At 62.7% G+C, this 52,356-nt stretch carries 68 protein-coding genes, 1 tRNA gene and 1 pseudogene (2 of these 70 only partly in view); 23 read left to right on the top strand and 47 right to left on the bottom strand.

The window, feature by feature from the left end:
- The 19 genes from HK107_RS14320 to HK107_RS14230 all read right to left on the bottom strand — a co-directional run.
- A protein-coding gene (locus HK107_RS14320) for a conjugal transfer protein TraG N-terminal domain-containing protein (RefSeq protein ID WP_173200988.1) crosses the window boundary here: on the bottom strand, positions 1-1,417 show its start. It extends 1,535 nt beyond the left edge of the window; 1,417 of the gene's 2,952 nt are visible here — the first part of the coding sequence; it begins with the start codon at positions 1,415-1,417; the stop codon falls past the left edge of the window.
- A gap of 12 nt (positions 1,418-1,429) precedes the next feature.
- On the bottom strand, positions 1,430-2,845 hold the full coding sequence (locus HK107_RS14315; RefSeq protein WP_173200986.1) for a conjugal transfer protein TraH: 1,416 nt from the start codon (positions 2,843-2,845) through the stop codon (positions 1,430-1,432).
- A gap of 4 nt (positions 2,846-2,849) precedes the next feature.
- Positions 2,850-3,068, bottom strand: coding sequence for a hypothetical protein (locus tag HK107_RS14310; RefSeq protein WP_173200984.1), 219 nt, complete (start codon positions 3,066-3,068; stop codon positions 2,850-2,852).
- Positions 3,069-3,115: 47 nt separating this feature from the next.
- Positions 3,116-3,910, bottom strand: a complete 795-nt coding sequence (locus tag HK107_RS14305) for a conjugal transfer protein TraF (RefSeq protein ID WP_173200982.1) — start codon at positions 3,908-3,910, stop codon at positions 3,116-3,118.
- Positions 3,888-5,699, bottom strand: a complete 1,812-nt coding sequence (locus HK107_RS14300; RefSeq protein WP_173200980.1) for a conjugal transfer protein TraN — start codon at positions 5,697-5,699, stop codon at positions 3,888-3,890. Before HK107_RS14300 ends, HK107_RS14305 begins: the two co-directional genes overlap by 23 nt.
- Complete coding sequence (gene trbC, locus HK107_RS15760) at positions 5,696-6,412, bottom strand: type-F conjugative transfer system pilin assembly protein TrbC (protein WP_173200978.1); 717 nt, start codon at positions 6,410-6,412, stop codon at positions 5,696-5,698. Before trbC ends, HK107_RS14300 begins: the two co-directional genes overlap by 4 nt.
- Positions 6,402-7,400 (bottom strand): conjugal transfer pilus assembly protein TraU, encoded by a 999-nt coding sequence (gene traU, locus HK107_RS14290; RefSeq protein ID WP_173200976.1) that lies wholly within the window; start codon positions 7,398-7,400, stop codon positions 6,402-6,404. The genes trbC and traU overlap by 11 nt, the downstream gene beginning before the upstream one ends.
- Positions 7,397-7,987: a type-F conjugative transfer system protein TraW gene (gene traW, locus HK107_RS14285; RefSeq protein ID WP_173200974.1), complete on the bottom strand. Its 591-nt coding sequence runs from the start codon at positions 7,985-7,987 to the stop codon at positions 7,397-7,399. The genes traU and traW overlap by 4 nt, the downstream gene beginning before the upstream one ends.
- Complete coding sequence (gene lepB, locus HK107_RS14280) at positions 7,965-8,471, bottom strand: signal peptidase I (RefSeq protein WP_173200973.1); 507 nt, start codon at positions 8,469-8,471, stop codon at positions 7,965-7,967. Before lepB ends, traW begins: the two co-directional genes overlap by 23 nt.
- Positions 8,468-8,959, bottom strand: a complete 492-nt coding sequence (locus tag HK107_RS14275; RefSeq protein ID WP_173200971.1) for a TrbI F-type domain-containing protein — start codon at positions 8,957-8,959, stop codon at positions 8,468-8,470. Before HK107_RS14275 ends, lepB begins: the two co-directional genes overlap by 4 nt.
- Positions 8,956-9,177, bottom strand: a complete 222-nt coding sequence (locus tag HK107_RS14270) for a hypothetical protein (protein ID WP_173200969.1) — start codon at positions 9,175-9,177, stop codon at positions 8,956-8,958. The genes HK107_RS14275 and HK107_RS14270 overlap by 4 nt, the downstream gene beginning before the upstream one ends.
- Before the next feature lie 64 nt (positions 9,178-9,241).
- The gene (gene traC / locus HK107_RS14265) at positions 9,242-11,791 is read right to left on the bottom strand and encodes a type IV secretion system protein TraC (RefSeq protein WP_173200967.1); all 2,550 of its coding nucleotides are present in this window, start codon (positions 11,789-11,791) and stop codon (positions 9,242-9,244) included.
- Positions 11,788-12,171, bottom strand: coding sequence for a TraV family lipoprotein (locus HK107_RS14260; protein ID WP_173200965.1), 384 nt, complete (start codon positions 12,169-12,171; stop codon positions 11,788-11,790). The genes traC and HK107_RS14260 overlap by 4 nt, the downstream gene beginning before the upstream one ends.
- On the bottom strand, positions 12,168-12,995 hold the full coding sequence (locus tag HK107_RS14255) for a DsbC family protein (RefSeq protein WP_173200963.1): 828 nt from the start codon (positions 12,993-12,995) through the stop codon (positions 12,168-12,170). The genes HK107_RS14260 and HK107_RS14255 overlap by 4 nt, the downstream gene beginning before the upstream one ends.
- Positions 12,996-13,287: 292 nt before the next feature.
- A complete protein-coding gene (locus HK107_RS14250; RefSeq protein ID WP_173200961.1) occupies positions 13,288-14,553 on the bottom strand; it encodes a TrbI/VirB10 family protein in 1,266 nt (421 codons plus the stop codon).
- A complete protein-coding gene (locus HK107_RS14245) occupies positions 14,550-15,281 on the bottom strand; it encodes a TraK domain-containing protein (protein ID WP_173200959.1) in 732 nt (243 codons plus the stop codon). The genes HK107_RS14250 and HK107_RS14245 overlap by 4 nt, the downstream gene beginning before the upstream one ends.
- The gene (locus HK107_RS14240; RefSeq protein WP_173200957.1) at positions 15,278-15,880 is read right to left on the bottom strand and encodes a type IV conjugative transfer system protein TraE; all 603 of its coding nucleotides are present in this window, start codon (positions 15,878-15,880) and stop codon (positions 15,278-15,280) included. Before HK107_RS14240 ends, HK107_RS14245 begins: the two co-directional genes overlap by 4 nt.
- A gap of 5 nt (positions 15,881-15,885) precedes the next feature.
- Positions 15,886-16,179 carry a type IV conjugative transfer system protein TraL gene (gene traL / locus HK107_RS14235; RefSeq protein ID WP_173200955.1) on the bottom strand — a complete coding sequence of 98 codons (294 nt, stop codon included), beginning with the start codon at positions 16,177-16,179 and terminating at the stop codon, positions 15,886-15,888.
- Positions 16,180-16,304: 125 nt separating this feature from the next.
- Positions 16,305-16,574: a hypothetical protein gene (locus tag HK107_RS14230; protein ID WP_332871547.1), complete on the bottom strand. Its 270-nt coding sequence runs from the start codon at positions 16,572-16,574 to the stop codon at positions 16,305-16,307.
- A gap of 416 nt (positions 16,575-16,990) precedes the next feature.
- Here HK107_RS14230 and HK107_RS14225 point away from each other — a divergent pair, with 416 nt between their 5' ends.
- Together HK107_RS14225 and HK107_RS14220 are read left to right on the top strand one after the other, a co-directional pair.
- Positions 16,991-17,377 carry a hypothetical protein gene (locus tag HK107_RS14225; protein ID WP_173200952.1) on the top strand — a complete coding sequence of 129 codons (387 nt, stop codon included), beginning with the start codon at positions 16,991-16,993 and terminating at the stop codon, positions 17,375-17,377.
- Between the two features lie 131 nt (positions 17,378-17,508).
- Positions 17,509-17,949 carry a helix-turn-helix domain-containing protein gene (locus HK107_RS14220; protein WP_173200950.1) on the top strand — a complete coding sequence of 147 codons (441 nt, stop codon included), beginning with the start codon at positions 17,509-17,511 and terminating at the stop codon, positions 17,947-17,949.
- Here HK107_RS14220 and HK107_RS14215 read toward each other — a convergent pair.
- Entirely contained in the window at positions 17,946-18,248 is a 303-nt protein-coding gene (locus HK107_RS14215; RefSeq protein ID WP_173200948.1) for a hypothetical protein, read from the bottom strand. The genes HK107_RS14220 and HK107_RS14215 overlap by 4 nt on opposite strands.
- A 168-nt stretch (positions 18,249-18,416) precedes the next feature.
- Between HK107_RS14215 and HK107_RS15525 the strand changes: the two genes are divergently transcribed.
- On the top strand, positions 18,417-18,785 hold the full coding sequence (locus HK107_RS15525; protein WP_198912420.1) for a helix-turn-helix transcriptional regulator: 369 nt from the start codon (positions 18,417-18,419) through the stop codon (positions 18,783-18,785).
- A 146-nt stretch (positions 18,786-18,931) separates the two neighbouring features.
- On the opposite strand, the gene HK107_RS14205 is transcribed toward HK107_RS15525, so the two are convergent.
- Both HK107_RS14205 and HK107_RS14200 read right to left on the bottom strand, forming a co-directional pair.
- Positions 18,932-19,008, bottom strand: a tRNA-His gene (locus tag HK107_RS14205).
- A gap of 92 nt (positions 19,009-19,100) precedes the next feature.
- Positions 19,101-19,904: a M48 family metallopeptidase gene (locus HK107_RS14200; RefSeq protein ID WP_173200946.1), complete on the bottom strand. Its 804-nt coding sequence runs from the start codon at positions 19,902-19,904 to the stop codon at positions 19,101-19,103.
- A gap of 182 nt (positions 19,905-20,086) precedes the next feature.
- On the opposite strand from HK107_RS14200, the gene HK107_RS14195 reads away from it, so the two are divergent.
- Complete coding sequence (locus tag HK107_RS14195) at positions 20,087-21,088, top strand: DNA topoisomerase IB (protein WP_173200944.1); 1,002 nt, start codon at positions 20,087-20,089, stop codon at positions 21,086-21,088.
- On the opposite strand, the gene HK107_RS14190 is transcribed toward HK107_RS14195, so the two are convergent.
- The 3 genes from HK107_RS14190 to HK107_RS14180 form a co-directional block, all read right to left on the bottom strand.
- Positions 21,036-21,398, bottom strand: a complete 363-nt coding sequence (locus HK107_RS14190) for a hypothetical protein (protein ID WP_173200942.1) — start codon at positions 21,396-21,398, stop codon at positions 21,036-21,038. The two genes, HK107_RS14195 and HK107_RS14190, sit on opposite strands and share 53 nt — an antisense overlap.
- Complete coding sequence (locus HK107_RS14185) at positions 21,395-22,195, bottom strand: SDR family NAD(P)-dependent oxidoreductase (protein WP_173200940.1); 801 nt, start codon at positions 22,193-22,195, stop codon at positions 21,395-21,397. The genes HK107_RS14190 and HK107_RS14185 overlap by 4 nt, the downstream gene beginning before the upstream one ends.
- 76 nt (positions 22,196-22,271) lie before the next feature.
- On the bottom strand, positions 22,272-22,466 hold the full coding sequence (locus HK107_RS14180; RefSeq protein WP_173200938.1) for a YdcH family protein: 195 nt from the start codon (positions 22,464-22,466) through the stop codon (positions 22,272-22,274).
- Between the two features lie 221 nt (positions 22,467-22,687).
- Here HK107_RS14180 and HK107_RS14175 point away from each other — a divergent pair, with 221 nt between their 5' ends.
- The 5 genes from HK107_RS14175 to HK107_RS14155 all read left to right on the top strand — a co-directional run bounded on the left by HK107_RS14175 (position 22,688) and on the right by HK107_RS14155 (position 25,413).
- Entirely contained in the window at positions 22,688-23,263 is a 576-nt protein-coding gene (locus HK107_RS14175) for a UbiX family flavin prenyltransferase (protein WP_173200936.1), read from the top strand.
- On the top strand, positions 23,263-23,787 hold the full coding sequence (locus tag HK107_RS14170) for a TIGR02444 family protein (protein WP_173200934.1): 525 nt from the start codon (positions 23,263-23,265) through the stop codon (positions 23,785-23,787). The genes HK107_RS14175 and HK107_RS14170 overlap by 1 nt, the downstream gene beginning before the upstream one ends.
- Positions 23,787-24,065: a YdcH family protein gene (locus tag HK107_RS14165; RefSeq protein ID WP_173200932.1), complete on the top strand. Its 279-nt coding sequence runs from the start codon at positions 23,787-23,789 to the stop codon at positions 24,063-24,065. Before HK107_RS14170 ends, HK107_RS14165 begins: the two co-directional genes overlap by 1 nt.
- Positions 24,066-24,151: 86 nt before the next feature.
- On the top strand, positions 24,152-24,670 hold the full coding sequence (locus HK107_RS14160) for a hypothetical protein (protein WP_173200930.1): 519 nt from the start codon (positions 24,152-24,154) through the stop codon (positions 24,668-24,670).
- A 71-nt stretch (positions 24,671-24,741) separates the two neighbouring features.
- The gene (locus HK107_RS14155; RefSeq protein WP_173200928.1) at positions 24,742-25,413 is read left to right on the top strand and encodes a DUF2270 domain-containing protein; all 672 of its coding nucleotides are present in this window, start codon (positions 24,742-24,744) and stop codon (positions 25,411-25,413) included.
- 21 nt (positions 25,414-25,434) lie between these two features.
- On the opposite strand, the gene HK107_RS14150 is transcribed toward HK107_RS14155, so the two are convergent.
- The 4 genes from HK107_RS14150 to HK107_RS14135 form a co-directional block, all read right to left on the bottom strand.
- Entirely contained in the window at positions 25,435-25,869 is a 435-nt protein-coding gene (locus HK107_RS14150) for a YkvA family protein (RefSeq protein WP_198912419.1), read from the bottom strand.
- A 62-nt stretch (positions 25,870-25,931) separates the two neighbouring features.
- Positions 25,932-26,465, bottom strand: a complete 534-nt coding sequence (locus HK107_RS14145) for a cupin domain-containing protein (protein WP_173200926.1) — start codon at positions 26,463-26,465, stop codon at positions 25,932-25,934.
- A gap of 80 nt (positions 26,466-26,545) precedes the next feature.
- Complete coding sequence (locus HK107_RS14140; RefSeq protein ID WP_173200924.1) at positions 26,546-26,788, bottom strand: DUF6868 family protein; 243 nt, start codon at positions 26,786-26,788, stop codon at positions 26,546-26,548.
- A gap of 57 nt (positions 26,789-26,845) precedes the next feature.
- Entirely contained in the window at positions 26,846-27,139 is a 294-nt protein-coding gene (locus HK107_RS14135) for a YciI family protein (RefSeq protein ID WP_173200922.1), read from the bottom strand.
- Positions 27,140-27,279: 140 nt separating this feature from the next.
- Between HK107_RS14135 and HK107_RS14130 the strand changes: the two genes are divergently transcribed.
- Entirely contained in the window at positions 27,280-27,963 is a 684-nt protein-coding gene (locus HK107_RS14130) for a DUF6445 family protein (RefSeq protein ID WP_173200920.1), read from the top strand.
- A 530-nt stretch (positions 27,964-28,493) separates the two neighbouring features.
- On the opposite strand, the gene HK107_RS14125 is transcribed toward HK107_RS14130, so the two are convergent.
- On the bottom strand, positions 28,494-29,129 hold the full coding sequence (locus HK107_RS14125; protein ID WP_173200918.1) for a hypothetical protein: 636 nt from the start codon (positions 29,127-29,129) through the stop codon (positions 28,494-28,496).
- Positions 29,130-29,343: 214 nt separating this feature from the next.
- Positions 29,344-31,212 (bottom strand): ribonucleoside-diphosphate reductase subunit alpha, encoded by a 1,869-nt coding sequence (locus HK107_RS14120; protein WP_173200916.1) that lies wholly within the window; start codon positions 31,210-31,212, stop codon positions 29,344-29,346.
- Between the two features lie 265 nt (positions 31,213-31,477).
- Between HK107_RS14120 and HK107_RS14115 the strand changes: the two genes are divergently transcribed.
- Both HK107_RS14115 and HK107_RS14110 read left to right on the top strand, forming a co-directional pair.
- Positions 31,478-32,575: an FKBP-type peptidyl-prolyl cis-trans isomerase gene (locus HK107_RS14115; protein WP_173200914.1), complete on the top strand. Its 1,098-nt coding sequence runs from the start codon at positions 31,478-31,480 to the stop codon at positions 32,573-32,575.
- 3 nt (positions 32,576-32,578) lie between these two features.
- Positions 32,579-33,640 carry an alpha/beta hydrolase gene (locus HK107_RS14110; protein ID WP_173200912.1) on the top strand — a complete coding sequence of 354 codons (1,062 nt, stop codon included), beginning with the start codon at positions 32,579-32,581 and terminating at the stop codon, positions 33,638-33,640.
- Here HK107_RS14110 and HK107_RS14105 read toward each other — a convergent pair.
- Positions 33,637-33,942 carry a hypothetical protein gene (locus HK107_RS14105; RefSeq protein ID WP_173200910.1) on the bottom strand — a complete coding sequence of 102 codons (306 nt, stop codon included), beginning with the start codon at positions 33,940-33,942 and terminating at the stop codon, positions 33,637-33,639. The genes HK107_RS14110 and HK107_RS14105 overlap by 4 nt on opposite strands.
- A gap of 105 nt (positions 33,943-34,047) precedes the next feature.
- Here HK107_RS14105 and HK107_RS14100 point away from each other — a divergent pair, with 105 nt between their 5' ends.
- The 5 genes and pseudogenes from HK107_RS14100 to HK107_RS14080 all read left to right on the top strand — a co-directional run bounded on the left by HK107_RS14100 (position 34,048) and on the right by HK107_RS14080 (position 37,903).
- On the top strand, positions 34,048-34,788 hold the full coding sequence (locus HK107_RS14100) for a flavodoxin family protein (protein WP_173201538.1): 741 nt from the start codon (positions 34,048-34,050) through the stop codon (positions 34,786-34,788).
- Positions 34,785-35,819 (top strand): annotated as a pseudogene (locus HK107_RS14095) (homocysteine S-methyltransferase family protein); the annotation flags it as partial. The gene HK107_RS14100 and the pseudogene HK107_RS14095, both read left to right, overlap by 4 nt.
- 23 nt (positions 35,820-35,842) lie before the next feature.
- Positions 35,843-36,640, top strand: coding sequence for a hypothetical protein (locus HK107_RS14090; RefSeq protein WP_173200909.1), 798 nt, complete (start codon positions 35,843-35,845; stop codon positions 36,638-36,640).
- Between the two features lie 22 nt (positions 36,641-36,662).
- A complete protein-coding gene (locus HK107_RS14085; protein WP_173200907.1) occupies positions 36,663-37,274 on the top strand; it encodes a hypothetical protein in 612 nt (203 codons plus the stop codon).
- Between the two features lie 2 nt (positions 37,275-37,276).
- Positions 37,277-37,903, top strand: coding sequence for a LapA family protein (locus HK107_RS14080; protein WP_173200905.1), 627 nt, complete (start codon positions 37,277-37,279; stop codon positions 37,901-37,903).
- Here the strand turns inward: HK107_RS14080 and galE are convergent, their stop codons facing one another.
- Positions 37,904-38,905, bottom strand: a complete 1,002-nt coding sequence (gene galE / locus HK107_RS14075; RefSeq protein WP_173200903.1) for a UDP-glucose 4-epimerase GalE — start codon at positions 38,903-38,905, stop codon at positions 37,904-37,906.
- Between the two features lie 125 nt (positions 38,906-39,030).
- On the opposite strand from galE, the gene HK107_RS14070 reads away from it, so the two are divergent.
- A complete protein-coding gene (locus HK107_RS14070) occupies positions 39,031-39,465 on the top strand; it encodes a Fur family transcriptional regulator (protein WP_173200901.1) in 435 nt (144 codons plus the stop codon).
- Positions 39,466-39,502: 37 nt separating this feature from the next.
- On the opposite strand, the gene HK107_RS14065 is transcribed toward HK107_RS14070, so the two are convergent.
- On the bottom strand, positions 39,503-40,207 hold the full coding sequence (locus tag HK107_RS14065) for a type 1 glutamine amidotransferase (RefSeq protein WP_173200899.1): 705 nt from the start codon (positions 40,205-40,207) through the stop codon (positions 39,503-39,505).
- A gap of 55 nt (positions 40,208-40,262) precedes the next feature.
- Here HK107_RS14065 and HK107_RS14060 point away from each other — a divergent pair, with 55 nt between their 5' ends.
- Positions 40,263-41,024 carry an enoyl-CoA hydratase/isomerase family protein gene (locus HK107_RS14060; RefSeq protein WP_173200897.1) on the top strand — a complete coding sequence of 254 codons (762 nt, stop codon included), beginning with the start codon at positions 40,263-40,265 and terminating at the stop codon, positions 41,022-41,024.
- Positions 41,025-41,027: 3 nt separating this feature from the next.
- Here the strand turns inward: HK107_RS14060 and HK107_RS14055 are convergent, their stop codons facing one another.
- From HK107_RS14055 to HK107_RS14045, 3 genes are read right to left on the bottom strand one after another with little or no spacing between them, the layout of a single operon-like run.
- The gene (locus HK107_RS14055) at positions 41,028-41,744 is read right to left on the bottom strand and encodes an SIMPL domain-containing protein (protein WP_173200895.1); all 717 of its coding nucleotides are present in this window, start codon (positions 41,742-41,744) and stop codon (positions 41,028-41,030) included.
- On the bottom strand, positions 41,744-42,562 hold the full coding sequence (gene cysE / locus HK107_RS14050) for a serine O-acetyltransferase (RefSeq protein WP_173200893.1): 819 nt from the start codon (positions 42,560-42,562) through the stop codon (positions 41,744-41,746). Before cysE ends, HK107_RS14055 begins: the two co-directional genes overlap by 1 nt.
- Before the next feature lie 19 nt (positions 42,563-42,581).
- Positions 42,582-43,178, bottom strand: a complete 597-nt coding sequence (locus tag HK107_RS14045; protein WP_173200891.1) for an NUDIX domain-containing protein — start codon at positions 43,176-43,178, stop codon at positions 42,582-42,584.
- A gap of 49 nt (positions 43,179-43,227) precedes the next feature.
- On the opposite strand from HK107_RS14045, the gene HK107_RS14040 reads away from it, so the two are divergent.
- A complete protein-coding gene (locus HK107_RS14040; protein WP_173200889.1) occupies positions 43,228-43,734 on the top strand; it encodes a DUF1543 domain-containing protein in 507 nt (168 codons plus the stop codon).
- Here the strand turns inward: HK107_RS14040 and HK107_RS14035 are convergent.
- Entirely contained in the window at positions 43,731-44,576 is an 846-nt protein-coding gene (locus HK107_RS14035; protein WP_173200887.1) for a peptidylprolyl isomerase, read from the bottom strand. The two genes, HK107_RS14040 and HK107_RS14035, sit on opposite strands and share 4 nt — an antisense overlap.
- Positions 44,577-44,674: 98 nt before the next feature.
- On the opposite strand from HK107_RS14035, the gene HK107_RS14030 reads away from it, so the two are divergent.
- Together HK107_RS14030 and HK107_RS14025 are read left to right on the top strand one after the other, a co-directional pair.
- Positions 44,675-44,878, top strand: coding sequence for a dodecin family protein (locus HK107_RS14030; protein ID WP_173200885.1), 204 nt, complete (start codon positions 44,675-44,677; stop codon positions 44,876-44,878).
- A gap of 1 nt (position 44,879) precedes the next feature.
- Positions 44,880-45,296 carry a DUF1801 domain-containing protein gene (locus tag HK107_RS14025; protein ID WP_173200883.1) on the top strand — a complete coding sequence of 139 codons (417 nt, stop codon included), beginning with the start codon at positions 44,880-44,882 and terminating at the stop codon, positions 45,294-45,296.
- 268 nt (positions 45,297-45,564) lie between these two features.
- Here HK107_RS14025 and HK107_RS14020 read toward each other — a convergent pair whose 3' ends face one another.
- The 6 genes from HK107_RS14020 to HK107_RS13995 all read right to left on the bottom strand — a co-directional run bounded on the left by HK107_RS14020 (position 45,565) and on the right by HK107_RS13995 (position 49,792).
- Complete coding sequence (locus tag HK107_RS14020) at positions 45,565-45,861, bottom strand: hypothetical protein (RefSeq protein WP_173200881.1); 297 nt, start codon at positions 45,859-45,861, stop codon at positions 45,565-45,567.
- 140 nt (positions 45,862-46,001) lie between these two features.
- Entirely contained in the window at positions 46,002-46,379 is a 378-nt protein-coding gene (locus HK107_RS14015) for a hypothetical protein (RefSeq protein ID WP_173200879.1), read from the bottom strand.
- On the bottom strand, positions 46,372-46,869 hold the full coding sequence (locus tag HK107_RS14010) for a hypothetical protein (protein WP_173200877.1): 498 nt from the start codon (positions 46,867-46,869) through the stop codon (positions 46,372-46,374). The genes HK107_RS14015 and HK107_RS14010 overlap by 8 nt, the downstream gene beginning before the upstream one ends.
- Positions 46,870-46,871: 2 nt before the next feature.
- Positions 46,872-47,336: a preQ(1) synthase gene (gene queF, locus HK107_RS14005; RefSeq protein WP_173200875.1), complete on the bottom strand. Its 465-nt coding sequence runs from the start codon at positions 47,334-47,336 to the stop codon at positions 46,872-46,874.
- Positions 47,337-47,367: 31 nt separating this feature from the next.
- A complete protein-coding gene (locus HK107_RS14000) occupies positions 47,368-48,765 on the bottom strand; it encodes an aldehyde dehydrogenase family protein (protein ID WP_173200873.1) in 1,398 nt (465 codons plus the stop codon).
- 85 nt (positions 48,766-48,850) lie between these two features.
- Positions 48,851-49,792 carry a TolB-like translocation protein gene (locus HK107_RS13995; protein WP_173200871.1) on the bottom strand — a complete coding sequence of 314 codons (942 nt, stop codon included), beginning with the start codon at positions 49,790-49,792 and terminating at the stop codon, positions 48,851-48,853.
- 108 nt (positions 49,793-49,900) lie between these two features.
- Between HK107_RS13995 and HK107_RS13990 the strand changes: the two genes are divergently transcribed.
- Complete coding sequence (locus tag HK107_RS13990) at positions 49,901-50,347, top strand: Lrp/AsnC family transcriptional regulator (protein WP_173200869.1); 447 nt, start codon at positions 49,901-49,903, stop codon at positions 50,345-50,347.
- Here HK107_RS13990 and HK107_RS13985 read toward each other — a convergent pair.
- The 3 genes from HK107_RS13985 to HK107_RS13975 all read right to left on the bottom strand — a co-directional run.
- Positions 50,344-51,168, bottom strand: a complete 825-nt coding sequence (locus HK107_RS13985) for a transglycosylase SLT domain-containing protein (RefSeq protein WP_173200867.1) — start codon at positions 51,166-51,168, stop codon at positions 50,344-50,346. The genes HK107_RS13990 and HK107_RS13985 overlap by 4 nt on opposite strands.
- Positions 51,165-51,593: a hypothetical protein gene (locus tag HK107_RS13980; protein WP_173200865.1), complete on the bottom strand. Its 429-nt coding sequence runs from the start codon at positions 51,591-51,593 to the stop codon at positions 51,165-51,167. The genes HK107_RS13985 and HK107_RS13980 overlap by 4 nt, the downstream gene beginning before the upstream one ends.
- A gap of 147 nt (positions 51,594-51,740) precedes the next feature.
- On the bottom strand, positions 51,741-52,356 hold the 3' portion of the coding sequence (locus HK107_RS13975) for a flagellar motor switch protein FliG (protein WP_173200863.1). It continues 407 nt past the right edge of the window; only the last 616 of its 1,023 coding nucleotides appear in the window; its start codon lies beyond the right edge, outside the window — the gene reads right to left on this strand; it ends in the stop codon at positions 51,741-51,743.

Raw genomic sequence — 52,356 nt, 5'->3', positions numbered from 1 at the left:
CGGTTGAGACCTCGCGGGCGGCGCCTTGGGCTGCGGTTTGTGCAGGATGGAGAAGCGTCTGCGAAAGCCCGGAGAAGGCTGCCCCTGCCCCGCGGCCAAGCGCGCCGGCGACGAAGGGGATCATCAGCGTCATGTACCCCGCGATCATGGCAATGTCGGCATGAACCGCTTCGATCCCGCTTTGGGTGACGAGGGTGATCTCCTCGCCGGAACTTGGCGTGTACGCCGCGCCCAGTGAGCGCGCGCTGGCGGTGCCCATCATGATCCGGTGAAGGATGACATAGAGCGGCCCCCAGGCCATCAGCACGACGAAGCCGCTGACATAGCCCCTCAGCATGCGGAAGCCGACCTCGGGCAGGAGGAACAGCGGAAAGAGGATCGGGAAGAGGCCGTAGAAGAGCGTCTCTGCCACGGTCCTGAAGAGAGGCACCCAGCGCTCAGCAAGCCGGGCCCCTTCCCTGATCGCCCTCCCCTGTTCCGCTTCGGTCCGCGCCTGGCTATAGGCATCGAGAAGCGCATCGGCCCCCAATTCGGCGCCTTGGTCGCGCACCGCCTTGTCGATCAAATTGCCAAGGGTTGCCTGCTTGATCTGCTCACCGGCGTCCCGCGCCGAGCCCAAGAAAAAGTCATGGGCATCGGTGAGGGAGCCTAGGACCAGCGCCTGGGCCGCCGCTTCGGTCATTTCCGGGGCGATCTGCTTGCCGTAGATCGTCGCGATCCGGTCCGCTTCGGCTTCCCAGAGGGCGCCGAGATCCGTCGCTGCGGTTTCGCAATCGCGGACCTCGGTGGTGCCCGGCCCCGTGACATATTCGTAGAACCGCGCCGGGTTCGGAGGATAGGTCTCGGTGACAAGTTCCCAGAGGTCGTTCGTTTCCCGAAGCTCGGTCACCGAATAGCGATGCTCGAGGAGATCGTAGAAAACGCAAGTCCGGATGAAGCCCGAGAGGTTCTGGCCGAAGGTGGCATCGGTCACCTGGAAGCTCATCGCGTCCTTGAAGATCTTCGAGCCATAGATGAACCCGTTGTCCTGGTACTGAAGGTCATCAGGGAGCCCGAAGGCCGTCTCGGTCTGCTCGGTGATCTCGGCACCGACGGTGGTGGTGAGGCTGGCGATGAGGGCAAGACCCAGGGGCACGTTCTCGACATTGGCGCCGGGCAGGCCGGGGTCGAAGCGGTCGACCACCTGGACCTCCACCTTGGGCACCAGAAGACAGAGATAGATGATCAGCGAGCCGACGAACCACCTGACGGTGGTCATGAAGTTCATCGAGAACGCGGTCTGGAAAAGAACGAAGAGGAGCCCGGTAAGGAGCGAAAGCCTCAGGATCGAGCCGAAGCTACCGAGCCCGACGATCGCCGCCACCGCATTGAACATGTCACGGATAAAGGCGCCGCCGCCATAGGTGATGACTTCCACCGGCCTCGCTCCTCAGTAGGCTGCGTTGCGAGAGAACTGATAGGCATCGGCGAGATCCTTCGAGAGCTGGCCTGCGAGCTGCCGCTCGATCCCTTGGGTCCGCGCGATCACCTGCTCGATCACTTCAGTCCGGGCGTTGTTCTCGATCTGGTATTGCACCAGGAACTCCCGCTGCTTCAGAAGCTGCACCCGCCAGTTGGCCACTGCGTCGCGATCGCCCGAGGTCGCGGTTGATCCGGCCTCGGACAGAAGCTCGGCGAAGTCATCGAAGAGCCCGTAGAGGAGATCGACAGCGATGATCTCGGCGTAAGCCTGGATCGTCTGATCGGCGAAAACGCCCTCATAGGCGGCGTGGACGTTGATCATCTTGTAGACGGGCAGCGAGGTGACGTTCAGGAACTCCCGCTCCTCGGCATTGAGGGCCGTCCGGGTCCGGACCTTTGCCATGATGTCGGCGAGCATCTGGCTGACCCGGGCCCTGAGGCCATCAGCGGCGTCGATGGTCACCGCGCCGCCCGTCGTTGGCGCGAGGCACCGATCGGCGGTGCCGTCATCCTCGCATGCATAGATGTCCACCGAGCCGCCATCGAGAAACACCGTGATGACCCCGGGGTCCAGCATCTTGGAGGGCAGGAACTGGTAGCTCTGGGCGGCATCATCATCGGCGCCCGCACGCAGGATTTCGGTGCCGGAGAGCGTCATCAGGAACTGCATCAGCTCGCGATCGCCGGAGATGACGGGGTGCTTCTTCAAGGCATCCCAGGCAATGTTGATGTTCTGGGGGAGGCTTGCGGTCTCTTCAGCGCTGGCACCGGCGAGGACGCTGGTCCTGCCCCCTTCCGAGCCGCAGCCATGGCGGGCCGCCACCCAGTCGGGATAGATGCCGCGGCGGGCGGCGGAGGCTTCGCAGATCACCCGGCTCGCCTGATCGGATTTCGGCCAGACGGCGGCCACCGCCAATTGTCCGCTCTCGCAGGAGTTCATGGCGAACTGGTTGATCCGCTGGGCGACGGATTGAAGCTCACCCACTTTCTCGGCGATCACCGGGCTGATGGTCTCGAGGGCCACCTGAAAGGCGAAGCTCGAGGCGTTGTTCGCCACGGATTTCATGAAGGCCACGAGCTGGGCCGAGTTCACGTAGGAGAACCCGCCGCCATAGATATCGATCCCGCCGCAGCCTGCCCGGTAGCCCGGAAGCTGCACATTCACCGGGTTGAGGCTTCGCTGGGGCGTACGGACATAGACATTACCGAGGGTGTAGTACCCCGCGCGCTGACCTTCGAAGGCCGAGGGCCCGGTCACGTTGGCTGCGACCGCGAGATCGTCCCAGAAATCGTCCATGTGGTCACTGACTTGAGCGGATGCCGTCCCGGCACTTGCCGTTGCGAGTGCCAAGGCCGCCACGGCGGATTTCAGGGTTAGATGCATGGGGTCATTCCTCTTCGAACACCGGTTCGCCCCATCCATCGATCAGTCTGAAGCCCTCCGCCTTCAGACTGTTTCTGAGCGCAAGACCCGCCTCGCGCTGTCCGGACTCGCAGCCTTCGAGCCAGGCCTCGACGCGGGCTGTCAGGCGCTCCCGCCTCTCAAGGGAATTGCCGTCGCTCCACCGTCCGGGCTCGACCACCAGCGACAGCCCGAGCTGCTCCATTCGGGTGGGCTCGCTTCGGTCAGCATGTTTTTGGGCGTAAACGCTCATCAATAATCAGCTCCCGGCTCTTTTTGGGTGAGGATGAAGAGGCGCTCTTCGAGTTCCGCTTGGCTCGTGACGCCGAACGCCACCGGAGTGACCTCCTTGGTCTCGCTATCGAAGAGAATGACGGCAGGCACCGGCGCATCGGCGAAGCCGAGACGCTCTTTCTGGCCGCTGTCGCGCACCCAAGCGGGGAAGGCCGCACTCGGACCACCATCGGTGCTCACCGCTTTGACGGTGAGATCATGGGCATCCGCCAGTCCGCGAAGCACCGGCGAGAAAGTCTGGCATGCCGAACAGCTGGCTGCGTAGAAATAGAAGAGACCGTAGCGGTCCTTAAGACCCGCGAGCGCTTGTTGCCGCTCGTCCTTCCGGTCATCGAGCCACGCGCGTTTGGCAAACCCCGAGGCCGGTCGTTCAAGATTGTAGTCGAGGCTCGGATCCATCCAGAGCGCACGCCGCCACATATCCGAAAAGGTGCTGGCCCGGTCGAGCTGCTCACGCTGGAAGCGGATGTAGGACGCCACACTCTCCGGGGTCGGACGGAGCACCGCTTCGGCGCGCAGTTCCTCGAGCTCATCCCGAATCGTTTCGACCTCGGCTGTGGCAGAGAGACCTGTCTCGACGCGTTTGTCGGTTTCGGTCTTCGGCTTTCGCTCTTCGCGGGGCAGTGCGCAGTAGAAATAGCGCCCCAGTGATCGCTCGGCGCAATAGAAGGGGTCCTGGCGCGGTGACGCCTCGCCTGCCATCGCGCTCGCGAGGCCGAGGAGCGCAGCGCTAGCAATTGGGAGGACAGGCATAAGCGTCAATGATCCGTGTGGTGATGGCGTCAGCTGCTGCGTCGCTGTCGGGCAAGGCAAAGTCGGCGAGGACATCGTCGTAGAATTCCGAAAAATCCATCTGGCTGAGATCGACTGCTTGGAAGAGAGCGACGGTGAAGCCCGAGCAGTCCGGGGTCTTCGTGCTGCCCCAGCCCCATCCGACCTGGGGTCGCCCCTGCTCATGGATCAGCCGGGCGAGAACCCCTTGGAAACAGCAAAAGGTCTTCCGTTTCTTGAGGCAGATCCCGAACAGGGTCTTGGTCCGGCAATAGGTCCCCACATAATGGCAGACCCCGGCCTTTTGTTGATCCGCTAGCGCACGTTCTTCAGCCGAGCACGCAAGCCCCAGGTCGGTGAGAAGACCGTCGTTGGAGCAACAATTTTTCAGCCCGCCGACGATCTGGTCGCATTTGTCCGGGACGCCGGGGAAGATCTCGAGGGTATCGGGGTCCACATCGTCCGCGAGAGATCCGAGGGCACCGAGCGCAGAGACCGCATCGGGGAACTCGTCGTTCTGGGGCCTCGTCACACTGTTGCAATCCCCAGCGATGCAATAGACGTCCTCGTCGCAATATCCGGTCGCTGCAGGCTCCGATCCTGGCACCGTGCACTGATAGGTGTACTCGAAGGTCCGGCAGTCGCCGGTGCCCGGGTCGGTGGACAGGCACTCCGAACGTTGAAGCGTGCACTCTGGCGGCACGTCGCAATCCGATGTCATGCCGCCAAGCCCTTGGCACTGATAAGTCCGCTCCCAGTTCCAGCAAGCCCTTGTCACGGGCACCCCGTCGATGGGGCGGGTTTCGTCTGGGGCGGTGCAGACTTCGGAGAGGAGCACGCAGTTCGGGTCCGCTTCGTGCGACGCGCAGCTGCTTGCATCCCAGCTGTCCTCAGGATCGCCCTTCATGGTCTGAACGGCCGGTACACCGGCGATCTCGGGGACGTCGCAGGTGGCGCGGAAGCGGCGCTCCGTGCATGTGGGCCTTTCGCCGTCCCGTGGGGGTGAACACGACCCGCCTCCCGCCGGGGTCAGCGGTCCGCAGCTCACCTCCGCCGCGATGTCGATGCAGTGCGTACCCGGCTCCCAGCTCAGGTCACCGTCGAGATAGGTCCAGGAACATTCGTGCACGTAAGAAACCAGAATGCTGACCGCCAACGCCGCGTCGCAGCTGGTCTGATAGTCGATCAGCGTCTCGCCTTCATTGCAGCTGTAGCTGTAGGTGACCTCCGAGCCGCCCTCCACGGTGACGGTGCAGTCGCCATAGGTGCCGCCATATTCAGAGACGATGGACGTGGCATCCGCTTCGATGCCGAGGCCGTTCGCCGTCCATGTGGCGAGTTCCTCGGGCGTGACGGTGGGCCTTGAGGTCATGGAGGAGTGGATACTCTGGGCTCCGTCGTGAAGCAGCGAGGCGGCGAAGCCATCGCTTTCGAGACTGGAGGGATCGCCGTGATAGGCCGTCTCCGGAGGATCGTCGGTGGTGAACCCCGGAACCCGGTCGCCATCTACTGTTCCGGTGGTTTCTGCTTCGAGCACGTCTTCCAGACCTTCGGCGAGGTCTTCCGCCTCGATCTCTGCCTCCTCCCGGTCCATGGGCTGTGCCGCGGCCGGGACGAGCCAAACAAAGGCCGCCAGCGATGCCGCCATCAGGAACTGGGAGATCGCAGCCTGCACGAGGAGATGAGGATGGCTGGCGCGCCAAAGGGCGAGACCGCCGAGAAAGAGCCCGATAAGCAGCAGGCCCTCAGGGCAGAGGCAACGCTCGATCATGGCCCCTCCTCCAACCGGGCCAGGGCAGACCCTGAAGCCTGCGTTGCGGACGCGCCCTCGGCGCCAAGGACTCGAAGAGCTGCTTTAAGGGACATGTTTCCCGCCACACGGTCATGGGCCGGTGCGCCTACGGAGCAATCAAGGCCGCGGCATTGGGGAAGCGCCTCTGCGGCAGCGACGAAGACCGGGACCCGGTCGATCCCGAAAACGGAGAAGGCGCGCGGATCGATCAGGACACCGCCGAGGGGCTCACTGCCGCCCTCTTCTCCGAGGAGCGCCCGGAGCGACTTCGCCGTCTCAGCAAGAGAACCGCCTTTGAAACCTCGAAGGAGCACCGGCACACCCGCCCTCGCGGCATCGCGGATCAAGGCCTTCAGACTGGCGTCTGGCATACCGAGGCTGGCGAAGATGTAGACCTGGGCTTTCTCACCTTGCTCCGCACCTCCCCTGAGTTCTGGAAGATCGAAAGGCGCAAGGCCTGCGATCCCGAGCTCCGGAGTGAGTGCGCCGCGGCCGAAGACGTCATCCTTCAGCATCCGCGCTTCTGCCGCATAGGCCTCGGCCTGCTCCGCAACCTCGGCAGCGAAGCTTGTGACCTCGGGAAGCGCGTCCTCGACCGCCTGGTCGATAGCCGCCCTATCGAGGTCCTGTGCGCCAGCGGGCCCTGCTGCGAGGGCGAAAAGCGCCGCCATCATTCCCCTCTCAAAAGACACAGCAATTCTCCTTCTTCCAGAGGAGGAAGCCGTAATCCTCGCCGATCACGGGGATGGTCTTGCCGACCTCGTAGAGGACATTCGATGCGCCGATGGTCGGGCAGGCCCAGCGACCCGAAACATTCGGCACGGGGTTCACGAGCTGCAGTCGGTGCTCGGACTTCTTGAGAAGCGGCGCGGGAAGATTGCTGCAGACATGACCGTTGCCTGAATGCTGCCAGGCAAGGCCCTGCCGGTGGAGCTTGTAGAGGAACCGCTCGGCCGCCAGCGAGGCGCCTTGCACATGGCCATACTCGGCGGAGTTGTTGCCGTTCATGGGATACATGCCGCCATGGCATCCCGCACACCAGAAAAGCTCATCAATGGGCAGGTTCGCGGATGCCGCGGTACAGTCCGCCGCGCAGGCCGCGATGGCCGGAATGTTGGCGAAGAGGACCACTTCGGGATTGAGAAGAAAGGTCAGCTCGTCACTGTTCCAGAGGGGATCGATCTCGGTCAGATAGAGGAGGTCGAAATCACTCGTCTGCATGCAGGCAAAATCCGTCAGGATCTCGAGCCAGTAGATGAGCGGGTACATGTAGTGATGGACGTGCCAGGAGCCCGTATCGTCGTCATTGTCGGACTGCCCCTGCCCTTTGGTGCCGATGCCGAGACCAAGATCGATCCGCGTGCCGCCGAGATTGACGAAGCAGTAGGGCTTCTTGGTGACGTCGATGAGCCGGACCGGTTCCCAATAGCCGATGCTGAGGCCGATACGAAAGAAAGGCGGTACACTGATGGGACAGGTGCAAACGGGACTGGCAGGATTGCGGGTGTCAGGCCGATCCGATGGCCAGATCGGCACGGCGCCGAGGGAGATCGGGAAAAGGCACGACCAGCAGATATCCGTGACCGGATTGACTAAGGTGCCCCCGCATTGAGGTGCCTCTCCCCGCGCCGGCGACGCGGCAAGGGCGAGCGCGAGGATGCTCAGAAGAAGACGCTTCATGGCAAGACCTCCTCGATCAGGAGGTGATCGCCATCGCGGGTTACCCGGGCGGGGACCTGCGTGATCCCGAACCTCGTGGTCAGCATGCCGCCCTGGTCGAAGAACAGCTGGCGCTTCCACTCGCGGCTGAGATCGATGACGGGTCCCTTGACGAGGATGGGATTGATGAGCGGGTCGCCCAAGGTAAGATCGCGCGCCCAAGCCCGCTGGTCCCCATCGTCACCGTCGAAGAACAGAAGGCTTTGCACCATCGGCGTGTGATCGAGAGGATTGATCCTCTCCCCTCGCCCTCCAAGGGTCCGGCCATCGGGGAGCACGATATCCCGGGCCAGGGTGATCGACGGATCAAAGCGCCAGGACCGCGGTTCCTCCGTACGCCCGATCTCTTCGACAGGCTGCGGCCGATGAACCTTGGCCAGCGTTCGCTCGCGAAGCTGCTCCTGCATCCTCGCAGCTTCGCCTGATGCCTCCAGCGCGCGGTACTTCTCGGCGATCACCTCGAAGAGGCTCGGCTCCTCAATCTCGAAAAGCGGTCCCCGGACACCGAGATCCTGAGCCGCCACTTCACAGGATAGGGTGAGCGACACCGCGCACGCGATTAAGCGCCACATAGCCAATCTCCTTGTACCGAGAATCAAAACCGTCAGGGTGCGGCGTCAGGACGAAGACATGCCCGTCTGGCACCACCCCGCAGGGGCCGCGCTCGAGAGGCACGCCGCTTTGGCTCGTCTGCTTGGCGGTCGCCACAACCATGCCGTCGATCAGGAACTGACGACCGTGGCATGCGACCTTATCACCGGGAACCGCGACCACGCGCTTCACGAACGCGACGTCCTGGTAGAAGGCGTTTTCGGGCGGGATGAACTCGATGAGGTCACCGCGCCGAGGTTCCGTTCCGCGCACGACGAGGAAGGCCCAGTTCGGCAGCGAGTCCGTCCAGTTGATCGAAAGATAGTAGGCGTGCTGATGGCCGCCCGCCCAGGACGTGAACCCCGCGAGCCCGATGATGCCTGCCGCCGCGCCGAGGCGCAGCCAGGTGCGGCGAAGGGAAAGCCTGCTCATTGAGGTCATGGCTGACCCCGCATCTGCTGGCCAAGGTCTGCCGTTGCGGCCGAGAGCCGATCGAGTTCGCGGCTTATGGCCGAAGCATCGCCGGGTTCGGGAAACTCAAGGCCCCGGGCTTCGGCGCGCCTTAGGGCTTGCGTCAGAGCCTCAGCCCTGATGTCGCCCGTGAAATCGGGCGCACCGCCGCCGAGGACAGCCTCTCCGGCCAAGACAATCACGCCGTCATCTTCTGCGAGTGACGCGATCGCTGCCTCTAGCGAGGCAATATAGTCCTCCGTCAACTGACGGGCCTCACCTTGGGTGATGTCTCTCCCGATCATCGAGACCATATGCTCTTCGATCAGCGTCTTGATCGAGACCGAGACGAAAAGCGGCGATTCGGGGCGCCTTGCGTCGCCGGTGAAGGCCAAGGTGCTCAAGAGGAGAGCCGCTCCGGCGAGGAGTTTGGTCACGGGATCAGCCGCCCGCCGGACAATCATAGGAGCCGTGGTCATGAAGGCCTCCCAAAGAAGCGCCTGTCCAGGAAGCGAACAGCAGCGGTGAGACAAGCGAGAAGGCCCCAAATGGCGAGGAGGCCGTGCCCGAAGCTGGCCATGCGCTCGCTATCCGCGGCGACTGCCCGGCTCGTGAAATTGTGGAGGAAGAGGATGAGCTTCTCTCCGCTGAACCCTGTCAGGATCAGAAGAGACAGAACCCCAATCCCAGCGGCCATGATGGCAGAAAGGGCCGCTTCGCCCAAGAAGAGCCCAGCAACCTGCCGCGATCTCTTGAAACCATCAGTGTGCACCATGAGAAGGACCTCCCTTGTTTCGAAAGGCGATCCGCTCCACGGCATCGGCGATCGGTACATCGTTCGTCGTCAAGGCTTCGATCTCCGCAAAGACCCTGGCGTCCGACGAGAAGAGCGTACCCGAGAAGGGATCGAGGACCAGGCGGCCCACATGCCTGCCGTGGGGCCCCATGATCAGCATCTCGGAATATTCGCCGGCCGAGACCGTCAGGGAGCGGATAAGGTCAGCGGAGGTCTCATCGATACTCAGCCGCTCGCTTTTCTTCACTTGGGCGACAGCTTCGGGTTTGAGTTTGAGAATGATGGCCCAATCGGCGTTCTCGAAAGCGGCCTGGGCGCCTTCGGTCCGATAGTAGTCATCGATGCCTTGGGTGCCGGTGATGATGGCGCCGCCATACTTCCGGCAGCGCCGCGCAAAGCCCGCAATAAAGTCCCCTGCCGCGCCTTTGCCGAGGAGCGCCCAGGCTTCGTCGATGACGAGGGCCTTCTTCTGGCGCCGATCCCTGGTCATCATCTGCCCAAGGAGGAACATGAGAGCGAGCATGACCACGGCCCTGAGTTCGGGCTTACCGTCCAGCTCCTTCATCTCGAAGACCGTGAGCGGATGATCGATGGCGAGGGTGGCCTTCCCGTTGAAGAACGGACCATAAAGACCGGCGCTCGTGTAGGGCTTCAGGGCATTGGCGAGGGACGCGCCGAGGACGTCCTCGGCTTTGAGGCCCGCGGCCACGTCATCGACGCCGGCCTTGATGCCCTTCTCCTTCCAGACTGCGGCGACCGCGCCGTCAATCAGGCCGCGCTCCTCGGCGGTCGCGCGATCCTCCCCCTTGGCCATCTGCTCGATCATCGCCCTGACGAGGGTCAGGCTTTCAGCCTGGTAGTCCCGGTCCTTTGAAGCCATTCTCTCATCGAGGAGGGAGAACGGGTTGAGCCCGATCGCGGCATCAAGCGTGAACTTCACATGCCGCCCGCCGAGGGCTTCGCACATATGCTTGAAGCTCTCGCCGTCATCGATCACGGTCACCGCAGCACCCCCGCCCCTGAGGCCCGTGACCAGTTCCTGCATGAGGACGGACTTACCGGACCCGGACGATCCGATGATCGCCACATTGTGGTTGCCCTCCCCTTCATTGCCGAAGGGCGACCAATAGAAAGGCTGGCCCCTTCGCCCGAGGAGCAAAAGATCTGGCCGCGACACACCGAGATACTCCCCCTGGAGGGGCGCAATCTGGACGCATGTGTCGGTAACGAGGAAGCGCAACCGGCCGAGTTTCTGAAGATCGGAACCGAGCCCGTCAGCAAGGGTCAGAGGAAGACAGGCCGCCAGGGTCTGGGTGCTGACGAAGCGATCCTTGGCGAGCTCCCATCCCATGCCGCGATAGATCGACCTGATCGCCCGTTCCGCGCTTTCGGCTTCGGTCTCACGGGTGATCGCGGTGACGAAATAACCGCCGCGGACGAGCCGCGCGCCTTCGCGGACGCGCTCGCGGACCCATTTCCAGTCCTCCGCCTTCTGGGTGAGCTCGGGCATGAAACGGGCGAAATTCGTTCCCGCCTGCTGTTCGGCCCTTGCAAACTTGGCACCTGCGAGATCGCCGGCTCCTTCCTTGGACCCGAACTGAAGGCAGAGCGATGCCAGTGTCGGACAAGGGAGCCGCAGCTGGTCATTGACCAGATGACCGATGGCGCCCGCCATCTCGCCTTGATGGAAGCGTTCCGGAAGCCGCCTTGAGGAGAAGCACCGAGCCTCGAAGCGATGGGTCTCATAGCCGAGCGGATCGGTGCCGTTCTCGCTCGGAGCGATGGTCTCGAACAGGATCCGGTCCCGCTCCACCGTCGACGCGGTATCAGGGCTGACGATCTGCCGGTCGATGAGCTCGGCTTCGTCGTAGCGGGCCCGATCTTCCGACGCGCTCACGCGCGGATTAAGGACATTGCTCAGGAAGCTGATCAGCCCTTGAGGGCCCACATTGCGCGCCGCCACGCCGAGGGATTTGAGGCCTTGGGTGATGTCGCTCCTGAGTGCCGTCAGTTGCCCGCGGGTCTCCGGGTCAGCATCGCCGGGGAGACCCAGGGCGAGGAACACGCGAAAACGCCTCGTAAAGAAGGGCGCATGCGCCGAGAGGCCCTCGAACGCACCGCGTTTCAGGTGCCTGGCCCGGTGAAGGGCGAGCTTGTCGAAGACATCGTTTTCTCCGCCCCGCGCCGCGGCCCAATGGTCGAGGACCTGACCGATGCGAGGACTGGCCCATGAGATGATCTGAAGCGAGGCGCCATCGGCGATGCCGTCGGAGAGAAGCTCCGACAAGACGCCGATCACCGTATCGTCGGCACCAAGGAGCGGCACGATCTCGAGCACGAAGCCAGCCGACCGGGCGTTGAGGAAGAGGTCTTCTTCATCGGTGTAAAGACGGTAGGGAAGAAGCTCGCTCAGGCGGTCGAGGCTCGTCTCCCGCTGGACGCGGTCATAGAGCGAGCCTTCGCCGGTCAGGGCCGCGCCCACGCGCTCTGTGAAGCTGGCAAAGGAGCTGATCATTCCTCGCCCTCCCCGGTGTCAGGGGTTCTTGCGGGGGCAGGAAGCCAAGAGCCCCGCGCCATGACCGCATGAACGACGCGTGCCTCGTGATAATGGCCCTGATCATCGACCAGGGGCGCGAAGACGATCCGGGCGACCTGATCATAGCTTCGGCCCATGGTTCCAGCGTCGGGACTTGCCATATTGACCAGTTCTGTAGACTGAGCGGTCATCACTGGAGCTGGAGCGGCGTCGGTGAGCTGCCGGTCGAGCGCCTCGGTGGTGGCGCAGACACCGTCCACCCGAGGGCACGACCAGGTCCCCGCCACGTTCTGAAGCTTCACGGGGCTTGCGCAGGACGCAAGCGCGAAAGCGGCACCGAGGGAAAGAAGGCGGATCATCGGTCGGCCTCGCCTTGGCTCACCTGTTCCTCATCGATCCAGGCGCGGAGGCTTGCGAGATCCCGGAACCCGCTCATGATCGCCCCGTCGGGGCGGACAAAGGTCGGTGTGCTGTTGATCCCGAACGCTGTGGCAGCGTCCCTGGCCGGGCTGACAATGTCGCGGTCACAGTCACCCTTGGGGAGCGTCCGGGTCCGGTAGTAGTCCTTGATCGCAGCTTCGGGGTCCCTGGCGCAGCCGATCTTGCGGCTCGCTTCTTCGGAACCCGAAAAAGCGATGAGGAACTCGCGCGCCTCGATATCGGGCGCCTCGCTGAGGGCCGCGGAGAGCCGCTGGCAGTATCCGCAGTGAAGGTCGGAAAAGACAGCAACTTTGCGGCGGCCGCCCTCATTCCGGGTGATGGCCGCATCCATCGGAAGATCATCGAAGCGGAACGGTGCATCGCCTTCCGTACCCGCCTTGCGAAGGAGCGGCGCTTCTTCGGGTATGAGGAGGGCGAGGGTTTCTGCCGTCAGGTCCTTCTCTTCGTCGAGATCATAGAGCCGACCGATGAAGGCGTAGCGCACCTCCTCATCGACATAGAGAACCGTCTGTCCTGAGACGATCTGACAGAGAGGGCCATAGCCCTCGCAATCCACGCGATCGAGAGCACTCCCTTCGAAACGTGCCTCGGCACGTTCTCTCACCTGTTCGCCGTCTGATGCTGCGGCACCTTCGGCCCTCGCTGACGTAAGAACGATGAGGGCGGTGAGGCTGACCCCGATCCCGAGAGCGACAAGACCGTCTTTAGGCTGACGGCTGAGCCATGATGTCAGATGGTCCATAGGATCCTCCGTGACTGGGCTGTGAAACAAACGAGGGACGCACCGCGGTGGAAGGCGCGGTGCACATCGGCGGGCGCGCGGGGCACCTCATGGCCGAAACGCCCAATCAGGATGGGAAGAGTCTTCAGGGCCAGGGATCGCAGGACGCGGCGCGCGAGACGGCGCGTTCGGGGCAGTGACGCCGCCTCATGGGAGGGCGTCGGCGCCGCGTCCTGCGAAGGGGGGAGCCCAGCGGTCTGGGCTGCGACCGGCGAGCCAGCACGGCGAAGGAAAGTCTGGCTCAGACCGGTCATCACTGGGTCCCCCGAGCCAAGAAGCCTGAAAGGAAGACGATCTCGACATCGATGCCTGTGGGCATCTCGATGACGGGCTGGTACTGCTCGGCCCGGTCGATGAGATAGTCGGAGACCGTGTCCGCGGCCGTGGAGAGGCCTTCACCGAACCCGCCCGCGGCGATCTCACCGGCGGAGAGTTCGCGGTCCGAAAGGATGGTGTTCCCCGCGCCGAGAGCCCCGCCCCCAAGGGCCAAATCCGTGTTCCGCGAGACTCCGCGTCCGAACCCGCCGATCACGCCAGCGATGAGCGCCTTCTCGACGATGTCGCCTTCCCGGCTCACCACCCGGCCCCTGACGCCCACCTTGCCGAGCTGCGCAACATAACCCTGGACTTGCGTCTCAGCGACTTCGCCGCCCGGCCTCTCGCAGGTGATCTTCTGGAGCTGGACATAGACCCGCTCGGAAGCAAGCTCAGCATGGGCCGCGCCATTGACCAGGCATCCGGTGAGATCCGTCAGCTGACGATCACCTTCGCCCGCGACTGAATAGGCAGGCCCGGTGACGCGCAAGAGGACCGGCTTGGGATCGGCAGACAGCCTCACCCCCGTCGACATATCGACGCCGACCAGGACATGGGCCGTCGCATGGGCATTGGGCGGAACGTACGAGCCGTCCTCCGGGTGGAACACCGCAGACTGAGGGATTTCAGGTTCTCCGTCGCCTCCGCCGTCAAAGGTGAGGATCGTCACCTCTTTCGGTGTCAGCGGCCTCAAAGGACCGGGCACCGCACCGGGTGAGCCGAAGCTCCCCGGCACGGCGCCCTGCCGCAGGAACGGATCGCCGCCGACAGGGCTAAGGGCTTCCGGCGATCGTTCTGCGGGGTTCGGAGATGGCGGCGCATCGGCAACGCGAGCGGCCAGGTCTTCGACCATCGCGATCGCATCGTTGCGGGTCTTGTCGAGCTCGGCCCGTGTTCCGGCAAGCTCAAGCTCTTTGGCTTCGAGATTGGCCGTCAGCCGACGCACCTGCTCTTCGAGGCCAGCCACCGAGTCTTCCACCGAAGCCAGCCTCGTGCCGGTCTCGGAAAGAAAGTCATCACCAAGCCCATGCGGGTTGATGACATCCGTCATGGCGCGGCGGCGGCGAAGATCATCCGCACGGGACTGATTGTCCCCGCCATCGCTCGAGAAGATCCAGAAGCCCGCCGCGGTCATAGCGAGGGTTGCCGCACCGCCGAGGAGCAGCCGCTGCCTGGTCAGGCGCTCTTTGTTGGCGGCGCTCATGACCGGCTCCGTTCGATGACGATCACCGAGGACCGACCGCGGCGTTCAAGCTCCCGCGGCCCGCGGATGGTAACGGCGACGGTTCCGGGCGCTAGGAAAGACGCTTCGTCGAAGCGCACCGAACCGGGCGCCGGGTTCCTCACGGAGAGAAGATGCCCGGTCCAGCGCTCGCCTTCGTACGTCACTTGGTGCCGGACACGGACGGAACCGGCAGCGCGCTCGCGAGAAGGCTGTCTCTTCACCTCGTAGCCATCGATCAGCGTACCGGCCCAGATCGCCTTGGTGAGGGCGATGATCTCGTCATCGCGGGCACCGAGCTTGATCGGGCGTTGAGAAGCCGCCCTGCCCATCTCGGGATTGCGGATCATGACTTGGGTCGAGGGGATCGCTTTGGCTTCAAGCTCCACCTGGTAGGTGTGACCCTTGCCGGTGGTGACGAAGAAGCTGGCAGCGCCGAACCGCTTTTGCGGTCCCTGACCGTCGAGGGTGAGGTAGAGGTCTCCGGTGGCGGCCTCGTGGGCAACGCTGAAGCCCTGACCCGTACCGCCGCTCTGCATTTGCACCGAGGCCGCACCGTCGCGAAGGAAGCTGATGCGGGTGACGCCTTCACTGCTGAGCGCGCCAGAAACGACGCCGCCATCGCTCACCTCGATGATCTGCTGCGCCTGGCAGGTCGCGATAATGGCAGCGGCCGAGGCTGCGATGGCCAACAATGCGTTCGAGGTCATTGGGGCACCTCACCTCTTTGGAGAAGCGGCGCTGTGCTTGCCTCGGCTTCATCGGCCGTGATCGGATAGAAGTCTTCTAGCCAGAGGCGCATGGAGCCGTAGCGCCAGTCCGCGGCGTAGATGGCGCGTTTGGATTTGACCCGGTCAGGACCCAGATAGGTGTGCAGCTCACCGCGGATTTCGGAGTGGAGGCCCACCGGGTCCACAAAGATCTCCGATGGGTAGAAGACGGTGGAGGATTTGGTCGCGAGCAGCCTGCGCTCGGTGGCGATCAGCGCCGCTTCGATCTCGCCGTGAGAGGTGGGATGCGCGAGGCGCAGGATGTTGTCGCGAAAATAGCTGAGATTGTGAGGATGGCGGTTGAGGAAGAGGCTCGCGACATCGCGGGTGGTCTGCTCGAGATATTCAGCGCTCGGCGCATCGGCGGTCATCGCTGCGTCGGAGCGTAGGGTCGGGGTCAGGATCACCCTCTCCTGCCTGGTCATCAGCATATAGGACTGAAGCACCGTCCCAAGGCATAAGATAAGCCCGGCGATGGCCAGCATGTTCCGCTGGCGGATGGTTGACCTCAGCCTTGTGTAGGCAACCTGCGCTTCCATGTTCCTTACCCCGCCAGTTCGCGTTTGTGGGAGGGGAGCGTTCGCTCGAAGGAGAAGAGGCCGGAAGGCAGGTACCAATAGGCCGCGAAGCGTAAGACTTGGAGGCTTTCACCGCGCTTGAAGCGCTTGATCAGAAAGACGCCGGCGAAGCCCGCCAGGATGCCTTCCACGAACCGTCCAAGGACGATGCCGAGCATGAAACCGCCGACCAAGAGGACGAACTCGTCGAGCGTCCAGAAGGCAAGCTTCTCAGGATCATCCAGGGTCGCAGGTATGCGGTAGCGATCAGCCGTGGCCATCTTGTCTTTTCTGTGACCTGACACGGACGATTGAACCCATGAAAACTGCTCCCCCTGCCGAGGGCCGGAGCCGTCTGCTTTCAACCGCGTGCTCGATCACGCTCCCTTGTTAGAGTTGGAACTTGTTAGATGATCGCCGAAACCGACGACTGGACGATGGGACCGCCGATCCCGGCGGCGACGCCGACGGCCATCGGCACGCCGACATGGCCGAGGGACCAGCCGCTCGTCGCCATACGGACGACCCCGTAAGCGAGCGACACGAGTGCCGCAAGTTTACCCGCAGAGCCATTGATATAGCCCGCCACCGTGGTCACGGCCGTGTCGAACGTGGCATCGGTACCGGCCATGGCCGAGCCCGCCATCACGGCGACACCCGCGAGGGCAAGGCTCACGCCAACGATCCCCTGAAGAGATCGCTCAGCGCGAGAAGAGGAAAGAGAAAGCTGCATAGAAGCTCCGTTTGCTGACGTCACCGCCAATCGATGACCTCGCCACGAAGCCGGAAAAGCCCAAGTGGATCAATCCGTGGGTAGCGCTTGTAATGGTGCCAGATCGGCAATGATCTTGCCGTCAGAGCACGGGTTTCTCCGTGGACGTGCTTACCGCGAGGCGATGTCCACCGATGGTCGAAGAACTGCCCGTGTCGGCATTGCGGCCTCGCCAGCCTGGCAAGCCGATTGCCGCCACGGCATCGGTGCTGCCGGGTTGGCAATATCAACTTTTGGTAAGCTAGACCGTAGCAATTTTAAGGATCATGCAAGCGGTTCTGATCTAGGGCTCCCCACAGAACAGCAGCGCCGGGGCTTCGATGGTCGACGTCCACCAGATCAGGTTGAGCGGGGATCCGGAGTTTCAAAAGAAACTCCGTGAGCTGCGTATCCGCGCCTGCGCCATGGGTATTTCCACCGGCAGTGTGACCGAGATCGGCTCCCTCGCCGTCAGTGCCGCGACGGCTCCTGCCGTGCTGGACCTCTTGGGGCGCGGCGGGCTCCGAGACCTCAGCCGAAGAGCGAAGGCTCCGGACGCGACTTACTTGGCGCTGAGGGGGCGCCATGCCTTGGCCCTTAAGCGTTTGCGCGGAGAACTCATCGCCCTCAGCGCGCCGGAGCTTCCCCTTCGCACGATTGCCCACCTTGCCATCGTATCCCTCGCCGAAGCGCCGGACGAGACGCTGCGCTCCGTGCAGAACACCTAATTATAGTATCAGGCGAACCCCAGCCGTTAAGCAACTTTGCCGCTAACAATCTGTCACCAATGATTTTTGTTGCACTGCAATAAATGTTGTGATGCAATCACTTCACCACAGGGCTTGTGGGAGAGAGTGAGATGGAGTTTTGCAAGGATAGTTTCGAAGAGCCGCAACTGGCCCAGTCCTTGGGCAATGAATTGCTCTTCGCCAGACAGAAGAAGGGCCTGACCCAGTCTTATGTCGCGAGCGAGGTCGGTCTCAAAAGCGGCTCGACGATACAGCGCTTCGAAGCCGGCGAGCGGTGCCCGGGGCTATGCCTTCTAGTCAAGATGGCGGCGCTTCTGGAATTCCCGCTTGAGCGGTTTGTCACTGGCCTACCAGGCCAGACCACGTCGACTTCGTCATCGCCTGACGCGGTCGACACCTCGCTTCTCAAGGCTCTGGTCAAAAGCGACGCCCTCATCACCTCGGACGCCGCCCTCAGGAAACTGATCGCCGAGCAGATCAAGCATCTCGATCCGGAAGACCTGATGGCTGGGATGATGCGGCTTCTGTTGTCAGATCCACGCGCAGATTAAACTTCGGCAGGGCACTCCGCGCATCGTACGATATGAGCCTTGGCTTTGGCGATGCGGCGCGTGACCAGTCCCTCCCCGGCGATGCTGACCACATCCCAGAACAGGGTGGAATGGTTAAAAGCCTTCCCGACAAGGCGGCAGTGCCCCCGCTTACTTGCGATACGGACGATTGGCGCATCGAGTTCGTCGTAGTCCGAAATCGCTTCCGGTTTCGGACGCAGAGAAAACGGGAGGTTAGAGCGCGCGACGTCATCGCTCTGCTCGCTACTGCCGTCGCCGGCTTGGTCTGGTGCGGACATGGTTTTCCCCTCGCCGGAGAGAACAAGCCGAAATAGTTGCATTTTGACCAAATTGCTTGGTTTACAGAACATTTCTGAAAGGAACCGGATACCGACGTAGCCCTAGCCGAGCACCTCTAGTCCTGACAAAAGCACAGAGGCTTTCGTCGTCGCGATCACGACGCACACATGACGATCAAATCCCCTCAATCGGAAACGCGCTACGCAGCTCATCTTCCACACCGTTATCGGACCGCGATCCAAAAGGCGGCGGTTTTGACCGACGTCTCGCCTGATGAGCTCGTTCTGAAGGCCTTGAACGAGTTCCTGAGCGCCGTCACTCCGCAGCAGAGTATGGATCAAAATTGTGACCTTCTGACCCCCAAGCAGGCCGCCTTGCTTTTGAACCGCTCGGTTTCGACCCTCGCGAAGATGCGCTGTTCTGGAGATGGGCCGACCTTCGTGAAACTCGGCCGAAGGACCGTCGGCTACCGCCGAAGCGATTTGGCGAAGTATGTCGATCAATGCCGGAGACAGAGCACGTCTGAATGCCAATGACTGGCAACCAACCCTGAAGGCAGGGCCGTTGATTGACCGCTTCGACGATACCAATGGTTACCCATGGCTTCGCTGGAAATGGTTGCCATATGGTTGCCAGCTAAATGTCCATCTTGAAAGAAAGCTATCTAAGCCGTTGATTTTATTGGTACCGCCTGCTGGAATCGAACCAGCGACCTCTTGATCCACAATCAAGCGCTCTAACCAACTGAGCTAAGGCGGCACATGGCTCTCGCGGAAGCTCCGCGGGAGAGCGGGGGCATAGCGCCGGGAAACGGGCGCGTCACCCCCTTTTTGACGTCGTTTAGACCCCTGTTAGCAGGAGCGTCCCTGCTTCCTCACGACCTGGCGGAGATTGTCGATCCGGGTCTGGGATGCGGGGTGGGTGGAGGCGAATTCCGGCGGGCGGGCCTGGCCTGCCGAGGCAGCCTGCATACGCTGCCAGAAGCGGATCGCCTCGCAGCTGTCATAGCCTGCGCGCGCCATGTAGCGAACGCCGCCCGTGTCGGCTTCGAGCTCGTGCTTGCGGCTGTAGGGCAGGATCGCGCCGTAGATAGCGCCAAGGCCGAGGGCCTGAACGGCTACGCCTGCGCGCTGCTCACAGGAGCGGCGCTCAGCGGCGGTGCCGTCACAGCCCATGCCAGCGGCGACCGAGGCGACGCCGATGAGGCCCGAGGCGACGATATTCTGGCTGTAGCGCTCACCGGAGTGGCGATACTTCACGTGAGCGATCTCGTGACCGACGACGGCGGCGAGCTGCGCGTCATTCTGCATCAGGTCGAGGATGCCGGTGTGAATGCCGATCTTGCCGCCGGGGAGCGCGAAGGCGTTGAGGCTCTGGTCTTCGAAGACGAGCACTTCCCACTTGGCGGGATTGTCGCCAGCGGCCTGGATCAGCTTCGGCGCGACGCGGTTGACGCGGCTTGTGTAGCGGGGATCGTTGGAGACACGCTGCTGCTGCTTGATCTGGTTCCAGCTGGCCTGGGCCGCCTGGGCCATCGAGCTTTCGCCGGAGATCAGGAGCTGGGAGCGGCCAAGCTCCTCATTGTAGGTACAGGCCGCGACGCCTGCGAGAAGGGCGGCTGCTGCGAGGGCGCTGCGCTTGATAAAACGGGGCATCTTGGTCCTCCCGGGAACTCTTGAGGGAACTTATCGGGCCGCAAGGCCGCAGGCGCAAGCGCGGGACTGCTGCCGGGCGGTCTTGTGTGGGCGTGACGGTGTCATGGGTGACTAACGGCTGATGGGCGCAGGACGTTCCGCCCGAGGGAACCCGGCGCTTTTTTGCGGGGTTTGGTCCTTCCATGAGGACTGACAGCGAACAGGACGCCCGCGCCGCAGGGCTCATCTACTCAAGCGATGCCGAGCCGGGTTTCGCGCGGAGGAAGCGTGGGCGTGGCTGGTCGTTCTACGATCCGGGCGGGAGCCTCGTCCGTGATCCTGAGGTGCGGGAGCGTTGCCTGGGGCTGGCGATCCCGCCTGCCTATGAGGATGTGTGGATCTGCTCGCATCCGAAGGGGCACCTGCAGGCGACGGGCCGGGACGAGCGGGGGCGGAAGGCCTATCTCTACCATGAGGCGTGGCGGGCTTATCGCGACAGGCAGAAATATGACCTGCTCGCGGAGTTCGGCGCGCGGCTGGGCACGGCGCGGCTTGCCAATGAAGAGCGACGACGGGGACGGAAGCCGACGCGGGAGCGGGTCTTGGCGGCGATGTTTGCCCTCCTCGACCAGCATGCGCTGAGGGTTGGGCATGAGGCCTATACGGAGGAAAATGGCAGTTTTGGCCTGACGACCTTGCGGGCTGATCATCTTGATACGGAGCGGCATGTTCTGTCATTCACCGCGAAGGGCGGGAAGGACCGCGAGGTCCTGATCGACGACCGAAAGCTCTTCGCGATGCTGGAGAAGCTGGCAGGGCTGCCCGGTGAGACGCTGGCGCATTTCGATGATGACGGCGAGGCCCGCAGTCTTTGTGCGGACGATGTGAATGAGGATCTGTCGCAGTTCTTTGGCGAGACGGGGTCCGCGAAGAGCTTTCGCACCTGGCACGGGTCGGTGGCTGCGTTCGAAGCGGGCCTGTCCGGAGGCGCGAAGGTTGATGACGTTCTCGAAGCGGCAGCCTCGCGGCTCGGCAACACGAAGGCCATTGCGCGGACGAGCTATGTGCATCCTGCGATTGTCGATGCGGTGAAGGATGGCTCGCTGGCGGAGAGCGGTGGTGACTGCCTGAAGGGCCGCTCTCGCAAGGGGCTCACCCAGATGGAGAGCGGTTTTCTCCGTTGGCTGACGAAGATATCTCAGTGATGGTGAAAGGTCCGGAGAACTTGCGGTAGAGCCAGAGGCCCAGAACCATGAAGCCGCTGAACCAGACGGCGTTGAAGACAGCAGCAAAAACAGCAACGAACGGGAAGAGGTAGTAAGGCCTAGCGCCTTTGTCTTCTGGTGCGATCATCTCGCCATTGATCACCATTGGAGCGTCGGCTGCGTAGAGGATTGGAAGAGCGAAGATAGTTCCAAGCACCGTGAACGAGCCGACTCCAATGAGCCATCCGACGACGAGAAACTTGTAGAGGCTGCTTAGGCTGACCTCTCCGTTCTCTACCCTGAGCTTCATTCCTGGCCCGCGCTTTTCGAGATGGCGAGTCTTCCTCCGTCCACGAACAGGACCTGGCCGGTGATGAAGCTGGCTTCTTCGGCGGCGAGGAAGTGGATGGCTCCTGCGACTTCCTTGGGCTCGCCGCGCCTGCCCATCGGGGTGGCTTCGGCGGAGAGCTTGCGCTGCTCGGCGGTCACCACCTGAGTTTCGTCGAGGGTGCCTTTCACCCCTGAAATACCAACCGCGTTGGCCCTTGCTCCGTAGGGGGAGAGGGTCATGGCGACGGCTTTCGTCAGCTGCACGATGGCGCCCTGGCTGGCGGCGAAGATCGCATCTTCTGCGTTGGCGGTCACGGCGTCATTGGAGACGACATTGACGATGGCCGAGCCGTGGGCCGTGTCGACGCCGTCTTCCTCGATATCTTCCGCCTGCCGAATGATCTGGCGAGCCACGGCGCGGTTGATAAGGAAAGCTGCGCGAACATTGCGATCCATCACCTCGTCGAAATGCGCTTCGGAGGTCTCAAGGAAGGGTGCGGAGTAAAAATAGCTCGACGTGTGAGCGAGGATGTCGACCGAGCCATAGCTGTCGAGCGCCTCGGCGATGACATTGTGGACGTCGAGCGCCTGGTCGAGGTCGGCGGCGATGAAGGTCGCCTGCCCACCCTTGGCGATGATCTCTTCCTTCACCGCCTCGCCGCGTTCGCGGTCCCGGTCGGTGAGGATCAGCTTGTCGGAGCTTTTGGAGAAGCGGTGCGCCACGGCGCGGCCGAGGCTGCCTGCGACGCCGGTGACGATAACGGTACGTGATGCCAAGGCTGGTAATCCCCGCTGGTCAGCTTGAAAGAAACGGCGTCACCCCGAGCGGGGCCGGGGTGCGCCGCGTTTGGCCTTAGCTTGGTCTCTGGTCGGGCCCAAGGGTTTGTGTGGAGAGCATGGCCATCTGGTCCTTGATGGCGAGCTTTTGCCGTTTGAGGTCGCTGATCTTCTGTTCGTCAAATGCCGCGTGACTTCGTTCCTCACTCAGCGCGGCCTCGAGGGCTTGGTGCTTTTCGGTGAGGGTGTCTAAGCGTGCTTGGATGGACATCAAGATCTCCTTCATCAGCGGCCCGCCCGAATTGGCGGGCACAGAAATTGAAGCACTGTGGTTGTCAGGAGTCACGAAGTCTCAACCGCTGTTTCAGAAAAGTTGATCGTGGTTAACGGTATATTTGGCTCTTTAACGCCTGCGATACGCATGATCCGGCTGATGAATTCCTGTCCCGCGCACTATTATCGTTCTGTCATTGACCATGAAAGGCTCACCCCATGAGCAAGCGTCTGATCGTCGGTGTCTCGGGAGCGTCCGGGACGGTCTATGCCGACAGGCTCCTGAAAGCTGCGAAAGCGGCTGGCTGTGAGACCCACGTGGTCGTCAGCCGGGCGGCCAAGATGACCATCGCCTATGAGATGGGCGAAGGCGCGCGCTTCGAGGGCGCGGACGTGACCTACGGCATCAATGATGTGGGCGCGCCGATTGCGTCGGGCAGCTTCAAGACCCTCGGCATGGTGGTCGTCCCCTGCTCGGTGAAGACCATGTCGGAGATCGCGACGGGGGTGACCTCCACCCTCCTCACCCGTGCAGCGGATGTGTGCCTCAAGGAGCGACGAACCCTCTCCCTGATGGTGCGGGAGACGCCCTTCCACCTCGGGCACCTGCGGACCATGACGAGCCTTGCGGAGATGGGCGCGATCATCGCGCCGCCCCTTCCCGCCTTTTATGCGGAGCCGCAATCCATCGAAGAGATGGTCGATCAGTCCGTGGGCCGCGTGCTCGATCAGTTCGGGATTGAAGCCCCTGGCGTGAAGCGCTGGGGCGAAGACCTGGAGAAAGGCCGGCGCTGATGGAGAGCCTCCGCGACTATGCCTTCAAGATTTACGGGGCGCCCGGAATGCAGGAGACCCTGCTGGCGCTTCAGGACCGCTTCCATGTCGATGTGAACGCCTGCCTCTGGTGCCTCTGGGCCGCCAAGCATGGCTTCACGCCGAGCGATGAGGATGTTGGCGCGATGCTGGATGCGGTGGAGGAGATGGTCCTTCACACGACCAAGCCGATGCGCAGCGTGCGTCGCTACCTCTCCGTGCCAAGGCCCGGCTTCTGCCCCGACACGCTTGCGGCGCTCCGCAAGGAAGCCCTCGGGCTGGAGCTGAAAACCGAGGAGATGATTCTCCACCGTCTCGACGCCCTGACCCAGGAAGCGAGCGAACCGGACGAGACGCTGCAGGATTTTGGCCCCCGGGCGCAGCGTTTCTTCACCCTTGCAAAGGCTGCCATAGACATGCCGACCATGATCGCGGATGAGGAGGGCCCGAAGAGCCCCGCCGGCCTCTTCCGGAAAGCCTGCGAGATTGCGACGGAGCACGGTTGATGAGCGGTGACGGAAAGCCTCCCTTTACGGTGATCGATGGCGATGGCGGCGCGAACGACGTTGCCCCCAAGCCTGACGGTGCCAATGACGAGGCGCTCGAGCTGAAGATCCGCCAGCTCGAAGAAGAGCACCGGGACCTCGACCAGGCGATCCTGACCATGGAAGAGCGGATGCCCTATGACCGCCTGACCATCGGCCGGATGAAGAAGCGCAAGCTGATCCTCAAGGACCAGATCCAGGAACTGCGCGACCAGCTCTTCCCCGACATCATCGCCTGAATGACGGCTCGTTGAAGTTTTGAAGAGCCCCCTCGCCGCGCGGCTCGGCCCGCGCTATGGTTAGCGAAAGACCAATCGGGGGCGGCATGCGGTTCGCTATCAAAGCAATTTTCGGCGCAGCGATCCTCGCTGGAGCAGCCTGTTCAGCGGTCGATGAAGCGCCTGCGACCGAAGCAGGGCTCAACGTTCCAAGCCTCAGCATTGGCGGCGGCCACACCGGCCCCGGCGGCGAAGAGCGCCCCTATGTGCTCGCCTCACTGCGCACCGACGTTCCAGCCAGCTTCACCGGCTGCATCGACGACACGGCCGAGTGCTACGTCCTCGGTGAGGCGGTGGACGTGGAGGTCCGCTACGAACCCCAGTCGGGCCGCTACTGGTTCATGGATCCGGTCAGCGGGAACACCTATTTCGTCGATGGTGAACTGCGGACCGGTGATCCGGGGCTTGCAGAGCGCAAGCGGCCCCTCCGCCCTGAGGCTAAGGACGGCGACCTGGTGCTCGGCACCTATGTGGAACCTGCCGAGGATGAAGAGCCTTGCGACGAGGACGCCGAGGAAGGCGATGACAACGCCTGCGACGCGGAAGACGACGACGCTGCCGAGTGATCTGAGGCTCGCTCTTCAAATTGAAAACCAATTTGGCGTAAGGCATCCGGGCGAGCCCCGGAGGTGCCCTGATGGACGGCGGTAAACCGCCCCTCGACCCAGACTGCGAAGCCTTCACGGGCTCGGAGCTCGGTGCGCTCGCTCACCTTTACCGGGGCGAGGTCTATCGCTCGACGATCTGGCGGACCCGGCTCGATGCCACGACCAATTGGTCTGTGGTGAGCCTCGGCCTTGCGCTGACGATCTCCTACCAGACGGCGGACAGCTCGGCCCTGCCCCTTTTCCTCGTAGCGTTCCTGATCGGTGTGTTCCTCTATCTGGAGGCCCGGCGGTACAGGTACTTCAACGTCTGGCGCGCGCGAGCTAGGTGGCTGGAGATCTATTTCTACGCGCCGATGTTGCGGCGGGAGAAGGTCGAGGACCCGGTCTGGCTTGATCGTCTGGCTGAAGATTATCAGCGCCCAGAGCACCATATCGCCTTCAGCCGGGCGCTGGGGCGTCGCCTGCGGCGGAATTACATGTGGATCTTCACGGTGCAGACGATGGCGCTTTACGGGAAATGCCTTGGCGCTGCTGGCGGCGCGGCAGGCTTTGAAAGCCTGCATATCGGCGCGGTACCCGGTTGGGTCGTGGCGGCCCTCAACCTTGTTGGGTTCCTAGGGCTCGCCTTCTACACCTGGTGGGTCTGGCTTCAGGACCGCAAGCGCTTTGAAGAGCGGGTGAACCCCATCTCCATGGGCTGAGACCCTCAGCCTAGCACAGGATCAGGAGGCGGGGACAATCGCCTCTTTCTCGCCGAACAGCTTGTCCAGTATGGCCCGAGCTTCGTCCCTGTGCCGATCATCGGTGTACCGGCCGACCCGCTCCAGCGCTGCTGCGAGGATGGCCGCATCGTCGACGAGCCCCATGGGCATGACGTCAGGGATCACGTCAAAAGGCTGGATGAAGTAGACGAGCGCGCCGGCGAGGATGGCCTTGGCCTGCCACGGGGTGTCGGGATCGCGCATCACGCAATAGGCCGTGAGCACGTCCTCGAGGAGCGACCGTGCCAGGCGCTTGCCGAGGCGCTTGATGGTGCCGAAGAGGTTCTTCTCCACCTTCTCCATCCGCTCACCAGCCTCGGCCTCCTCCTCCTGCCAGATGCGGGTGAGGCGTTTGCCGAGATAGCTGAGGGCGTCGAGGCGGCGTGTCATTCCCATGCCGGACACATGGTGCACTGCCCCCACCCCGCCAAGCGCCGGAGCTTCACGATGGGGTCAGCTCACTCCATGCCGTAGAGTTGGCGGGCTTCAGCGGGGACTTTGGACATGTCGATGGTGATGCCCTTGGACGCCGCGATCTGACCAACGAGGGCGCCCGCAGCTTCAGGCGAGGCAGGCTTTTCTTCGCGCAGGCGCATCGCCACGGCATCGAAGAACTCCTCGAACTCACCGCCGACAGTGGCCATCAGCATCACGACCTCTTCATCGCCCGCGTTCCAGAAGGCATGGAGGTGACCACGGGTGAGCGCTGCCAGGGTGCCGGGGCCTGCGACGGTGATCTCGTCGCCGTTCATCAGCGAGACCCCCCCAGAGAGAACGTAGAAGAACTCGTCCTCCTTGGTGTGGGTGTGGGGCGGAGCGCCTGCGGTTTTGGGCGGGACGCGGAACTCATAGAAGGTCGCGTTGCTCTCGGTCTCGCCCTTGCCGATGAGCTGAAAGACCGGGTGGAAGGGCACCGCCACGGGCTCTCCCTCACCGGGAGCCACGATCTTAGGGTCATGGAGCGCGAGGCTGGCAAGCAGTGTCAGGAGCATCTGGGGTCATCCCTCTCTTTGTTCTGAGAAAAGAGTGCCAGCGCCCTGCCTCCTCGGAAAGTGCTGTGCGCAGTCCGCGTTCACATGATGTAGCGCAGGATGATCCAGGGGATGAGGCCAAAGATCATGATGATGACTTTGTAGAGAGCGTAGAATTGGAAGTAGAGGACGGGAAGCTCCGCCTCCGGAACGCCTGTTGCCTTTGAGTGGATGGCCATGATGGGGCCGCGCAGGATCGTCAGCATCAGGAACGAAAAGGCTATCGCGCCATAGTTCAGGAGCGTGAACCAGCCGAGGAAGGTCGTGAGCTCGCCTTGGGACATGGGGCCTCCTTTATGGAGGAGGCTATCGCCTGAGGCAAAGCGCAGCTTTGCGCTCGATCAATCGGTCAGGAACGGCGCGGCGCGGTATTCGGTGATCTCCACCTCGGCCCAGACATTGGCCTTAATGTAGGGCTCGTCCTTGAGGAGCGCGTCCAGGGTCTCGCGGCTTTCGGCGCGGTAGAGGACCACCGACCCGGCCATGCCTCCCTCCTCGTCGAGGAGCGCCCCGGCGTGGAGGAGCGTGCCCTCGGCATAAAGCCTCTCCGCCAGCGCAAGATGCGCCTCACGCGCGCCAGCCCGGCGTTCAGGCTTTCCCTTGTGGTCCCTGCCGATGAGGAGGAAATTGGGCATGGGCGCGCGCTCCTTCTGGTGTCTCCGGCGCTTATGGCTTCCTCCCATGCTTCCGTGCAAGCGGGCTGGGGCGGAGGGTTTGCTCATCAAAGGCAGATCATGCACTCTGGCGCGCAACAGGGTGACGAAGGCTTCGGACCATGCAGCAGCCGCCGGACGGGATCATTGTGCACCGGCATGGCCGGGAGCAGCAGCCCGTTGTCGTGATCGACGACTTTGTTCCCTATGCTGATCAGATCATGGAGTTTGCCAGCAAGGCCACGTTCGGAGAGAGCGGCGCGTTCTTTCCCGGGGTGAGAGCGCAGTTCGATCCGGGGTACCTGCGGGGTGCGTCTGAGGCCCTGAAGTACGCAACGAGGGAGGTCTTCGGCATAAAGAGCAATCCCGCGGTGAAGCAGTGCTACCTCTCCTATGTCACCACGCCGCCTGCAGCGCTGAAGCCTGAGCAGCGGCGGGCGCACTACGATACCTCCGACCCGAACATGCTGGCGATCCTCCATTATCTGTGTGATGAGGAAGATGGCGGCACATCCTTTTACAGGCACCGGGCGACAGGGTTCGAAACCGTGCCCCAGGAGCGGAGCCTCCCCCTCCTCAAGGAAATCGACCGCGAGACCGAGGCTTTCGGCGAACCTGCGCCCGGCTACCTCAATGGAGACACGGAGCAATTTGAGAGGATTGCTTCGTACAAGGCGAAGTTCAACCGCGCGATCATCTACCGCAGCATGACGCTCCACTCCGGCGATATCTCCAACGACCGCGCCTTCACGACGGACATCAAGACCGGCCGCCTGACGGTCAATTCTTTCGTGACGACAGCCTGAGGGCGTCGAGAGCAACTCTCTCCGGGCATGCCGAAGGGCTCTCTCCCTTGTCATTCCGGAAGGCCCGGAGGGTCTGTCCGGAACCCATAATCGGTAAGCTGGGGGTTTGCCGAAGGTAGCTCGCCCTCCCCGCCGCTGCTTCCCAGCGTCGTGCAGAAGTGCGGCGTATGGGTCCTGGACTGCCTCTCGGCATCCGGGATGACAGGTCTCAGGTTTTCTCGTCTCCCCTGACCGCTCTCCCGGAAAGCCGCAGGCTTATCCGGGATCCACGGACCAATTGTCCGTAAGGGGAGGAACCGTCAGTCCATGGATCCCGGCTCGCCGCTCCGCGTCGTCCGGGAAGACGGCGACGGCGGGCGTAGGATACTCACTGCGCGAAAGCGTTTTCGGGGATGGGCGGCGCGGCATGCTCAGCACTCGTAGGGCGGAACGTCGAAGACGATCCGCCGACGGAAGAGTTGCGCCCAGCCACGGCGGATCGCTACCGCGTTCCGCCCTACGGCGCGAAGAGTTTTGCCTTTGAAAGCTTCTCAGGCCTTCAAGCGGCTGCGTGCGAACGCTACGACCAGCGCTGGAAAGATGAGGAAAGCCGCCCCAGGCAGCGGCACTTCGCTCGCAGGCGGCATCTCATTTAATCGGTCCAGCGAGAAAGAGGTATTCTCAGTGAACAGGTTGGGGCCCTGCGCCCCTGCGTAGAGGCCGTTTAAAGAAGGCGAGCCACCAGGGAGCAATGGACCTAGATCGCCTTCAGCCAAAGCGTCTTCGAGGTTCACCTCGCTGAGCGTCGTTGGCATTTCGAACTTAACGCTCCAGCGCGCGCCGATACCGTTCTTGAACGCATCGAAAGTGAAATCGAAGCTGAGCGTATCAGGAACATTTTGGTTGAAGTAGTTCGTATCGATCTCAATGCTCAGCCCGCCGAGCGTGACATCATAGATGTCCTCACCCACAGCAACGGTGCCGTCTACTAGAAACCCTGAGTATGTCTCAAAGCTTCTAAAGACCTCACCCGACAGCCGGTCTACGCTCGTGAAGGAACTCTCGACTGTCGCATCCGTCGTGATCTGCACGGTTCCGACAACGCTGGTGCCCCGTGGGTAAACATTCAGTATTTCTTGTCCCTCGAAAGCAGAGGAACCTGAAAATTTCAGTTCGTATATAGCCATAGTGTGCCCCCGAATTGGATGTGTCTTTCCTCGGTGATACAGATCGAAATTCGGGCTTCCTCAAGTGAGTTATGAGGTATTTCCGCTTAAGTCTCGCGATCGTGAACGGCTTAGCTCGCTCCGGTTGAGTGCCGAATTTCGACCGCACTGCGAGCGGGAATTCGCACAAAAAAGGCGGCCGATTGGCCGCCTTTTTGAAGCTTTTCTGTCCGCCTCACTGACAAGCAAGACACTCATCATAGTCCGTCTTCTCGATCACGAAACCGTCCGTAGACGCCGCTTCCTTCTCCTTGCCACCCGCATAGGCCGTGCGCTGAACGCTTTGGCTTCGGCAGTAGTAGAGGGACTTCACGCCTTTTTCCCAGGCGGTCCAGTGGAGCATGTGGAGGTCCCACTTATCCACGTCGCCGGGGAGGAAGATGTTGATCGACTGGGACTGGCAGATGAACGGCGCGCGGTCGGCGGCGAGTTCGATGACCCAGCGCTGGTCGAGCTCGAAGGCGGTCTTGAAGACATCCTTCTCGTCCTGGGTCAGCGCGTCGATATGCTGGACCGAGCCGCCATGCTCGAGGATGCCGGCCCAAATGTCGTCGTCGTTGAGACCCTTTTCCTCGAGCAGTTTCTCGAGGGCCTGGTTCTTCACCGCGAAGGAGCCCGAGAGGGTCTTGTGGGTGTAGTAGTTGGTCGGGATCGGCTCAACGCAGGCCGACGTACCGCCGCAGATGATCGAAATGGACGCAGTCGGAGCAATCGCCAGCTTGTGGCTGAAACGCTGCATGATGCCCCGCTCTTCTGCGTCGAGGCAGGCGCCCTTTTCCTTGGCCAGCGTGACCGAGGCACGGTCCGCATGCTGACGGATATGCTTGAAGAGGCGCATGTTCCATGACTTGGCCATGCCGCTTTCGAACGGGATGCCCTTGTTCTGGAGCATCGAGTGGAAGCCCATGAGGCCGAGGCCCACCGAGCGCTCTCTTTGTGCGGAGTATTTGGCCTTGGCCATGTCGTCCGGTGCGCGCTGGATGAAGTCCTCGAGCACATTGTCGAGGAAGCGCATGACGTCCTCGATGAACAGCTCGTCGTCCTTCCACTCGTCATAGGTCTCGGCGTTGAGCGAGGAGAGGCAGCAGACCGCCGTGCGGTCATTGCCCAGATGGTCCTCGCCCGTGTGCAGCATGATCTCTGCACAGAGGTTCGAGGTCGACACCTTGAGACCGAGGTCTTTCTGGTGCTTCGGCATGGAGTTGTTCACCGTGTCCGAGAAGATGAGGTAGGGCTCACCGGTCTGAAGGCGGATCTCGAGGATCTTCTGCCACAGCTCACGGGCATCGACCTTCTTCATGACTTCGCCGGTCTTGGGCGACTTGAGCGCGAAGGAACGGCCCTCGCGGACAGCGTCCATGAAGTCGTCGGTGATGTTGATGCCGTGGTGCAGGTTCAGGCTGCGGCGGTTGAAATCGCCGGACGGCTTACGGATCTCCAGGAACTCCTCGATCTCCGGGTGGTGGACGTCGAGGTAGCACGCCGCCGAGCCGCGGCGAAGCGAGCCCTGGCTGATCGCGAGGGTGAGGCTGTCCATCACGCGGATGAAGGGGATGATGCCGGAGGTCTGGCCCGAGCCCTTCACGGTCTCACCGATCGAGCGGACATTGCCCCAATAGGTGCCGATGCCGCCGCCGTTGGATGCCAGCCAGACATTCTCGTTCCAGGTGCCGACAATGCCTTCGAGGCTGTCATCGACATTGTTCAGGAAGCAGGAGATCGGAAGACCACGCTTGGCGCCGCCATTGGAGAGGACAGGCGTCGCCGGCATGAACCACAGGCGCGAGACATAGTCATAGATGCGCTGGGCATGCTCGTGATCGTCGGCATAGGCATTGGCGACACGGGCGAACATGTCCTGATAGCTTTCGCCTTCGAGGAGATAGCGGTCGTCCATCGTCTTCTTGCCGAAGGCGGTGAGGAGCGCGTCACGCGACGGATCGGTGACGATCTGGGGAACGACGCGGAGCTCCGGTTTCGGCTGGGCCTGGGCAGCTTCCTGCGCAGATGCGAGCTCGGCAGCGGCGTTTTCCGTCAGACTCATGGCGTTCCCTCTCGAATTACCGGGTTTGTGGCTGGCCCTTGGCGGACACCATATCTTGGGGTCGAAGCCGCCAGAAAGGCTACAACTAGTTTTCAAGATGATTCGCGCGGCTTCCACAACGAGACAATTTCGGCAGCCGTTAACCACCCGTTAACTGAATCCGCAGGCACCCAAGGAGCCTCTCGCCAAACCCGTGACATTTCTGGGTTCGGGCCTTAGGCAGGCGCTTCGGAATTCGTCTGACGAGACCCCAAAAGGAACATTTATGAAACAGTTTGTTTTCCTCAGTGCAGCCGTGTCTGCCCTCGCGCTGGCAGCCTGCGGCGGCGGTGACACCGGCGAGACTGGCTCTTCGGCTGGTGCGTCTGCTCCTGCTGCGTCGAGCAGCACCGGCGGCGGCATGGAGGTCCCTGCGGTCTTCGCGAACACGCCCGTTCCGGAAGGCACAGGCGAGGAATTCCTCACGGCCCTCGCCGCCCAGGAAGGCGCAACGACGGCTGAGAGCGGCCTTGTGATCCTGACCCTCGAAGAAGGCACCGGCCTTTCGCCGCGCGAGAACGACCTCGCCCGCATCCATTTCACCGCTTCAGTCGCAGGCTCCGACGAGCCGTTCGAATCGAGCTGGTCGAACGAATCGCCTGTCATCCTGGTCCCTGCGCAGACGCTCCCCGGCTGGGCCGAAGCGCTTCAGGCCATGAAGGTTGGCGGCAAGGTCCGTGCTGGCCTTCCGCCTGAGCTCGCCTTTGGCGCCAATGGCATGCCCGGCGGCCCGGTTGGCCCGAACGAGGTGACCATCTTCGATATCGAGCTGCTGGACGTCTATCCGGCTGACGATGACGCAGCGCTCGACCGTCTCGCATCAGAGACCGAAGCTCAGATCGAGGAGTTCACCACCGAGGCCCAGCGTCTCCAGACCCTCGCCCAACAGCAGTTCGCAGCCCTCGCGGCCGTGAACGGTGCCAAGTCGCGACGTTTTGTCCTGAGCCAGGCCGCCCGCGCGGAGACCGAAGTCACCCCGACCGGCCTCGTCTATGAAGTTGTCACCGATGGCGGCAGCGAAGGCGCGCCCGCGATGGGCGACACGGTCACCGTCCACTATCGCGGCACCCTGCCCGACGGCACGGAATTCGACAGCTCCTACTCCCGCGGCGAGCCGACGAGCTTTGAGCTTGGCCGGGTCATCGAGGGCTGGAACCAGGGCCTGCAGCTCATGCAGCCGGGCGACACCTACCGCTTCTACATGCCCGCTGAGCTGAGCTACGGCGCACGCGGCAATGGCGACGTGATCGGCCCGAACCAGGCGCTGGTCTTCGACATCGAGTTGATCTCGGTGACGCCTGCTGCCGAAGCGGCTGCGGAGTAAGAGGTGAAGCGTTTCGCGAGCCTGACCGCCCTTCTCGCCATTGCAGCCTGCGGCGGCGCGGAGGCCCCCTACCAGACCCGCGAGATCACCGACGAGGAGCGGGCGGAAGCCCGCGCCTATCTGGAAGACCAGACACCTCTTCCTGAAGGCTGGTCCTTCGACATTATTCCTTACGCGGAGGACGGGTTCCTTCGTGTAGGGCTGGCCACGCCGGAGAACCCCCGCGCGACGGTCATGTTCGTTCCCGGCTATACCTCGAGCCCCGAGCTGGCCTCAGACTTCCTGTCGCGCTGGTACGAGCTCGGATTCGAGGTCGCGAGCCTCGACCTGCCCGGACAAGGCGGCTCGATGCGCCGCTCGGACGACTACCAGAAGACCTATACGGGCGATTTCTCCTTCTACGGAGGAGCGGTTGACCAAGCGACGGAGCACCTTGCAAACGTGCGCCAATCAGACGGTCCGCTGATCGTGGCTGGCGACAGCTTTGGCGGTCACGCGGTGCTGCGCGCAGCCTCGGACGGAGGCGCTGAGGAAGCGGATGGCCTCTTCCCGCTGGTCCCGGCGGTGGAGCCTAACCTTGCAGGGCCCAAATGGCTGGTGAAGTTCCTGGTCGGCGACCAGATCCGCTCCGGCCACGCGACCCGCTATCTGTCGGGCGGAGGGCAGTGGAACCCTGACGCCCATAAAGAGTATGAGTGGGAGAATTGCGGCAACCGGCCTGAGCGCAACCTCAAGAACACGGCGCTCCAGACGCTGAACCCCGAGCTTCGGGTGGGCGGGGCGACCAATGAATGGGGCCTCGGCATGGTGGTGTCAGGGGAGAAGATGCTGCGGTCGCGGAAGCTCAGGGACTATTCCAAGCCCGTTGCGCTTCTGACAGCTGGCAAAGACACGATCGTCAGGAACGGCCCTGCGGAGAAGCTCTGCACAGGGACGATGGCGACCTGCCAAGTGGTGCGCCTCGAGGAAGCGACGCACTGCCTCTATCTCGAGGACCAGCCGACCCAAGACAAGGTGCACGACGCGCTGCTCGCGCTCCTCAAGAGGATCGACCCGGAAGCCTAGAGGTAGCGGCCGGAGAGTATCCGGGCCATGCGCGGGATCGGCAGGGCGAGCATCTCGTCGATCAGCTCTTCCTTCTCTTCGGCCTCTTCGGAGACCTGCAGGAGGAGGCCGAAAATGTCGGCTGCCGAGAAAAGCGCTGCTGCGAGAGCGACCGCAAGGACCTCCGCATATCCGCCGCCGATAAAGACGACACCGCCTGCGATCAGCACAAGCGGAACACTCAGCGACATCCACACTGCGAGAACGCTCGCCAGTGAAAAGCGAATATCGCCAAAGAGGCGCGAGAAAGAAGATCCGTCCATAGCCTGCCCAACCTTTCACGGAGCCGTGAACTTGCGGTGAACGCCATGGAACGGCAAGCAGGACATGCCTCAAAGAAGGTGATCTTTGCGAAAGGCGTGAGAGCGATGGCGGATTTCTCAGGGCTCAAGGCCCTGTTCCTCAACACGACCTTGAAACGGTCCCCGGGAGAATCGCACACAGAGCGCCTGATGCGGAATGCCATGGCGATAATGGAGGGGGAAGGTGTCGAGACCGAAATCCTCCGTCCTGTCGACGACGCGATCGCCATTGGCGTCAGCCCAGATATGAGGAGCGAGGGCTGGGACGAGGATGCCTGGCCTGAGCTTTACTGGCCGAAGATCCAGGCTGCAGACATCCTGGTGCTCGGGACACCCCTCTGGCTGGGCGAGGAGAGCTCGGTCTGCCGGATCGTCATCGAACGCCTCTACGCCCACTCGGGGCAACGAAACGATCGTGGCCAGTACGTTTTCTACGGCAAGGTCGGCAGCTGCATGGTCACCGGCAATGAAGACGGGGTGAAGCACGCGTCGATGAGCCTCCTCTGGGCCCTGCAGCATATCGGCTATGCCATCCCTCCGCAGGCGGAAAGTGGCTGGATCGGCGAGGTCGGACCGGGCAAGAGCTATGGCGACGACGGAGTCGGTCTCGACAATGATTTTACCCGCCGCACCACGACATTCATGGCGTGGAACCTGATGTCTCTTGCGAAGATGCTGAAGGATCAGGGCGGATTTCCTACCCATGGAAACAATGTGAAGGCCTGGGAGGATGGCGAGAACTTCGGCCATCCGCCCGTGCCGAAAGTCAGGCGCGGGTTCACCCTGCCCGGAAGGAAAAAATCATGAGCCGTACGGATGATCTTGTCAGCGCATTGCGTGAGCGCATTCTCGTTCTTGACGGTGGCGCCGGGACGCTGATCCAGGAGCATAAGCTGGAAGAAGCCGACTTTCGCGGCGAGCGGTTCAAGGATTGGGGCCAAGACGTTCAGGGGAACAATGACCTCCTGAACCTGACCCGCCCTGACGTGATCCGCGGGATGCATGATGCCTATCTCGAAGCGGGTGCGGACATCGTCGAGACGAACACGTTCAGCTCCACGACGATTGCCCAGGCCGACTACGGCATGGAGGGCCTGGCGCGCGAGATGAACGTCGAAGGTGCGCGTCTGGCCCGCGAGGCAGCCGATGCCGCGGAGAAGAAAGACGGGCGCCCGCGTTTCGTGGCTGGTGCCATTGGGCCGACCAACAGGACGGCGTCGATCAGCCCTGACGTCGATGACCCGGGCGCACGGAACGTCACCTTTGATGAGCTGGCCGAAGCCTATCGCGAAGCCGCCGAAGGGCTTGTCGAAGGCGGCAGCGATATCCTCCTTATCGAGACGATCTTTGATACGCTGAACGCCAAGGCGGCGATCTTCGGCATTGGCGAGTATCTCGATAGTGTCGGCAAGGACGTGCCGCTCATGCTGTCAGCGACCATCACGGACCAGTCTGGCAGAACCCTCAGTGGGCAGACGGCCACGGCCTTTTATCACTCGGTCCGCCACGCGAAGCCCCTGTCCACGGGGCTCAACTGCGCTCTGGGGCCGGACCTGATGCGGCCTTACGTTCTCGAGCTGTCGGATATCGTGGAGGGCTTCGTCCATGCCTACCCGAACGCAGGGCTTCCCAATGCGTTTGGCGGCTACGACGAGACCCCGGAGAGCATGACAACCCATATCCGCGAATGGGCGGAGAGCGGTATGCTGAATATCATCGGGGGATGCTGCGGCACGACGCCTGCCCATATCCGTGCCTTCGCTGATGCCGTGCAAGGCGTAGCGCCGCGCAAGCTGCCCGAGGGTGACCACGCGATGAAGCTCTCCGGCCTCGAGCCGTTCACGCTGGCTGGCTAGCGACAATGTTCAAGCTCGGGGGCACTGCGGGTTGGCTCTTGAGGCTTGGCGGGTGGCTGGGCCTCATCGGTGGTTTCTTGTGGTTCTGGGTGAGGCTGATCCCGGAATTTGAGTTTGAGGATGGTCTCTTCCACCAACTTTTCGGTGAGGACCCGTATCCGGTTTACGCCTACCAGCTGTTCGACGAGAATCCTGACCTGCCGCTGATGCCGTGGGGCCTCCTTGCGATTGCGTTGTTCCTTATGCTGAGTGCCCTTGCCGTCTTGAGCGGAAAGCGGCTCAAGACGAGGCTCGCGCCGTTAGGGCCTTTGCTGGCCGCAATCCTGATCTACACTGGCGCATTCGAGGCCGTCTCCCTACGGGCGGATTTTGCGATCAGGAAAGGCGGCTTTGAGACCTTCTTCGAGCGTTTTGACAGCGGCGAATCTGCTCCCCCGGAAGAAGATGTTCAGTTCCCTGAGGATTACACGAAGTCCGTCGGATTTGGGATCTTCCAGGTTGATGGGCAGGGCTACTCCTACACCACCTACAACCTGCCCATGAACACGTTTGGGACCTGGGGCGTGTGGCGCTTCTACGATGTGCTGACCGACTGTGATGAACGGCACCGGTTGCTTGTCATAGACTATGGGCCTGATGTTCCGTTTGCGGGCTATATCAAAAGATCTGAGTGCGCATCATTTGACTATCCACTTGAAACTCTCGAGGGGATAGGCACTCTGAAGCGGAAGGGCGAGCTTCGGACGGTAGACCTTTGGGACAATTGGTCTTTCGTCTACGAAGAGGCGGACCCAAACAATTAGAGTCAAGCCCGGATAAGCGCCCATGGAAACGCTGAAACAGAACTCCCGCGGGAACAGTGTCGAGATCGAGTTGGGCGAGACCTCCTTTCGCCTGCGCTCTGTCATCGACAAGCAGATGGCGGACCGCCGGATCAATTATGGGCAGGTGCCCTTCGACTTCCATGACGAAGCCATGGTGAAGGGTCCCGCTTGGCTAAGCTGGATCGGCCTCATCCTCGGCGGAGCGTGGGCACTGATTGCGGCGCTTGAGCTGTCAGGCGTGACACCGATCGAGGATACTGTTGGGGACCGAATTGCGATGCTGACGGTTGGTACGCTGATCGCCGTGGCTGGCGGCGCGAGGCTCGTCTGGCTGAGGCGTCGCGGCGGCAAGTTCAAGGTCTTCGCGAACGACCATTTTCAGTTCGCGCTCCTCGACGATGACGACTTCCCTGCGATCCACAAAGCGCTCTCCGAACGAAGGGACGCCGAGCTGCGCCGGGACCTCTTCAAGGTGGAGCCGGAGCTGGGCGAAGAAGAAAACCGCAGCCGCTTGAGCTGGCTCGTCGACCGTGGGGTGATCACGCGCGAGGAATACGAAACCGCGATGGCCGAGGTCGAGGCTGCCTGCGCTGACCGGCAGGTGGGCTTCTGACCATGCGCTTCGAGCAGGCCAAAAAGGGCAACCGTGTCGAGATCGAGCTGGGTGAAGCGAGCTTTCGCTACAAGAGCAAGATCGAGGGCGAGGCGAGTGACCTGCGCATCGAGTATGCGGACATTCCCTTCGACAAGTCGCTCCTCACCGACCCTGCACCTGTCGCCTGGGTCTCATGGCTGGTGGCGATCATGGGCGCGGTCTTCGCTGTGGGGAGCGTGTTCGCGATCTTCAGCGGCGACGAGGTGCGCGCGGACAATGGTCAGTCGAACCTGATCGTCGCGCTGATCATGCTGGCAATCGGCGCAGGCAGGATCCTCTGGCTACGGAGAAAAATCCTGACGCTGCACGTCTTCCACGGGCCGCTGATCCGCTTCACCTTCCTGGATGACGAGAAGGCCGACGAGATCATCAGGACCCTCGAAGCGCGGCGGAACGAGGTTGTCCGCAGGAAGCACTTTGTTCGGCACCCTGAGGACAGCGACGAGCATTGGAAGGCGAACCTTGCCTGGCTCGTCGACAGGGACGTGATCACCCGGGAAGAGTATGACACGGCTCTCGCTGATCTCGAGAAGCCTGCGGCGCGCGTCGGCTTTGCGACCGAGCGGCCCGATCCGTCCGAGGGCTGATCAGGCGCTGTTGAGCGTTTTCAGCTTTTCTTCCCACGCAATGGCCGTCTCGGCCATCTCCTCGAGCGTTTCGTGCTTGGGCTGCCAGCTGGGCAGGGTTTCGCGAATACGGCTGACGTCCGCGACGAGGCTCGGCGCGTCCCCTGCCCTTCGATCTGCGGGCCGGGCATCAATCGGGCTTCCGGTCACGCGCTCTGCGGCAGCGATGACTTCTTTCACCGTCGCACCGCGGCCATAGCCGCAGTTCATCGTGATCTGTCCGCCCACGGAGAGAACATGCTTGAGGGTCTCGACATGGGCCGAGGCGAGGTCGGAGACGTGGATGTAATCGCGCACGCACGTGCCGTCCCGGGTCTCGTAATCCTCGCCATAGACTTCCATGAACTCACGCTTACCGGTGGCGACCTGACTGGCGATCTTCAGAAGGTGGGTGGCGTTGGGCGTTGACTGGCCAACACGTCCCTTGGGGTCCGCCCCCGCGACGTTGAAGTAGCGCAGGATGCCTGCGCCAAGGCCGTGGGCCACGCCGATGTCGCGGATCATCGCTTCGGTCATCAGCTTCGATTGCCCGTAGGGAGAGAGCGGCACCTTGAGCGCATCCTCAGGGAGGGCGTCGCCGCCATTGTCAGGATCGTAGACCGCGGCCGTCGAGCTGAAGAGAATGGTACCAATATCGGCCTTCACCATTTCGTGAAGCAGGCCGAGGGAGGTGCAGGTGTTCTCCTGATAGTACTTGATCGGGTTCTCAACCGACTCGGGCACTACGATCCTTCCGGCAAAGTGGAGGACCGCGTCTGGCTTTTCTTCCTTGAAGATGCGCGCCAGCAGCTCGCGATCGGCCACGTCCCCTTCGATAAAGCGGGCTTCAGGAGAGATGGCATGGGCGACGCCGGTCGAAAGATCGTCGAGAATGACGACCTCGAACCCCTCGTCCAGACACGCATAAGATGTGTGGCTGCCAATGTAACCGGCGCCGCCGGTCACGAGAATCTTCGATGTCATGGATATTCCCTGAAGGTGTGCTCGCTGCCTTAACCTTGTGCGGCACCATATTTTCGTTCAACCTTTTCCTAAGAAGAGGGCGATTCGTTCGGGGATCTCCCGGGCGTCTATAGAGGGCACGGGTCATGGCTAATCTGGCAACGCATCACGGGTTTGGCGGCGACGGCAGACGCGTCCGCCTGACCAAGAACGACCGGCTCGTGCTCACAGCGCTTGAAGAGGCGGCGTCCCCGCTCAAAGCCTATGACCTGCTTGAGCGCCTGAAAGCCCAAGGCATCGGCGCTCCAATGACCGTTTATAGGGCGCTTGATCGCCTGCAGAAACAGGGACTTGTGCACAAGCTCGACGGGCTCGGTGCCTTCATGGTGTGCAGCCACGGCAAGCCCCATGAGGTTGAGACGTTCCTCATCTGCCGTAAGTGCGACAAGGTCGAGGAAATCGAGCAGGCGCCAGAGCCCCTGCATCAGCTCGCCCATGACGCGACCGACGGATATGACTTTCAGGCCGACTTGATCCGGGTCGAGATCCGCGGCATGTGCAAGGACTGCAACCTGCAGTAGCGACGCCTGATTCGCGGAAACCCGGAAATCCGGTCAGTCAGTTCCGCGCTTCCATGAAGTTTTTTATCCACAAAGCGATCGCCATGCGGTCGCTTTCGTTCCTCAGGCTGGCCTGAGCAAGGCTGGTCCTCTCCTCCGGGATCCGGTCTGAGCGCAGCGCCATGAGTGCGGACGCGAAATCGTGCCTGAACTCCGGGTGCGGCTGGAAGGTCAGGACCGGCAGCTCCTCATGGCCAAGACAACCATATGGGGTGAAGGCCGAGCCTGCGATCCGGGTGAGCCCGCCCGCGAGACCCATGACCTGGTCCTGATGGCTGACGGCGCAGGCGAAGCGGCGGGGACCCTCGCCCCAAGGAGCGTCGCCCACGACCTCATAGGTATGGACGCCCACACCCCAGCCGCGCTCTGACTTCTCGACCTTCGCGCCAAAAGCCCTGGCGACAAGCTGGTGACCAAAGCAGATGCCGACGACAGGGCGGCCTGCCCCTGCCCACTTGCGCACGCTCTCCTCGAGCCGGGGGATAAAGGCATGATCCTCGTAGACGCCGCGGGGTGAGCCGGTGACAAGGAGCGCTGCGCCCTCTTGAGGCTCAGGCACAGCGACGTGATCGGTGTCGTAGGTCTCGTAGGTGAACCCGGCGCCGATATCCTCGAACATCCGGCGGAACATCTCGGGGTAGCTTGGCCAGCTGCCGGGGAGCTCCTTCGGCGGAACGCCGGTTTCCGCGATCACGACTTTCATCACTTGCGCCCTTCCCGCTGCACGGGTTCATTGCCGGGAAACGGAGGAGCTGTCGATGACCGACCATGTGATCGTCGAGCGCGATGGAGCGATCCTGCACGCCAGGATGAACCGCGCGGACAAGAAGAACGCCATGACCGAAGAGATGTACGCGAAGCTCGCGGACGCTTTCCGTGAAGCTGACGAGAGCGAGGACATCCGTGTGCTGATGCTGTCGGGCGAAGGGGACAGCTTTACCAGCGGCAACGATCTTTCGTCTTTTGCCGCTGTCGTCGGAATGAAGGCTGATCCCAACCACAGGCCTTCGGTGCTGGACCTGATCGAAGCGGGGCTCAAGTCGACGACGCCGGTGGTGGCCGCTGTCGAGGGCTGGTGCGTCGGCATCGGCGCGACGATGATGCTACACACGGACTTTATCTTCGCTGGCGAGAGCGCGAAGTTTCACATGCCCTTCACCCAGCTCGGTGCTGTTCCGGAGGCAGGCGCCTCGATCCTCCTGACCCGGAGGTTTGGTCGGCAGCGTGCGGCGCGGATGCTGATCGCTTCTGAGGTCATTGGCGCCATGACAGCTCGCGAATGGGGCATGATCACCGACACCTGCGAAGACGGCGAGGCCTATGCCCGCGCGAAGCACATGGCGGAGCAGCTTTGCGAGCTGCCGCCGCAGTCGGTGCGGGACACGAAGAAGCTCATGCAGGAAGACCTCGACACGGTCATTCCGTGGACAGAGCATGAGCTGCGCGTCTTTGCGGAGCGCCTGACATCCGAAGAGATGCAGCAGGTGATCGCCGCACGCATGGCGGCGAAGAAGAAGTAGCGCCTATTTTAGCGCGAAGGTCGCGTTGACCGTGACGCGGAGGTCCTGCTCACCGGCTTCGATGGGCGGGCCGGGCATGTCGGCCTCCATGGCCATGGAGCGCATCATCATGGGCTGAGGCGAGCGGCTTCCTCCGCTGACGGAGAGTGTGATCACATCGCCCAAGCGCGCGCCTGCGGCTTCAGCCATTGCTTCGGCCTTGCGGCGGGCATCCCTAACAGCGGCGATGCGGGCCTCGTCGCGGAGGCCGGTCGTGTCGTCGATGCCGAGGCGGAAGCTGTCGAGGCCGTTGGCACCGGCCCTGACCGCGGCGTCGATCACGCCGCCAGCCTTGCCGATGTCACGCAGGCGGACGGTCAGGGTGTTGAACGCTTCGTAGCCGACGATCTTGTTGCGGTTCTGGCGGCCGCGCTCGTCATAATCGAAGACCGGATTGAGGCGGATCTCGCCTGTCTGCCGGTCACGCTCTGCAACGCCTGCTTGACCTACTGCGCCGAGGACCGATTCCATGCCTTCCGCAGACTGAGCAAAGGCTTCCGCAGCCGAAGCGCCCTGCGCGCGGACTGTGAAGCTGAGCATCGCGATGTCGGGAACGGCGGAGACGGTGGCTTCGCCCGTGACATTGATCTGGCGGTTCGGCGGAGCAGCCTGGATGATCGTGTCGTCCGTGCACGCCGTGATAAGGGTCAGTACTGCTGCCGAGAGGAGGATGCCGCGCATCAGTCGTCCTTCGTCAGGCTGTGATCCATCGCCTCGCCTGCCGCCTCGGCGCATTCGCCGACGGGTTGGGCGGGCACGCCCGCCACGGTGCAGAAGGCCTTCACAGGCTCGAGCACGACAGAGCCCGATGCGATCTTAGCGCCATCGCCCACCTCGATATTGCCGAGGATCTTGGCGCCTGCGCCGATCAGCACGCCCTTGCCGACCTTTGGATGGCGCTCATGCTTCTCCTTGCCGGTGCCGCCCAGGGTCACCTCGTGGAGGAGCGAGCAATTGTCGCCCACGCTCGCCGTCTCGCCGATGACGATGGCGGTGGCGTGGTCGAAGAAGAGACCGCGGCCGAGCTTCGACGCCGGGTGGATGTCCACCTGGTAGAGCTCCGACATGCGGGACTGAAGATAGAGAGCCAACGCCTCGCGCCCCTGCTTCCAGAGCCAGTGGCCGATCCGGTAGGACTGGATCGCCTGATAGCCTTTGAAGTGCAGGAAGGGCTGGGCCGTCGATTTGGTGGCCGGGTCGCGGTCCACATAGGCCTGAATATCCGCAAGCGCCGCCGTCACGATGCCGGGGCTGTCCTCGAAGGCATCGGTGGCAACCTCGCGCCACTGCATGGCGTTCATCTCGCTGTCCGACAGCTTCTGGGCCAGCCGGTAGCTGAGGGCGGATTTGAAATCCCGGTGGTTGAGGATCGTCGCGGACAGGAAGCTCGCAAGGATCGGCTCCTGCGCAGCGTCCGTCGCGGCCTCGACGCGCATGCGCGACCAGACATTGTCGACCGTCTGAAGGTTCGGGGCCTCGCGGTGAGCGCTTTGGGGCATGTTCGTCTCCTCGCCGGCTTCAGCCGACCTGATCCAAGATGATGCGCGAGGGCACATCAGGCAACTCCCCTGCCCGCGCTTTCGTGATCGCGGTCAGGACGCAGAGCTGGGTCAGGGCATCATCCACCCGTCCCGCGTGGATATCCGCGAGAAGCTCGGCCAAGGTTACTCTTTTGTATTGAAAGACTTCGTCGGGCTCAGGGGCCGCTTCGCCCTGGGTCAGGTCCCAGGCGAGGAAGTAGTGGGCCCGCTCGTCGGTGACGGAGTTGGAAAGGTCCGACTGGCCGTACTCATGCCACCCGCCAGCGGTGCAGCCTGTCTCTTCCTTGAGCTCGCGCTGGGCGGAGAGGAGCGGGTCTTCGGCCTTGGGCCCGCCGCCCTCGGGAATCTCCCACGTGTCCCGGCCGAGAGGGAAGCGGAACTGGCCCACCATCGGCACGGTGCCATCGGCGAAAAGGGGCAGGATGCCGATGGCGCGGTTGGCGAAGTTCACGAGGCCATAGACACCCGGCTTACCATCAGGCCGCGTCACCTCGTGGTGGCGGATGGTGATCCACGGGTTCTCATAGGCGGTGCGGACGCTGTCGATGGTCCAGGGGCCGTGCTTCTTGGTCATGGCTTGCTCCGTTCCCTCTCCCGCGCCAGAGGTCAACAAAGGAGGGCCTATGCAGAAGCTATTTGTCGCCATGGTCGGGGGATATCCGGAGCGTGCGCACACGGAGGTCCATGACATCCGTTTCGTCATCGGGCGGACGATCGAGGATACGTTCGAGGCGCTGAAAGCCCAGTGGTGGGGCGGTGGCCGGGTTCATCTTGATGCCTGGGGGGCGCTTGAGTGGGCCGATGGGCATGATGTGGTGGTGAGCGACGAGCGGCCTGAGGGAGCGGTCGATGCGCAGCTCTGGTTCTGTCACCTGGGCGGCTATCGCGACGGGTTCTTTGGCGAGCTGCACTCAGAAGCCTTCGTCGTCGCCGCGGACAAGGGCGCGGCGAAGCGCAAGGCCCTCTCGCTCGCACCCGAATGGGATAGCCCTCACCGCGATACGGTGCACACGGTGGAAACGATCATTGATGTGGCGGACGCTGCTGGCGGACCGAAGGTCTGGCTGGTGCCGTCGGCTGATGAGAAGCCGTTCGCCTTCGAGGCGAAGTATTATCCGATCAGGGACTAAGGCGCTGGCCTCACCGGCACGGTCATCGAGCAGATGTCGATATAGTCGGGGCGGAAGTAGAAGAACTCTGACGGCCTCGCGGCGCGCGCTGCGGTGAGTTCGGCGAATAGTTCGCCGTTGGTGCGCATGTGCTGCCAGCTGGGGCGCTCGTCCTCAGGCAGGTCAGCTGCGATGTGCATGGCGTCGATGCGCAGTCGTTCGGAGAAATCATCTGTCTCAGGATCACCGTCGACCACGCCGCGCGGGGCGGCCTGTGCGACGCTCATCCCATCGATGACCCGGCCGAGGACGGTGAGATTGCGGTCGAGATAACGCTGGGGCTGGAGCGTGATGTAGAACTCCGTGGACGCCGTATCTTTCTCGTTGTTGCGGGCATAGGCGAAGGCGCCGGTGCAGTGGAGGTGCCAGGCGGTCTTAGTCTTCCCGTCGATACCCACGGGGAGGCCATCGCTATACCCAACGACTGGAGCAAAGCCGTCGCTATACGGAAATTTGGTCACGAGCATATTTCTCGGCATGGCTTCCTCGAACTCAGCCTTCAGCGGTGATTTTGCCGAGCCGAGCTCGCGGGTCTCCGCATGGTCGCCGCCCTGCGCCACGAAGCCGTCAATGACCCGGTAGAAGCTGAGCCCCTCGTAGAAGCCTTCCTTGGCGAGGGTCCGGGCCTGGGCCACATGGTCCTGCGCCAGTGCTTCGGAGAGATAGATGGTGATCCGGCCCTCAGGGGTCTCGATCAGGAGGAGGTTTTCCGCCGGGATCGTGCGCCAGGCATCCTCGCCCGCCGCTTCCATGATAGCTCCGACCGGGCGCGGGGCCTCTTCAGCGAGGGCGAGTTCGAACATCGGGTTTCTCCCTTAAGTGGCGGATTGCAGTCCTTCCCTTGACGATAGGTCCGCCCGGGGCGTCCACTCAAGCCACCATAAACCAGGAGGAGAGAACAATGGCAGTCGCACGCGTTACCGAGATCATTTCGGCCTCGAAGCAGAGCTTCGACCACGCCGTCCAGAAGGGCATCAAGCGGGCCAACAAGACCCTCAAGAACATCGAAGGCGCCTGGGTCCAGGACCAGAAGGTGGTCGTGAAGAAGGGCGAGATCGAAGAATACCGGGTCACCCTGAAGGTCACCTTCATCCTCGAGGACTGACTTGTCGGACCTCAAGACCCAGGAAAATGACGGGGACGTTCTTGCCTATCTCGAGAGCGTCCCGAAGCGGCTGGACGACAGCCGCGTGCTCCTCTCCCTGATGGAGCGGGTGTCGGGCTGCCCGCCGAAGATGTGGGGCGACTCCATCGTGGGCTTCGGGGCCTATGAGTACACGAATACAACCGGCAAGCCTGCGCGCTGGATGCTGACAGGGTTTGCGCCGCGAAAGGCGCAGATGTCGATCTATGTGATGAACGGGTTTTCTCGGTATAAGGAGCAGTTGGAACGGCTTGGTAAGCACAAGCACTCCGTAAGCTGTCTTTACGTAACGCGGCTCGCGAATATCGATCTGGGTGTGCTCGAAGAGATCCTGACCGATAGCCTCGCCCAGATGCGGGAGACCTACGGGGCCCCGTAGGGAAGCCTCGGCCCCCAAGGGTCCGGCTCGTCTCGGGCGAAGAGAAACCGGAACCCCCGGAGGGCCAAGGCCCGCCCCCGCGAGCTGTCCGAGAGAGACCACGAGAGGACACGCGGGAGCCTTTTCGGCCGGAGCGGGGTACCCCGGCCGAGTGGAGGCATCAATTGTGGTCCATGGCTGCCGAAGAACGGGGAGGCGCTCCCGTCTCAAGCGGACTATCATCTGTTCGCGAGGTTGCGGGAGAGGTTACAAGGGGCGCTTTTGGGGCCTAGTGGCCCCAGCCTACAGAACGCTTGCCAAGGTCCCGGGCGATGAAATCGAGCTGGTAGCGGCTGAGGGGGATCTCGGCGGGACGACCGTAGAACAACTCGCCGCTTTCCCAAGCAAAAACAAGGTACGCTTCCCCTTTCTCGAAACTGCTGGGATCGGAGGTCGCTCCGTTGAAGCGGATACGCCGCCCCTCCCGTATGCTGAGCTCCGTCGCATCCGTGCCCTTATGGACGTCGTAGACTTCGAACAGAGTCTCAAGCGTCAAGTACTGATGCTCGGCGTCTCGATTAACCATCTCTGTACGGATGGCCTTGCCGCTGAAGATGAGATCGGCAGAGTCTCAGTGGGATGCAGGACGATCGAAACCCCGGTTCGACTCTGACAGTGCCGATCCAACGATCACCAAAACAACAGTCGCTATCGCCAGAAAGACCTTCAATCCCTGGGCTCCTCAAGCCGCTCACCCACCACCATCATCGCGCAGGAGTTGGTCCTGAGGTCATCACCCTCGCCGTAGGCATAGACGGTGAGTTCGGTGCCTTTCGCGAACCGGACGCCGCAGGCGGGGCCGTAGATATCATGCCGGATGGTCACGATGCGGCCGAGGTCACCCTTGATCGCGTCGAGCACGTGGAAGTCCGTGATGGCCTTGCCTTCAAAGGTCTTGGGCTTGGAGGTATTCATCACGCGCCCGACGAAGATGGCGTCCATCGCCTCGAGCTTTTCGGCGTGGGTCTGCGGGAGACATGAGCAGGCTGATGCTACCCCGGACGCGGCCACCAGAGCCGCAGCGAGAGCGATCAGCCTACGCATCATCTTCTCCCTTGTCGCAGGATTTCTTATGAACGTCCTCCTGATGCGCCGCCCCATCGGGTCCGAGCGCATCTGGATCTGGGTCGATATCGCGGCGACCGAGTGCCACGAGATACTGCTCCATCGTTCCCCGTGGCGCAGAGCAGGAGCTTGTGGAGAGTGAGCCGTCATCATGCTCGATAGCGAAGACCAGGACCGTTTCACCGACCTCGTAGTTCATTCCGCACAGACAACACGTTCTACCGTCGCGGTGCTTCACACTTACTATCTCGGGGAGTTCACCCTTCCACGCATGTCCGAGTCTAAATGTCGTCATCAGGAGGGGAGCGGCGTGGCGCTCGACCGTGATTGAACGCATCGCCTTGCCTTCGAAGACGACGTCCACGCGTTCCCAGTGCTCAGCGAGGGAATCGAAGCCTGGGCATGAACAGGCTGATGCCACCCCGGACGCAGCTAGCAGAGCCGCAGCGAGAGCGATCAGACTACGCATGATCATCCCCTCCCCCTGTAAGGCGCGACGCCCGGGTCGGGGACGTAGAGGCCCTCAGGGGCGGGGCCTGTCTGCCAGAAGACGTCGATGGGAATGCCGCCTCTTGGATACCAGTAGCCGCAGATGCGGAGCCATTTCGGCTTCGTCGCCTCGATGATCCGCTTGCCGATGTCGATGGTGCAGTCCTCGTGGAAGGCGCCGTGGTTGCGGTAGGCGCCGAGGAGGAGCTTGAAGCTTTTCGACTCCACCAGATGCTGGTCCGGTGCATAGTCGATGACGAGATGGGCGAAGTCCGGCTGGCCCGTCACCGGGCAGATCGAGGTGAACTCCGGCGCGACGAAGCGTGCGAGGTAGAGGGTGTCGGGGTGCGGGTTCGGCACGGGGTCAAGCCTGGCCTCATCGGGATGCTGGGGGAGGGTCGACTCCTGCCCCAGTTCCGCGCGGCCTTTGTAGATATCCTTGGTCATGGCTCGCCCTTAGCGCCTCGCCTGCGCGCCGTCACATGAGTTTCCGAAGAAGCTTTGCCGCACGCTCTGAATAGGGCGGATAGCGCAAGGAGACATCGCCGAAGAAGGGCCGCTTCATCACGGCTTTCAGGTGGCTGAAGCAGTCGAACGTGTGCTGGCCGTGGAAGGCGCCCATGCCGCTCTCCCCCACCCCGCCGAAGGGCAGGTGGTGGTTGGCCTGGAACATCACGGCGTCATTGATCATCAGTGTACCGGAGCTGGTCTCGTTCAGGATCCGGTCGGAGACGTCGGAGGATTTGGTGAAGGCGTAGAGCGCGAGAGGTTTGTCGCGCTTGTTGATGAAGCTGATGGCCTCGTCGATGGAAGCGACCTTGAGACAGGGAAGAATCGGGCCGAAGATTTCCTCCTGCATGGAGGGCGCGTCGGGGCTCACATCGCGCAGGACCGTCGGTGCAAGGAATTTCTCCGAGCGGTCATGCTCGCCGCCGATGAGGACCTTGCTGTCGCCGATCAGGCCCACGAGCCGGTCGAAGTGGCGTTCGTTGACGATGCGCGCAAAGTCCGGGGAGGCCTTCATGTCCTCGCCGTAGAATTCGCGGACAGTCTTCTCGAGGGTTTCGAGGAACGGTTCGTAGACGGACTCTTCGATCAGGCAGTGGTCCGGCCGGACGCAGAGCTGGCCGCCATTCATGAAGGCTGCCCAGGCGATCCGGCGCGCGGTGACTTCAAGGTCTGCGTCCGCCGCAACGACCGCAGGGCTCTTGCCGCCAAGCTCAAGGGTGACGGGCGTCAGGTGCTTGGAGGCGGCCTCCATGACGATGCGGCCTACGCGCGCGCCGCCGGTGTAGAAGATCTTGTCGAAGCGCTGTTCGAGGAGCGCCGAGGTCTCCTCCGCCCCGCCGAGGACCGTGGCGAAGGCATCGCTGTCGAGGACCTGCGCCGCGATCTCCCTCAGGAGCTCTGACGCATGCGGAGCAAGCTCGGAGGGCTTGAGGACGGCGCAGTTCCCCGCCGCGATTGCACCTGCAAGGGGGCCGAAGACCTCCTGGAGCGGATAATTCCATGCGCCGATGATGAGCGCCACGCCCAAGGGCTCGGGCACCATCTGCGAGCGCGAGGGCATGAGGGACAGGGGCGTTCCGACCCCGCGGGGCTTCGACCAGCTCTCGCACTTCCTCGCGGCGAGGGCGCACTCCTTGGTGAGGTAGTCGACCTCCGCCACGGCGGCCTCGAGGTCGGGTTTGCCGAGGTCTGCCTTCAGCGCTTCCTTGATGCGAGCTTCGTTCGTCGCGACGGCGTTGCCGAGGGCTTCGAGCTGCTGGCGGCGCCAGGCGAAGGACCTTGTCTTGCCGCTGTGGAAGGTCTTGCGGAGACGGGCGACGGTCTCCTCGTAATCTGCGCGGATATCGCGGCCTGCCGATCCGTCCATGGGATTGTTCCTCCGGGGAGATTTTGTTGTTTCCCCCGGAGTTACACCTACGCGGCGCAGCGTCCAAACGTGCCGCGCATGTGTCTCAATTCTTTGACTCTTTCAGGGCCGTGGCGAGGACAGGGACCTCGGCAACCGGCACGCTCCAGACTTGGATGACGCTGCCGCGCCGCCCCTTCACCGGTCTTGCGGAGGAGAAAACGAGGGTTTGCCCGTCGGGGGTCAGGCGGCCTGCGAAGTCGGCGTAGGGGCCGTTGGCTTCAGGGCCGAGGGGTTCGGGGTCGGACCATTCCCCGCCGCTTCGTGTACTGACGAAGAGGTCGGCATTGCCCTCCCCTCCCCGGCTCGAGGCGGTGAAGAGCATGAGGTTACCGTCAGGCGTGACCCACGGGGTGTCCTCGCGCTTATCCGTGTTGATCGGTGCACCGAGGGCGCGCGCGCGGAGAAAGCCGCCTTCGCCGTCAGAAGGCGCAACGAAGATGTCCCGCTCACCGGGTCCTTCGTCGAGCCGTTCACTGAAGAAGTAGAGATCGCCTTCCTCGGTCAGCGCGCCCGGGGCTTCATTGTTTACGTAGCGGAGGGTTGCGGTGCGGCCTGAGCGGAGGCGGTTGAGGTTTTCGTAGTCGAGAAGTTCCGGCTCCGCGCCTTCTTCGAGACCTAAGCTGAAGAGATCGAAGTTCTCATACGCACCGCTGGGCTGAGGCCCGCCCCATGCGAAGATGATGGACCTCCCGTCAGGGGCGAAGACGGGATAGTCCGCGCGGCCATCATCGGGGAGAGGAATACGTTCTGGCCTCGACCAGCGCTCGCCGTTCCATGTCGAGCGCTTGAGGTACTGTGGGCACGGACCAATGCGTTCGCATTCGGACTGGGCGAGGACGAGGGTTGTTCCGTCTCGAGAGAAGCCGGGGCTTAAGGTGATGCGACCATCCTGACCGAGATCGTCTGGATAGAAACGGACGGGCTCGGAATGGGCGATGGAGAGGGCGATGGCGGCACTGGCCGCGAGGGCAATCGGTTTGGTCATGTTGAGTAGATAGCTGGCTGCGCGCACGGCAGACTGCGTTTTCCGCTGGCCTACTGGCGTATTCCGCCTACTGTGGGGATGTTGGTGGCGGAAATAGGATGCTGCGGAATGGATGACTTCGACAAAGCCTTGCTGCGCCTCGTCCAGAGAGATGCCCGCCTGACCCATGACGCGCTGGCGGAGAAGGTCAGCTTGTCCCCCAGCGCCGTCAGGCGGCGGCTCAAAGTGCTGCGGGAAAGCGGGGTAATCGAGCGGGATGTCAGCCTTCTCGATCCCTCAGCCCTCGGCGTGACGGTGATCGTGCAGGTGCGTTTTGATAAGGAGAGCCACGACACCTACCGTGCCTTCAAGCAACAGATGCTCAGCCTACCCCAGATCGTGCAGTGCTATTCGGTGACGGGGGATGTCGACTTCATCCTGGTCGGGCATTTCCCGAGCCTTGAAGCTTATGACCTCTTTGTCGAGGAGCATCTCCTGTCGAACGACGCGCTGGCGCGGTCGACAACCAATGTCGTCACGGGACGGATCAAGTTCGAGACGGCGGTGCCGGTCTAGCTGTCGTCCTTGCCACCGAGGATGAAGTCGGACTGCATTTCGACAATCGCCGCGTAGAGCTGAGGCGGCATGGTCTTGGAGAAGTCGGTGACCGAACGCGCGGTTGGCTGGGCGTAGGTCTCAACCCGCGGAGCGGGGCGCGGTGTAGCTGTTGGCTTGTAGGGAACGCGGACCGCAGGGGTCTCGGCCAGCTGGGGCGCAGGCTCCTTGCCTAGGTGGAGGGCGATCTTGTCCCGGAATTCGGAGACAGAAAGCGCGCGGCCACCTTCATAGAAAAGGGGCTGGTTCGCTTTTGCGGCACGCGGATCAACGGTCGCTGCCGTGGCGGTCTCGCCAGCCTGCAGCATACGGAGGGCTCCGCGTTCGCCAAGGAAGTGAGCCATGTAGACTTCACTGCCCGACGCCTCGCGACCGAGCGCGTTGGACAGGCGGTCCTTGGCTGCAGCGAGGGTCTTGCCTGCGACCTTGGCGGCCACGGCGGGCTTGAAGCGGAGGTTCAGGATCTCTTCGCGGCGCGCAGGATCGTCGACGGTGAAGCCCTTCTCCCCGCGCTGAATGTCGTTCGCAAATTCGGAGAGGCCAAGCTGGTCGCCATGCTCTTTGACGGCGCCGAGCCATGTCTGGTCGATGAACTGGAACAGGCCGGAGGCGGAGGATGTCGCTGCTTTCGCATCGGCCCGGAGCGAGCTTTCGCGTTTGGCGACGCCCAGCATGAGGTCGAAGTCGAGGCCCGTCTGACGCGCGGCCTGACGGATCGCCTTGGTGACGGACCCTTTGGAGGTGTCACTGTCCTTGAGGGCTGCCAGCGGCTCGATGCTCATCCACGTTCCTCGCGGTCTTTCGCTGCCTGGAGCTGATCGATCTCCTCCAGGAGGCGGTTCTCTTCGCGCTTCCTCGCTACCGCGCGTTCTTTAATCTGACGCTGCGATTGGAAGAGCTCGAACCGCTTCTGGTCGGCGAAGCATCCGCGCAGCTGGTCCTGGGCGATGAGCTCCGCCTCGGCGATTCGCTCGGCTTCGGTCCTGAGGTCGGAGGCTTTCTTGAGGGCGCGGCGGGCATAGCCCCCCGCAGCTCCCACCGAGGAACGGTCCCGGCGGGCGTCGTTATAGGCGGTCTCGATCGACTGAAGGACCTGGACCTGCGCATTCAGGGTCAGTGTCCGCCGCTCGCGCAGCTCACCGACGATCTTGGCCGCTTCGTCGGAACGCGTCTTGAAGACGTCGAGGATTTTGTCGGGGCGTTTCACTTCAAACCCGTCTTCCCGGCCAAAGCCCGAAGGGCGATCGAGCCGGGATCCATGGACCAGACTGACCAGCCGCCGCGCCCGTTGGTCCTACGGGCCATAGGTCCCGGATAGCCGCTGCGCGCCTTCCAGGAAGACGGCTGGTGAAGATCAGTACACCATCTGGCTTTCGGCGCCGCGTTCGATGACGATGACGCCGGCTTCGGCAAGCTCCTTGGCCTTCCTGACCATGGTGGCCTTCGCCGCTTCCACGTCGCGCATGAGCACGGGGCCGAGGGTGTCCATATTGTCGATGAGGATCGCTCGGGCGCGTTCGGAGAGGTTGCCGACGATCTTGTTGCGGGTCTCGCCGTCGCAGCCCTTGAGCGCGTAGGTGAGTGTGTCGCTTTCGCAGGACCTGATGACCGTCCGCAGGCTGTGCGGATCGAGCTCCATGAGGTCGTCAAAGGTGAACATGAGCTGCTTGATCTGCCAGACCTCTTCCTCGTGAGCGTCCTTGAGACCTTCGAGGAGCTGGTCGGATTTCTCCGACTCGGTGCGGTTGAAGATCTCCGCCATGTGGTTGAGGTTGTTGGTTTCCTGGCTCGACTGGAAGTTCAGCATCAGGTCGCGCTGGAGCATCTCTTCGATGTCCGCGAGAACTTCCTTCGGCACCGAGTTCATCGAGATCATGCGCTGGAGAACGTCGGGTACGGCCTTTTCGGGCAGGTTGTTGAGAACGTGCGCGGCCTGGTCCGGGTCGATCTTGGAGAGGACCACGGCGATC

The sequence above is a fragment of the Parvularcula mediterranea genome (genome assembly GCF_013085255.1).
Lineage (GTDB): Bacteria > Pseudomonadota > Alphaproteobacteria > Caulobacterales > Parvularculaceae > Parvularcula > Parvularcula mediterranea.
The sequence above is the reverse complement of the archived record's forward strand: the minus strand, read 5'-3'. Positions and strand labels throughout refer to the sequence as shown.

Coding starts and splice junctions, on each gene's coding strand:
- HK107_RS14315 (WP_173200986.1), bottom strand. CDS start 2,845: ATGCATCTAACCCTGAAATCCGCCGTGGCGGCCTTGGCACTCGCAACG.
- HK107_RS14310 (WP_173200984.1), bottom strand. CDS start 3,068: ATGGAGCAGCTCGGGCTGTCGCTGGTGGTCGAGCCCGGACGGTGGAGC.
- HK107_RS14305 (WP_173200982.1), bottom strand. CDS start 3,910: ATGCCTGTCCTCCCAATTGCTAGCGCTGCGCTCCTCGGCCTCGCGAGC.
- HK107_RS14300 (WP_173200980.1), bottom strand. CDS start 5,699: ATGATCGAGCGTTGCCTCTGCCCTGAGGGCCTGCTGCTTATCGGGCTC.
- traU (WP_173200976.1), bottom strand. CDS start 7,400: ATGAAGCGTCTTCTTCTGAGCATCCTCGCGCTCGCCCTTGCCGCGTCG.
- lepB (WP_173200973.1), bottom strand. CDS start 8,471: ATGACCTCAATGAGCAGGCTTTCCCTTCGCCGCACCTGGCTGCGCCTC.
- HK107_RS14275 (WP_173200971.1), bottom strand. CDS start 8,959: ATGACCACGGCTCCTATGATTGTCCGGCGGGCGGCTGATCCCGTGACC.
- HK107_RS14270 (WP_173200969.1), bottom strand. CDS start 9,177: ATGGCCGCTGGGATTGGGGTTCTGTCTCTTCTGATCCTGACAGGGTTC.
- traC (WP_173200967.1), bottom strand. CDS start 11,791: ATGATCAGCTCCTTTGCCAGCTTCACAGAGCGCGTGGGCGCGGCCCTG.
- HK107_RS14260 (WP_173200965.1), bottom strand. CDS start 12,171: ATGATCCGCCTTCTTTCCCTCGGTGCCGCTTTCGCGCTTGCGTCCTGC.
- HK107_RS14255 (WP_173200963.1), bottom strand. CDS start 12,995: ATGGACCATCTGACATCATGGCTCAGCCGTCAGCCTAAAGACGGTCTT.
- HK107_RS14250 (WP_173200961.1), bottom strand. CDS start 14,553: ATGAGCGCCGCCAACAAAGAGCGCCTGACCAGGCAGCGGCTGCTCCTC.
- HK107_RS14245 (WP_173200959.1), bottom strand. CDS start 15,281: ATGACCTCGAACGCATTGTTGGCCATCGCAGCCTCGGCCGCTGCCATT.
- HK107_RS14240 (WP_173200957.1), bottom strand. CDS start 15,880: ATGGAAGCGCAGGTTGCCTACACAAGGCTGAGGTCAACCATCCGCCAG.
- traL (WP_173200955.1), bottom strand. CDS start 16,179: ATGGCCACGGCTGATCGCTACCGCATACCTGCGACCCTGGATGATCCT.
- HK107_RS14225 (WP_173200952.1), top strand. CDS start 16,991: ATGGTCGACGTCCACCAGATCAGGTTGAGCGGGGATCCGGAGTTTCAA.
- HK107_RS14220 (WP_173200950.1), top strand. CDS start 17,509: ATGGAGTTTTGCAAGGATAGTTTCGAAGAGCCGCAACTGGCCCAGTCC.
- HK107_RS14215 (WP_173200948.1), bottom strand. CDS start 18,248: ATGTCCGCACCAGACCAAGCCGGCGACGGCAGTAGCGAGCAGAGCGAT.
- HK107_RS15525 (WP_198912420.1), top strand. CDS start 18,417: ATGACGATCAAATCCCCTCAATCGGAAACGCGCTACGCAGCTCATCTT.
- HK107_RS14200 (WP_173200946.1), bottom strand. CDS start 19,904: ATGCCCCGTTTTATCAAGCGCAGCGCCCTCGCAGCAGCCGCCCTTCTC.
- HK107_RS14195 (WP_173200944.1), top strand. CDS start 20,087: ATGAGGACTGACAGCGAACAGGACGCCCGCGCCGCAGGGCTCATCTAC.
- HK107_RS14190 (WP_173200942.1), bottom strand. CDS start 21,398: ATGAAGCTCAGGGTAGAGAACGGAGAGGTCAGCCTAAGCAGCCTCTAC.
- HK107_RS14180 (WP_173200938.1), bottom strand. CDS start 22,466: ATGTCCATCCAAGCACGCTTAGACACCCTCACCGAAAAGCACCAAGCC.
- HK107_RS14175 (WP_173200936.1), top strand. CDS start 22,688: ATGAGCAAGCGTCTGATCGTCGGTGTCTCGGGAGCGTCCGGGACGGTC.
- HK107_RS14170 (WP_173200934.1), top strand. CDS start 23,263: ATGGAGAGCCTCCGCGACTATGCCTTCAAGATTTACGGGGCGCCCGGA.
- HK107_RS14165 (WP_173200932.1), top strand. CDS start 23,787: ATGAGCGGTGACGGAAAGCCTCCCTTTACGGTGATCGATGGCGATGGC.
- HK107_RS14160 (WP_173200930.1), top strand. CDS start 24,152: ATGCGGTTCGCTATCAAAGCAATTTTCGGCGCAGCGATCCTCGCTGGA.
- HK107_RS14155 (WP_173200928.1), top strand. CDS start 24,742: ATGGACGGCGGTAAACCGCCCCTCGACCCAGACTGCGAAGCCTTCACG.
- HK107_RS14150 (WP_198912419.1), bottom strand. CDS start 25,869: ATGGGAATGACACGCCGCCTCGACGCCCTCAGCTATCTCGGCAAACGC.
- HK107_RS14145 (WP_173200926.1), bottom strand. CDS start 26,465: ATGCTCCTGACACTGCTTGCCAGCCTCGCGCTCCATGACCCTAAGATC.
- HK107_RS14140 (WP_173200924.1), bottom strand. CDS start 26,788: ATGTCCCAAGGCGAGCTCACGACCTTCCTCGGCTGGTTCACGCTCCTG.
- HK107_RS14135 (WP_173200922.1), bottom strand. CDS start 27,139: ATGCCCAATTTCCTCCTCATCGGCAGGGACCACAAGGGAAAGCCTGAA.
- HK107_RS14130 (WP_173200920.1), top strand. CDS start 27,280: ATGCAGCAGCCGCCGGACGGGATCATTGTGCACCGGCATGGCCGGGAG.
- HK107_RS14125 (WP_173200918.1), bottom strand. CDS start 29,129: ATGGCTATATACGAACTGAAATTTTCAGGTTCCTCTGCTTTCGAGGGA.
- HK107_RS14120 (WP_173200916.1), bottom strand. CDS start 31,212: ATGAGTCTGACGGAAAACGCCGCTGCCGAGCTCGCATCTGCGCAGGAA.
- HK107_RS14115 (WP_173200914.1), top strand. CDS start 31,478: ATGAAACAGTTTGTTTTCCTCAGTGCAGCCGTGTCTGCCCTCGCGCTG.
- HK107_RS14105 (WP_173200910.1), bottom strand. CDS start 33,942: ATGGACGGATCTTCTTTCTCGCGCCTCTTTGGCGATATTCGCTTTTCA.
- HK107_RS14100 (WP_173201538.1), top strand. CDS start 34,048: ATGGCGGATTTCTCAGGGCTCAAGGCCCTGTTCCTCAACACGACCTTG.
- HK107_RS14090 (WP_173200909.1), top strand. CDS start 35,843: ATGTTCAAGCTCGGGGGCACTGCGGGTTGGCTCTTGAGGCTTGGCGGG.
- HK107_RS14085 (WP_173200907.1), top strand. CDS start 36,663: ATGGAAACGCTGAAACAGAACTCCCGCGGGAACAGTGTCGAGATCGAG.
- HK107_RS14080 (WP_173200905.1), top strand. CDS start 37,277: ATGCGCTTCGAGCAGGCCAAAAAGGGCAACCGTGTCGAGATCGAGCTG.
- galE (WP_173200903.1), bottom strand. CDS start 38,905: ATGACATCGAAGATTCTCGTGACCGGCGGCGCCGGTTACATTGGCAGC.
- HK107_RS14070 (WP_173200901.1), top strand. CDS start 39,031: ATGGCTAATCTGGCAACGCATCACGGGTTTGGCGGCGACGGCAGACGC.
- HK107_RS14065 (WP_173200899.1), bottom strand. CDS start 40,207: ATGAAAGTCGTGATCGCGGAAACCGGCGTTCCGCCGAAGGAGCTCCCC.
- HK107_RS14060 (WP_173200897.1), top strand. CDS start 40,263: ATGACCGACCATGTGATCGTCGAGCGCGATGGAGCGATCCTGCACGCC.
- HK107_RS14055 (WP_173200895.1), bottom strand. CDS start 41,744: ATGCGCGGCATCCTCCTCTCGGCAGCAGTACTGACCCTTATCACGGCG.
- cysE (WP_173200893.1), bottom strand. CDS start 42,562: ATGCCCCAAAGCGCTCACCGCGAGGCCCCGAACCTTCAGACGGTCGAC.
- HK107_RS14045 (WP_173200891.1), bottom strand. CDS start 43,178: ATGACCAAGAAGCACGGCCCCTGGACCATCGACAGCGTCCGCACCGCC.
- HK107_RS14040 (WP_173200889.1), top strand. CDS start 43,228: ATGCAGAAGCTATTTGTCGCCATGGTCGGGGGATATCCGGAGCGTGCG.
- HK107_RS14035 (WP_173200887.1), bottom strand. CDS start 44,576: ATGTTCGAACTCGCCCTCGCTGAAGAGGCCCCGCGCCCGGTCGGAGCT.
- HK107_RS14030 (WP_173200885.1), top strand. CDS start 44,675: ATGGCAGTCGCACGCGTTACCGAGATCATTTCGGCCTCGAAGCAGAGC.
- HK107_RS14020 (WP_173200881.1), bottom strand. CDS start 45,861: ATGGTTAATCGAGACGCCGAGCATCAGTACTTGACGCTTGAGACTCTG.
- HK107_RS14015 (WP_173200879.1), bottom strand. CDS start 46,379: ATGCGTAGGCTGATCGCTCTCGCTGCGGCTCTGGTGGCCGCGTCCGGG.
- HK107_RS14010 (WP_173200877.1), bottom strand. CDS start 46,869: ATGCGTAGTCTGATCGCTCTCGCTGCGGCTCTGCTAGCTGCGTCCGGG.
- queF (WP_173200875.1), bottom strand. CDS start 47,336: ATGACCAAGGATATCTACAAAGGCCGCGCGGAACTGGGGCAGGAGTCG.
- HK107_RS14000 (WP_173200873.1), bottom strand. CDS start 48,765: ATGGACGGATCGGCAGGCCGCGATATCCGCGCAGATTACGAGGAGACC.
- HK107_RS13995 (WP_173200871.1), bottom strand. CDS start 49,792: ATGACCAAACCGATTGCCCTCGCGGCCAGTGCCGCCATCGCCCTCTCC.
- HK107_RS13990 (WP_173200869.1), top strand. CDS start 49,901: ATGGATGACTTCGACAAAGCCTTGCTGCGCCTCGTCCAGAGAGATGCC.
- HK107_RS13985 (WP_173200867.1), bottom strand. CDS start 51,168: ATGAGCATCGAGCCGCTGGCAGCCCTCAAGGACAGTGACACCTCCAAA.